Genomic DNA, 57,671 nt, shown 5'->3' on the forward strand with positions numbered 1-57,671 from the left:
TGGGTTGCAAGAGCCTTCAACCACAAATCGACAAAGTGATCTTTGAAGACACACATCATGAAGTCGAAATCGACCTATCGCAGGTATCTTTTTTGGATTCGTCCGGTGTTGGAGCCATCGTTTATCTCTACAAACGTCTGGTGGAGAAAAAACGCGTCATGCGTATTGAAAACGCACACGGGCAGCCGCTTGAACTGATCACCCTACTCCGAATCAGCAACGCGATTCCAGTGAACAACAACAGCTGACAGACCAGACCGCACGTCGAGGCACGTCATTTTTTTCGGGAGGCTAGGTATGAGATTAATCTACTTATCATTAATCATTATCTCAGTAACAGGATGTACCAGTTTTGCACCAGAGGGTGAAGGCGGTTTAGCAGAGCACTACCCACAAGCCAGTTTTGCAGCCGTTATGCCAGATGAGCCTTTGGGTCCCGAGCACGGCTTACGCTTTGAATGGGAACTGGCAGCAAGACACTTAGACGTTCTTATTCTGGAGCAAGCAGAATGGTGCTTCCCAGCGACGGTGCTTCATGCCAAGAACAACGAAGCCAGAATCGCCAGAGAACTTGAAGGCGGGCTTCATCACGATGCCGCAAACGACTTGATCATCCAGAGAAAGCTGCTTCGCCGTCTGGAAAATCAACTTGATTATGTGCTTTCTAAAGAAGAATGTGTGCCTCCGGGCAGCAATGAAAAAAGCCGAGTCGAAGTAAGTCTAGCGACACGCTTGTACGATCTTCTGAATGCCGACAACCAATTCGCTTTCAACAGTTACGAACTCAACCCCAAATATGTTGGGCGTCTGGCGGAAGCTTCTCATCTTCTCAAAGAGCACCCTGAATTTAAGCTACTTGTTACCGGGCATGCGGATTCAGTGGGTGGAGAAGACTACAACTCTGATCTTGCTATGGAAAGAGCCAAGCAAGTGAAGCGCTACCTCAGTATCTTTGGTCTGGCTCCTGAGAGAATTCATGTCGATTCTGTTGGCAAGTCCGATCCTCTATTCGAAGGAAACGAACCTCACGTAAGACTTACCAACCGCCGTGTAACGATTGAACTGCTTCAGGCGGATCAAATCCTGCCTGCGGAGGTGTCCAATGAATAGATCTCTGCTGTTTCTTATTTTAATGGTTTGTGCGTGCTTTTCAGCAAGCACTTATGCCAAAGAAGAACGTGTGAATGTGGGCGATCTGATAAGCGTGATGCTTCCCGGTGAACCGACTTTGAATAAAGACTTTCAGGTAGACAAACGTGGGCGTCTGATTCTTCCCGAAGTGGGTCCCATTCACGTGGCAGGAAAGACAGAAGACCAAATGGTGGCGACTGTTACCATTAGCCTTAAAACCGTATTGCAGGACTTGTCCAACTTAAAAGTATTTGTGAGCAAGAAGCAGCTCTTAGTGAGTATTCAGGGTTATGTTGAAAGCCCGGGTGAATATACTCTGCAGCAAGGCGACAGTGTTCAACTGGCACTTCATGCCGCAGGAGGATTGCGTTCTGGTGCGCAGTTAGATCAGATACAGCTTCGCAGAGGCGAACAAGTTCAGGTCTTCAACTACAAAGCATTTCTGGATACGGGTAACGAAAACCTGTTGCCAGATATGAAATCCCTCGACATTCTTTTTATTCCGGCATCCCCCATGGTGGGCAATATCGAACAAGAGTTCGACCCCGCCAAACTCGCTGATTCCGGTGATGCAGCCGATGGTAAAAATGCGATCAAAGTATTCGGCGAAGTGAATGCACCGGGTACATTTTCCTATAAGGAAGAGAACAACTTAGTCGATCTTCTGATGCGCGCCGGTGGTGTCACACGCTATGCCGCTGTGGAGCAAATTCGGGTCATCACTCACAACGAACCTACCTTGTTCAGCCTGAAGAAATATCTGGATACCGGTAATGCTAACCTATTACCCAATCTGGTTCCCGGGGCAACGATCTTCGTACCTAAACAGGAAGAAGAAATTAAGTCCGGTTCCAACACTGTTTACGTGATGGGTGAAGTGGCCAAACCCGGTGCGTTCGAGGGCAAAGAAGGCGCGACCTTTATGGACATTCTGGCAAATGCAGGAGGTCCTACCCGTTTTGCCGAATCTCGCCAGATTCGGGTAATAAAAAGTAGTGGTCGAGTCATTAACTTTGACCTTTCTGGATACACCGAAGGGACACAACGTGTCGCACCACCAGCCATTGGTCCGGGTGATGCCATCTTTGTTCCTGAGAAAACGGACATCAATGAAAAGTCGTGGCTGAAAATTGCACCAAACCGCGCTGTGCGTGTTATCGGAGAAGTGAAAAGACCCGGTCGTGTCGAATGGTCCGATGAAATGAACTTAATGGATCTTCTGGCTCATGTTGGAGGTCCTGTCGGGCGAGCAGATACCAGCCGAATTGAAGTCGTCACCCCTACTCCTGCTGGCGTTCCTCAATTGACTGTTTTTGATCTGGACGACTTTATTAAGCGTGGAGCAAGTGACTCTGAACTCCCATTAATTCGTGCAGGCAGTACGGTACGAGTTCACGACCTTCCACAAGACCCTTCAGACAACAAAGCACAATGGGTTCGTCAGGCTTCCGATGCTTCTATTTACGTTTTCGGTCAGCTTTCTGCTCCCGGTCGTTACCGATTTACCGAAGATATGCATTTTCTGGACATTCTTGCCGCGGCTGACGGTCCTACTCAAAATGCCGACATTCACAATATTCGGGTTACCCATAGAAACGGTAAATACGCGCGAGTCAGCAAGCTCAACCTTTCTTTGTATTTTGAAACAGGAGACGAGTCGCTGCTGCCAAAAGTAAAACCCGGCGACACCATCTACGTGCCCGAAAAGAACAAGAACTGGCTGGATGAAAGTAAAGAATCCACGATTCGAGTGTTGGGCGCGGTAAGAAACCCAGGTCGCTACCGCTTTAACGACACCATGACCATTCTCGACTTACTGGCTGAAGCAGGCGGACCAGACAACAACGCCTACCTTGAAAAAATCAGCGTGGTCAACATGTCTTGCTGTCAGGGACAAGCCAGAACCTTTGACCTGATCGAGTTCAGCCGTACCGCTAATTTCCGTTCCCTGCCTGTATTGCGTGCTGGTGATACCGTGTATGTGCCAAGAATGGACGAAAGTATGCTGGAAAAAGTGCGAACCGGTTTAGACGACGTTTTCCGCGTATTGGCGACAATCGCCCTGATAGGAGCATTGTGATGTCTATACCTGCGTGCAATATGGAAATTGAGCAGGTGTTTCTGCAACTAGAGAAGCACCACTGTCGCTCTCTCTGCATTACTTCAACCAACTGCGGTGAGGGTTCGAGTTCAATGGCGCTGGCGTTAACAGAACGACACCTGCTTGCTGGCTACCGAACTTTGTTTGTGGATTTAAATCTTAAACACCCCAGCCTTATGACGCTTGACTTACCAACCATGCTGCCAAACTCCGGCGACAGTGAAGACGTATTTGAAGATTTCGACGTGATAGATCCTGACGGCAATACCATTGAACCCGAGCCTACACCGGGACCTTGTCAGCATCTGGCTATTGTTGAAGGGACGCATGAAGTTATCACTGGGGTAAACGCCCCAACTGAGAAAGCTGAGATTATGGGCTTCCGCCAGCCACATATGTTGAAACAGAAGATTGAGGAATGGTTAAAGGACTATGACAGAGTGATCATCGATACCAGCCCTATTTCTCAGCTTAACGCCAACAACATACCCGCAGAAACCGTTGCTGGCGCTTGTGACGGAACGATTCTAATGCTGATGGCTGGCAAAACCAATCAGTCAGAGTTGTCTTCTGCGATGGCGCATCTTAATGACAATAACGCCAATCTGGTGGGCACCGTGATCAACGACCTTCATCACCCGAGTCTGGCGGACGAGCTATGCCGTCAGATAGAAAAAGCGAGATTCTTGCCCAAGAGTTGGGTATCCAAAATAACGCTGTCTATTCGCAAAGCACGTTTCTTACAGGTGAGCATATGAGTACACAAAGAAACATTCAGCTTTTCGAACACGAAAGACACACTGATTTAGAGTCGGTCACCGTACTCAGGCAATGTCTATCCAAAGCACTAAACAGTACTTTGAGTCCTTCAAACCTTAAAAATAACATATTGCTGTGTTTCTCGGAGTGGGCAACCAATCTGGTTCGGCATGCATCACCGCAAAGCCCTTCTATCAGAGTTATCTTAGAAAAGAATGCGAGCAAACTGTTCTTGTCTGTGTCGGATTCCGGTCAGCCCTGGGACCCCACCCTTAAAGATTCGAAAGACATTATTAGCCAGTTTACGGAATCAGAGGAAGGTCGTGGTATAGCCCTCATTCAGACATTTTGCGAACACCTTGAATACTCAACTAAAAACGGAACCAATACGTTATCGATGAGTTGGGATATTCCCATCCAGACTCGAAAACCAGATGTGTTGATCGTCGACGACGATCCATTACTGCTCAGAGTGTACAAAGCTTATCTGGATAAAGACTTTACCATTACCTGCGCGCAAAATGGCGATCAGGCTCTGGGGTTAATTAAGGTAAACAAATACGATTTAATTATCTCCGACATCCAGATGCCAACCATGGGTGGTCTGGAGCTTCGCCAGGCGATTAAGTCCGCCCAGGACGGTCAGTCGATTCCTTTTATTTTTCTCACTGCACTGGCGGGTGAAAATGTACAGATGAACGCCAATCACCTCGGGATCGATGATTATCTTATTAAACCCGTTGATAAGAAGTCGTTGTTGTTCTCGGTTCAGCGGGTTCTCGCCCGTTCTGAGCAGGTTTACAACCATCTTTCTCATCGGCTGGATGAAAAAATCACCAACAGTTTGCTTCCAAAAATCCACTCCCCCGACTCAGGCTGGGATATCGCAGTACGCCAGAGGAACACGGGATGTGGCGGTGGCGACTTCCTGCTTTCAAAAGCCTTTGGCGAAGAAGATCTGTATGTTCTCGCTGATGTCATGGGTCACGATGTCAGCGCAAAATTTTTTTCGTATGCTTACGCTGGGTATCTGCGAGGGTTATTAAACAACACTCGGGAAGCAGACCCTTGCCTGCTGCTTGGTCAACTATCTGATAGTGCATTTGACGATCAGCTACTTTCTCAGGTCACTCTGACCAGCTGCGCCTTCTCCCTACATGGGAACGACGAAATCGAGTTCGCTTCCGCGGGTCACCCTTGCCCACTTCTAATATCAGAAAACGGACTTGAGACCATTTCTGTTCAGGGCATGCTTCCGGGTCTGTTACCAGAAACTCTGTACTCGCCACTCAAGCTAACCCTAGGGAAAAAGCAACGAATCGCATTATTTACAGACGGATTATTCGAATCGGGTGACACTGTCACAGAAAGAACACAATTAACAAAAGAAATAGAAAAACAACTGCTTCACACACTTGAGCTTCCCATAGAGGAAGCCATAGATACTGTGATGGCAAGCTTCGACGCATTGGCTGGCACTCCCCCAAATGATGACACCTTATTAATGCTCATTGAGCCAAAGCATGCGTAGGAGACAACAATGAATCTTCGGTTGAAAACCATCATCGGCATCGCGGGCATAGAAATCATTATGCTGATGACTCTGGTGCTGAGCGCAGTCAAATTTCTGTCTGATTCTAACGAGCAACAGCTTCTACAGCGTGCCGACACCACCCTGAAAATGTTCGCTGGAGCAACCAAAGATGCCGTGATCTCTTCCGACATTGCGACGCTGCAAACACTGGTTGACGACATTCTGGATCTAAAAGATTTGTGCTACGTCCGAATTTATAACGATCAAGGTAGACTTCTGGTGGAAGGTGGTGAGCAAAACCTGCTACAGCATTTTGCAGCCATGGACACTGGGCTTTCTTCCGCAAAGGATGGCGTGTTTGATCGGGCAACATCCATTACCACTGGTTCGCTAAGGCATGGTCATATTGAAATGGGGTTCGCAACCAAGGACATACACGGCATGCTAGACAATGCGAAAACCTGGATACTAAGTATCGCCTCGATTGAAGTTGCCTTGGTTACTCTGTTCTCATTGATACTGGGTTCTTACCTCACAAGAAACCTGTACAAAATTAAGCATGCGGCGCAACTTGTCACTCAGGAAGGTCCTGGGGTTCAGGTCGCGATTGCAGAAGGAGATGAAATAGGCGAACTTGCTAAAGCGTTCAACTCCATGTCTCAGAAACTGGCAGACAAACAAAAAGAACTGGAAGTGGCTCGCAAGCAGGCTGAATCAGCAAGCGAAGCCAAAAGCCGTTTTCTTGCTTCAATGAGCCACGAGATCCGTACCCCAATGAATGGCGTACTTGGGCTGCTTGGAAGCCTGGAACAAACGCCTCTCGGTACTGAACAGAAAGAACTGGTTCATACTGCAACTAACTCAGGTCAATTGCTTCTTTCTATCATCAACGACATTCTGGATTTCTCCAAAATGGAAGCCAGCACACTGATGCTTGAGCCTTCAGCTTTTGACTTAAATGAAAGCCTTACTCAGTCGGTTGATTTCTTTAAACCTCAGGCAGAAGAAAAAGGGCTTTATATTGATCTGAATGTCAGCCCGAGCGTTCCCGCTTACGTGTACGGTGATGCCTATCGCTTCAAGCAGGTCTTGCTTAATCTGATTGGTAATGCGGTCAAATTTACAGAGCATGGCGGTGTGGATGTTCACGTACATGCGGAATATCACGAATCGCGAGTAGAGTTGTTGTGTTCAATTAAAGACAGCGGAATTGGCATTGCGGAACACTACCTTCCCCATCTATTTGATGAGTTCACCATGGTCGACCAGTCCTTCGCTCGTCACTATGAAGGATCGGGGCTTGGCCTCGCGATTACTCAAAGGCTTCTCCACTTAATGGATGGAAATATCAGTGTACAAAGTGTGGAAGGCATCGGAAGTGAATTTAAATTTAGCGTCCTGTTTGAAAAATCGAATCAGAGCGAAGTTGACCAGCATTTTCACCAGGCTCCCACCACCGATTTCACGTTGGCAGGTCGAAACCTGTTAGTGGTCGAGGACAACAGTGCCAATCAGCTTGTTATCAAAAGCACATTACAACACGCAGGCGTCACCCCAGATATCGCCAATAACGGGCGCGAAGCAATAGATGCCGTTAAGCGAAAGCACTACGACCTGATTCTTATGGACATCTCAATGCCTGAGATGGATGGCATGACAGCGACGAAACATATTCGCGCCCTGTCTGAAGAATATTCCAACGTTCCAATCGTTGCTCTGACGGCTCATGCCTTGTCGGGTGACAAAGAAAGATTCCTTTCTTCTGGGATGTCGGACTACCTTTCTAAACCTTTTAATCGCTCAACTTTACTATCTTGTCTAAGCTTACACTTAGGTGATAAAAAAAATGAGGATGTTATGGAAAACAGCTCAACTGAAAGAAGAAAAGACATCGCCGCGATAACGGCTTTTGAACACAATGACGATGCGGCGACTCTGGTCGACGAAGAAGTCATTCAACAGATCATCCGCGACACCGATGCCAGTGTGTTACCTGAACTGATCGAATTCTACCTACAGGAATCGAAAGATCGCGTTTCTCATTTGATGGAAGCGGCTAACACCCGGAACATCGAAGCACTTGAATTTGAATCTCATACACTAGGAAGCAGTTCCGTCACGTTAGGAAATCAGAGGCTTTCCAAACACGCTCGAAAAATAGAGATGCTCTGCGTCGAAAAGAAAGTAGAAGAAGCACTGGAATGTGCCGCTGCCCTGCCGAGAGTCGCAGACCTGTCTTTTGCGGCATTACGCGAACGAAGTGCAAGAGGATTTGAGTAACGAAATCTCTTATTTAAGTGGAACTGTTAGTTAACCCATAAAACTGTTTTAAAAATATGGGCTTAACTTTGCATCCACTAGAGTTGTCTGCTTAACTTAATATCAAACTAGAATAATAGCGATTAATTGCTTACAAGATAAGACTACTTGCTTAAGAATCGGGGACCATGTCAGGGCATGGGAGATGAAAAACTATGACTCAACCTAAAGTTCTGCTAGTCGAAGACTCAACGTCACTGGCGATACTCTACAAACAGTATGTAAAAGATGAACCGTACGATTTTTTCCACGTAGCGACGGGCGCAGAAGCTAAAGACTTTATTGAAAAGAATCCACCTCAGCTCGTGATACTGGATTTAAAACTGCCTGATATGCATGGTCAGGATGTGCTTGCCTGGATCCGGGAAAACCAAATATCCACATCTGTCATTATTGCGACTGCTCACGGTTCAGTGAATGTCGCCGTCGATTTAATGCGAATCGGTGCCGACGATTTTCTGGAAAAACCCATCAATGCCGATCGACTCAAAGCCTCCATAAAAAACCACTTGCAGCGCAACAAGCTAGAGCACCTTGTTGAAGACTTGCAATCAACGCTGGACAGAAAGCGTTATCAGGGCTTCATCGGTTCCTCTCTGCCTATGCAGGCGGTATACAAGATTATTGATTCGGTTGCTCCTACCACCGCCAGTGTCTTTATCTGTGGTGAGAGCGGTACTGGTAAAGAGGTATGTGCAGAAGCCATTCACAACCAGAGCAATCGTAAAAACAAGCCTTTTATTGCCCTCAACTGCGGGGCGATTCCACGCGATTTGGTAGAAAGCGAAATCTTCGGTCACATGAAAGGCGCGTTTACTGGTGCGACGACAGACAGAAAAGGCGCGGCCTCTCAGGCAAATGGCGGCACACTGTTTCTGGATGAGTTGTGTGAGATGGAATTGGATATGCAGAAAAAGCTTCTTCGCTTTCTGCAAACCGGACGTTTCACTCCTCTTGGTGGCACAAAAGAAATTCAGGTGGACTGCCGGATTATTTGTGCAACCAACCGGGACCCACTAAAAGAAGTTCAGGAAGGTCGTTTCCGTGAAGACTTGTATTACCGTGTTCACGTCGTCCCTATTAACTTGCCTCCTCTTCGCGAACGCGGAACCGACATTATCGACATAGCCAAATTCTTCCTGCGCAAATATGCCCGTGAAGATAAGAAGAAGTTCACCGGCTTTAAACGCGACGCTGAGTTGGTTCTATGCAACTACGACTGGCCGGGTAACGTCCGTCAGTTGCAAAACATTATTCGCAACATCGTCGTACTTAACGATGAACCTCAAGTGTCAATGGAACACCTACCGCCACCATTGAACAGCATGTCGGCTGGTGTCGGCAGTGCTTCAAGAGTGATTAAGACACCGGTACCAAAACCTGAGCCAGTGGTTGTGTCCATTCCCGAGCCCGTACACGCTGAAGCGGAAGTCGCGGTATCTGCGGCAACCGCCAATTTTGAAGCCCCTCCCGCCCCAGAGCCTGTTGAAATGGGCAAGATGCCTGTCAGACCAATGGCAGAGATTGAGCGTGAGGCAATTCAGAACGCAATTGAATACTGCGATGGCAATGTACTGAATGCAGCTGTGCTTCTGGAACTTAGCCCATCCACTCTTTATCGTAAAAAACAGGCATGGGAAACCCATGAAGAAGAGGACTAACCCACTCAGGGTTTGGCTGACTCTCGATTCTCAGGGGTTCGGAGGTATTGAATCCCACGTGGTGCAACTGGCTATTGGATTACGCCAGTTGCATTGCGACGTAAGCGTTATGTTCTTACGTGAATACCCGACTCCCCACCCAATGCTCGAAAAGTTGAAAGAAGCCGATATTCCCTTTGAATTTCTTAATGGAACACTCTCGGATTTCTACCAACAGGCAAAATCCCAAAACCCTGATATCGTGCACACCCACGGATACAAAGCAGGCATACTCGCCAGGCTGGTTTCATTGGTAACGGGTATACCCGTCATCAGTACATTCCACGCAGGCGAAATAGGGTCTGGTAAACTTCGTTTTTACGACTGGCTGGACAGGAAAACCGCTCGGATCTGCAAGCACAATTTTGCAGTCAGCCCACTTATCGCAGAACGCTTTTCACATTCAGTTCCCGTAATTCGGAATTTTGTGAGTACAGATGACCTGCCGTTTAGCGAAGGAAAACAGATCGCCTTTGTTGGCAGACTGAGTCATGAAAAAGCTCCTGATCGCTTTTTAGAAATGGCAGCTCTTGACCTTTCGACTGACTATCACATTTATGGCAGTGGTCCGATGGAGGAAGACCTGAAACCTCAGGCTTCAGGCAATGTTGTTTTTCATGGTCATCAAAAAGACATGTCAAAGATTTGGTCAGACATTGGGCTTCTTGTGATTCCTTCTCGCTACGAAGGGCTGCCAATGTCAGCATTAGAAGCCATGGCACAAGGTGTTCCGGTACTTTGCACACCGGTCGGAAATCTGTCAGAACTGGTAATTAATGGCGAAAATGGCTGGATAAAAGAGTACGCCAGCTTCCCTATGGCAATATCAGATTGGCAAAACATGCCACGCGACAAAAAAATGGCAATCCAAATTGCCGCTAAAAGAGCTGTAGAAAAAGGCTTTTCAACTCAGGCAGTTATTCCATCAATTTTGCAAATCTACCATCAACATTGCTAGCATTTTCATTTTGAGAATGCATTTTCAAAATGAAAATGAACCTCTTCAATAATAAGAAACAAAGAGCACATCAATTTATCACTCTTATATAAATCAACAAGATAATTACAATCATTAGATTGGCACATCTATTGCTCCCTAATAATTCAAGCTAATCAGAAAAGCGATTCTTAGGGAGGCAGCATGGATACCACAACCAATATTTTGTTGGTCCAATATGACAATTCTGACGCGACTGACGTTGTTGCACGCCTCCGCGCAATTTGCTCTGGTCTGCAGACTCAATCTTTTACTGTCACCCTCTGGCACTGTCTGGATGCAGAAACAGAATTTCTCCTTCAACGAGAATTTCCTGAAGTCTTATTTTACTCGTCTGACTCCAGTTCTACGTCTTCTTTGGCCGGATGGTATCAAAAGTACCAAGTTGGAAAGCGAATCGTGCGCACAGAGAGTATTTCTCTGATCCATTGTTTAGACAGCTTAAGTTGTCAGTGGATGAACTGGGTAGCCAATCACTGTGATGTTCCCATTATGGTGGACGTAGAAGCCAAATTTACTTCCGTTGATTCCTTACCTTTGGGTATTCGTTTAATGCCCAAACTTATCGCTCCGGGTAATCATGTCGCCTCAGCCTTAAAATCTCTGGGATATCCTGGCGAACAGATTGAAGTAGTACAAAGACCTGTTGCAGTGACGGTTTCATCTTCTCACCGCGCAAAGGTGCTGGATTTAAGTACCCACTTCAATTTTGAAAATGACGCGTTTGTACTGATTAACAGCGAACCACTGACTCAGGAAAGTGGGATTGACGCTCTGATACAAGCGTTGTCGATGGCGCGTATGGAATGCCCAAATACACACCTTGTACTGCTCGGACAGGGTGAAGAACGCAGTCAGCTTGAGCAACAGGCTATGTTGCTTGATATCAAAGATGCGGTGCATTTCGTATACAGCCCTGATGATCATACTCCCTACTTCGAGCAAGCTGATGCCTACATTAGCGGTGCGAGAAAAGACGGCGCAAGAGACCACATTGTCAGAGCCGGACGCTGCGGGCTTCCTGCCATCGCCCCAATGATAGGTTCTAACCCGGAAGTCATTCGTCAGGGAATGACAGGATTCCTGGCACTGGCGCATTCACATGTTTCACTCGCAGAAGCCATTGAGATGATGGCTTCTGATAACAACAGACTGACCTATTTCTCTGAACAGGCTCGCTATCTGGCACAACGCCTGTCTGACCCGAAACGGTACTGCGTAACACTTGCAGCGATTTACCTGCAAGAGATTGAGTCACATTACGAGTACCGATATTCAGCTCATTTATCCCCTTTGCTCAACAACTTAGGGTACATCACTAAGTTACTCACTGGTGGCAAAGCCTCTGGAGGTTCACTATGAACAAGGCATCACACATTCTAGTCGTCGCGTCCGGCGATCAAGGTCAAAGCACCAAATCCTTGACTCAAGATGTTCTTAATCAGCTTCAGGGTGATGATACAAAGATTACAGTTATGGCACCGGATCAGTCGCAGATCGAAGGTTACGCTGGCATCACGGTTAACCAGAAATCCATGACACCCAGTAACGATCCACTCGTTCGCTGGTATCGTGCTTTGGCATTTTGTTGCTGCGTCATTTTTGCTCGCCTGCGTTACGGAGAGATATCCAGTGTTTTACTGACTTCTCAACCCAGTGCCAGCTACCCGGTATTTTTTCTTCGCAATTTGCTTAAATATCAAGTAGTCCAGTTAATCAGTCAGCCTGTGAGCTGGACACCTAAAAACGGTCTTTGCCTGACCAAGGCAGATAGAGTGTTCTATTTACAGAGCATGCGTGAATCGATGCTTGAAGCTATTGCATGCCAGTGGAAAGAATGCCCAAACACAACGGCACACCAACAAGCTCAGGACATAATTCAGAGCGAAAGGTACACCCCTTTCAAAATGGGCTACATCTATGTTGATCAGCCCATGCAGGAAGAAAACAGCCTGAAGCGAGTATTTTGTGAAACTCAGACTCGCAACCTGGCCCATTTACTGGATGCACTTGCTCACATTAGAAAAGAAAATCGCCCTGCGATCTATCTGAAAGAAACTGGAGCAAACATCCACAAAAATACAGACATCAAACACCAATCCACATTACTTGGCTGTCAGCGCTGCGAAGAGGATGTTCAATGGGCACCTGGGAACATTTATCTCGCTCTGCCCGGTAATCTTGATAACGAGCGTCAGGTGTTGAAAGCACTGAGCACGGGAATGTGCGTCATTATCCCTGCCGATGGTTCATTCTGGGATTTAGCGCTTTCCAATCAGGTTAACTGCCTGAAGTACAAACCATACGATATGTCTTCGTTAAAAGAAAAACTGGAGCAGGTGAAAGCCAATCCGGTGGCACTACAAAGCATTTCCAAAGCGGGAGCGCATATTGCTCACGGATATCGCGCAGACAAGTGCTACACCAGCATTATCTCGGCTTTGACTAACCGCTCAACGACAGAACAACATCACGATTGAGTGTCGCTCCGACACTGGTCTGACTTTAGAGACTTTAAGATACTGGAAAAGTCTGATGAAACTTTGTTGAAAGAAACATGGTCTATACTAAATGTGTACAATTTGTTATCAGGATGTACACGAATAGACGCATTCAGAATGCAAACATAACTTATGTTGCTCTTTTCAGACGGGAAATACGTATCAGCTAAAGAGCAATAAAGTCAGTCTGAGACACAAAACCATTTCGATGTGTTTCAGACCAAAGCCAAGATGTAGGAGGCGTTATGTTACCGAATCAGAAACCTAAAAAGCCATCTAAGCAGAGACCTTCAACCAAAAAAGACTCATCCAAAACGCGTGTCAAATTGAGAATCCCAATGTCATTGACATAGAAGACACCGTATCTCACTGTATTTTAATACTTTATCTTCTGGCACAATCATTGAAAGAGCATAGTCAAACGTCACTGCATAACAGGACAGACTATGCTCTCATTACATTTACAATCTATAAAAAACTGGCTTAAGCATAGCGACAGCCCACTCGCCGTATTTCTGTTTCGAAACATTAAGCGTGTTTTGAATTTCGAACTTCCTCTGCCTCATTTGGTATGCAAGCTTGCTTACTTTATCTATCAGCAAATCAGTCTTGTCTGGCAGACGACGTTTCGCGTTCTTATTCACACACCGGTATTCAAAGGTCGCCTCAACCAATTTGGCGACAACCTTTATCTTTACGGTGGTGTCCCTTTCGTTTCAGGTCCTTTATCAATCGAAGTCGGAGACAATGCTCGTATCTCGGGTCACACGACTTTTTCGGGCAGAACGCTTACTGACAAGCCGCTTTTGAAAATCGGCAGCAATGTTGATGTAGGCTGGCAAACCACTATCGCCGTCGGCACTAAAGTGGTTCTGGGCGATAACGTTCGCATTGCTGGTCGCTCATTCATCTGTGGTTACCCAGGTCACCCGCTGGATCCGAAAAGCAGAGCTCAAGGTGCTCCCTGCTCGGATGACCAGACAGGAGATGTGGTTCTGGAAAACGATGTGTGGCTGGCTACTGGCGTGTCGGTTATGACTGGTGTCACCATAGGACAAGGCACTATCGTCGCCGCAAACAGCGTTGTCACTAAAGATCTTCCCCCCATGGTTCTTGCTGCTGGAAACCCTGCAAGAGTCATTAAATCCCTAACACAAGACACTATTGAGGAGGTTCGCCATGCCTCGTGATTTGATTGTATTCGGAGAAGACTGGGGCGGACTGCCTTCTAGCACTCAGCACCTTATCAACCGTATTAGCCACAACCGTAAAGTACTTTGGGTAAATTCGATTGGATTGAGAAAGCCTCGATTGTCAGTGCGCGACATGAAAAGAGCGTGGGCCAAAATTACTGCCCCAACAAAGAAAAGCACCGATGCAATGCAGGTTAAACCTAATTTCCCGGTTGTCACTCTGCGCACCATCCCTGCCCCATGTTCAATGTGGGCGCGCAACATGGCGAAAAACTGGATGAAGTCTCAGTTGTTGCCTGTGATAGAACATTACGGGATGAAAGACCCAATTCTATGGACATCACTGCCAACTGCCGCAGACCTGTGCGGTGAGCTGAACGAATCTGCTGTTGTGTACTATTGCTGTGACGATTTTGGCGCACTGACTGGCGTCGATCATGGCTGTGTGCTGCAACACGAGCAAAAGCTGGTCGAAAAAGCAGACATGATTCTGGCATCCAGTGAAAGCCTGATGAGTAAATTCCCAGAGAACAAAACTCAGTATCTGCCCCACGGCGTCGATTATTCTCTGTTCTCGACTCAGGTTCCTAGAGCTATAGATTTACCTACAGATGGTCGCCCTATCGCCGGATTTTATGGCAGCCTGTCTAACTGGCTGGATTACGACATGCTGGAACAGGTATTTCGCTCTATGCCGGAATGGCACTTTGTGTTCATTGGTCAACTTGAACTGGCAACCAACCCACTTCCGAATTTACCCAATGTTCACTGGCTTGGACCAAAACCCCATCACGCCCTGCCAAGCTATAGCCGCCATTGGCAAGCCAGCATGTTGCCGTTTGTCGATAACGAACAGATCAAAGCCTGCAACCCACTAAAATTGCTGGAATACATTACAGCTGGCACACCCATTGTGACGACTGACTTCCCGGCACTGCAACCTTTCAAAAAGCTGGTTCACTGTGTACGAAGCCCAAGAGAGTTCAAGTCTGCACTGGAAAACAGCCAGTTTATGATCAATCAATCGCAGCCTGAAGCTGCTGCCAGACACTCGTGGGACAACCGTGCTCGCGAGCTTGAAGGCTGGTTGGAGGCACTATGATGACATTAAGCCAGAGAGTTCTAATCATCTTGATGGGTGCATGGCGTCGTCGCTACGTAATATTAATGCCGACCCTCATTCTCCCAGTCCTGGGTTTCTTGATTGGTAAAACCACACCGAGATATTACGACTCGCATACCAGTATGCTGATTCAAGAAACCGCGAAAATGAATCCATTTTTGGAAGATCTCGCCGTGTCTACCATGTTGAAAGATCGTCTGGATGCGTTAAAAACGTTGCTTCATAGCCGTCATATTCTGGCTTCCGTTGCCAAAGAAAGAAATCTGGTGAGTGAAAACCCTTCCCCAATTGAACTGGATGCGGTGATTCGTCAGCTCTCCAACAATCTAAAAGTCACCAAGATAGGCAGAGACCTGTTGAAAATTGAGTATCGCTCAAACACGTCGGAAGGGATGAAGGAAACTCTGGAAGCCGTAAGCCATCACTTCGTTGAGCAGTTGCTTGCGCCAGAGCGTTCTTCCATGACCGATTCTCAGAACTTTCTTTCCGAGAACATCAAATACCGTCAGGCAGAGCTGGACGCCGCTGAAGCCGCGCTGGCGAAGTTTAAAAGCGATAACGGCTCGTTGCTTCCGGAAATGCAGCTTGAAGCGTTAAGCCGTCTGGCACAGCTAAAACAAAGACTGTTTGAGAGACAAGCCGAATACGCCGGAGCCAAAAGAACGTTAGGAAGCCTGGATGTTCAGCTTTCAAAAACCAATCCGGTTGTTGGCAAACTGGAAGAGCAGATCATTCTAATCCGCAGTGAACTGACTTTGCTCAGAGCCAAGTACACGGATTCTCACAGCAAGGTTCAGGCTAAAATTCGCAACCTGAGAAGGCTCGAGGCAGAACGCGCGAATCTCCTTGCTCAAGGTCAACCTTCTTTGGACAGCACCCAACTTTGGGACATCGCCAGTTCAGCCGCTCTTGAAGATGCGGATCAGAACCAACCTGTTCTGATTTCTCAACTGGATGACTTGCAGAAAGCGCGTTCAAAGGTCGACAGTTTAGAAGAGGAAGTGAAAACCCTTCAAACCATGATCACCGAACTGGAAAAAATGACGTCTAAGTTTGGTGAGAACGAAAAAACCTTACTTAACCTGCAACGCGACCTTTCTTTGAAACGCCAACTGTATGAAAACCTGTTGGAACGATACGAAATGGCAAGGTTAACCAGTTCGCTAGGTGTTTTCGAACAAGAAAAGCGCGTAAAAGTGATTGATCGCCCTTATACACCAAGTGCGCCATCCAATTTGCCTCCCATCATCTTTCTGATTGCAGGTATCGTGGGAGGACTAGGGCTAGGTGCAGGCATTGCCCTGATTCTGGAGCTAACCGACACAGCAGTCAGACGACGCGACGAAGTGGAACTTCTTACAGGCAAACCTGTGTTAACCCGTGTTCCTAAGATGAGAAATACTGACGATGACAGTGTGCTGGATCTTGGTTCAAATACCACTTCTATGCCAGTGATTGACATCACCCCCACCGCGTAGATCAGCGCATTAGAAAGACAAGCTCGCATTTCTGCGGGCTTTATCTTTTCTGTTCTCTCAAACCGACTATCAAATTGAGAAACCAAATACTCACTTTTACAAAGATGACTTAACTCATTGTATTTATTGTCAATATTTATTGGCACGCCTTTCGCTATAGAAGACTAAACCGAACAAAAAACGAGAGACACAATATGAAGACCATAGTTCATGTAGTTCAGCACTTAAGGCCTGGCGGCATTGAAGTCATGGTATTGGATATGCTGCGGTTTGCCGATAAAGCGAACAAGGTATTCGTTGTTAGCCTGGAAGGGTCTAAAGATAAGGCGCTTAAGTCCTGGCCGAGATTAAAGGATCACGAGCATCAGCTTTTCTTCCTTAACAAAACACCCGGCATCGAGTTGGGGTTATTCATGAAAATGAAGAACTTATTGAGCTCACTGAAAGCCGATGTAGTGCATAGTCATCATATCGGTCCTTTGCTTTACGGGAATGTGACAGCTCGGTTTGCCAATGTTCCGGTACGCATTCACACCGAACATGATGCCTGGCATCTGAACGAAGATTCTGAAGTCAGAATTGAAAAAATCGCTCGTTATCTTTCTAAACCCAAAATGGTCGCCGATGCCGAATTCGTGAAAGACAAACTAGTCCGAATTTTTGATGACATCCCGGTTGAAACCATTCACAACGGCGTAGATTGCGATCATTTCACACCTGGCGCAGCGAACATAGCAAGAGAAAAGCTTGGGCTTCCAAACAATAAGCGAATCATCGGGTGCTCAGGAAGAGTTGAGCATGTTAAAGGACAGGATACTCTGATACACGCTCTGAAGGACATGCCATGCAACGTCATTCTCGCTATTGCAGGAGACGGCTCCGAGAAAGAGTCACTGATGGCACTGGCAAAAGAACTCAAACTTGAAGACAGAGTCCTCTTCCTTGGGTTCGTCAGCGACATGGTTAATTTCTATCGGTCGCTAGATCTTTACTGTCTACCTTCTCGTAACGAGGGTTTCCCGCTATCAACTCTTGAAGCACAGGCGTGCGACATTCCGGTGGTTGCCACCGATGTGGGAGGTGTAAAAGAGTCACTGTGCCTTAAGTCAGGTCAGCTTGTGCTTCCCGACAATGCCTCTCTTATGAGTGAAATTCTGGTAAGCATGCTGAACTGCCCTAGCCCGTTTTCACCAAGAAGTTACGTCGTCGAAAATTACGACATCCGCAATATGACATCTGCCTACGAAAAACTGTGTGATCAGGGGGAATAACAATGGAATGGTTACTAATTAGCGTGACAGCTCTTTGCATTTTTCTGGTTCTGTATCACCACGTAGGCTATCCGGCATTACTTGCCATGATCGCCAAACGTGCAGCGCCGCAACCCACAATGAAAGATACGCGTTGCTATCGTTCAGATGACATGGACAACCGTCTTCCTACCGTGACTTTGATCATTCCTGCTTACAACGAGGAAGAGTGGATTGCCGAAAAGATACGCAACGTATGCAGTCTGGATTACCCTTCGCACCTTCTTAAAGTCTGGGTAGCCTGCGACGGCTGCACAGATGACACCGCGAACATTGCTTACAACACAATCCAGGAAGCTATCTGCGAAGAAATCCATATCGAGATTTTCGACTTTGATGTCAATCAGGGAAAAGTCGCCATGGTGAACAAGCTGGTCAGTCAGGCAGACACGGATGTAGTCGCACTGAGTGATGTCTCCAGTCTGATTTCCTGTGATGCTCTGCTTATTGCAGCCAGACATTTTGAAGACCCAAATGTTGGCGTGGTCAACCCTAAATATCAAATCTTGTCGGCTTCACACGTTGAACAGCAATACTGGAATTATCAGGGTTCAATCAAACAGAGCGAAGCGATGCTGGGTTCCGTACTGGGCGCTCATGGCGCGTTCTACCTGTTCAAAAGAAAGTTGTTTGAAGAGATCGAATTCGACACCATCAATGATGACTTCATTATCCCTATGAGAATCATTTTGCGAGGGTACAAAGGCGTCTATGAGCCCCAAATGCTTGCGCTTGAAATGGAACAAGCCAGTTCGAAGCAAGATTTCAAACGTCGTTTAAGAATTTCCGCTGGAAACCTTCAGCAGATTCTTCGTCTGTTCAAACTATTTAATCCGAAATATAAGGGAGTTGCGTTTGCCTTCTTCTCTGGAAAGGGGCTGCGAGTGACTATGCCTTATCTGATGATGACGGCATTGGGAGGCTCCATTCTGTTGAGTGAACACCCGTTATTTATGGTAGCGACAGCGTTGCAAATTGCAGGATATTCCCTCGCATTGCTGGCACTTATCTTGCCTAGTGTATTTAGCTACAAACATTTTAAGACCTTAGCCTACGTAGTAAGCGGGCACGCAGCGAGCTTGATTGGTGGTCTTCGATACATCCTTGGCTTTGAAAAAGGCAACTGGGAACGAGTTTAGGAGAGAGAACTATGGATATTATGACATTTTCAGTTTCACCCACTACTGCATTGGCTAAACGTGTCTTTGACCTTGGATGCGCAATGGTAGGAATTGCCCTGACACTGCCTCTCTTCCCAATCATTGCACTGGCAATAAAGCTTAACTCTCGCGGACCTGTTTTTTATGCACAAGAGCGCGTCGGGCGAGTAACTCCAGAAGGCAGCAACGTTTTCAATATGATTAAGTTCAGAACCATGTATGTTGATGCTGAAGCCAAAACTGGTGCGACCTGGGCACAGGATAACGACCCACGTATTACCCGAGTAGGATTGTTTTTACGTAAGACTCGTCTTGATGAGATTCCACAATTCTGGAACGTTCTTAAGGGGGATATGTCCATGATTGGTCCTCGCCCGGAACGCCCTTATTTCTACAATAAACTGGAGCCGCAAATTCCATTCTTCTCAGACCGTACGTATGGTGTGCTTCCTGGAATAACGGGTCTTGCTCAGGTTAATCAAGGGTATGACACCTGTATTGAAGATGTACGTTCAAAAGTCGGCTACGACCACAGCTACGCTCTGGCACTGACATCCTTCTCAAGCTGGATTCAGATGGATTGGGAAATCATCAAGAAAACCGTACTGGTTGTGCTTTATGCTCGCGGAAGATAATCACATTGCCCAAGGTCTGGTATCAGACCTTGGGCAATCAATTGAGGGAGTCAGTAGAAGATTAACTGGTAATAGTGAAATGCTGCTGAGGTGCATGACCTAGCGCTTCTTCATCGTTAAAATACTGCTCTAGCTCATCAACATTAATTGCTCTTGAGAAGTAGTAACCCTGCAGTACATCCGCATTGCAACTTTGCACAAACTCCAGTTCTTCTTCCGTTTCTATTCCTTCAGACACCACAACAAATCCAAGTCTTTTTAACGTCGATATCATTGAACGATAAAGCTCTTTGCCTTTCACTGTATTTGCCTGTTTCAGAAACAGCCTGTCGAGCTTGATGACGTCAGCATCCAACGCGCTGAGCATCGATAAGCTTGAGTACCCTGTTCCGAAATCGTCTATCGCCACTAAAAATCCAGCTTCACGCAGCATCCTCACGCTTTCACTGACTAACTCAACATTTTGAGAATAGATGGTCTCGGTGATCTCAAAACAGACAGGATAACCCGACATTTTATTGATGAGATCTTTAATGAATTGCTTGTCGCCTAGTGAGTCGACATTAAGATTCAGGCTTACCTTAAGAGCAAAGTTTCTGAAAACGGGTTGCGTTTTTACGTCGCTCTCAACGGTATCCACCACCCATTTATCAATGTATTCGCCGATTTTGGCATTTTCAAAATGCCTTATAAAATCCGGAGAATTCAGACTCTGTTCGCTTTCTAAGCGAAGCAGAGATTCAACACCTATCATTTGCAAAGTTTTGGATTCGAATTGGGGTTGATAATAAATTCTGAGTTCGCCAGCCAGTATGTCTTTCAAACTTTTATTAAGCTTGTCCTGCTGTTCGACCAGTTCATTGTGCATTCCCAGAAAGCTCACTTCTTTCTGAACTGGAACGGCGTAACTGAACCTGAGTTTACGAATTAAAGTGTTGAGCAAGCTGTCGTTGCTGGTGTTTGAATACTTGCGTACGAATGGCATGTAGAGCATCACATCCAGACTAATGATCAAAACCTGCAATAGAATGGCTTTGACGTTACCTCCTGTGACGAGATAAGAATCCAAAAGTGACGGCGTCACCCATTCAATACTGTCTCTGATAACGATTACATCCACTAACGACAAGTACACCTGAGCAAACAGATGATTTACCAATGGGACCAGTACAAATGGAATCGCCAGAATTGGGTTAAATATTATCGGTAGCCCGAATACGAGCAGTTCGTTAACGTTAATGATCGCGAAGGGAATAGAGATTTTTGCCAGGGTTCGTGCAAACTTCATGTTTGAGAACAACATGATGGCAATGATGAGTGCCCAGGTACTTCCCGCCCCTCCATAGATAACGAATACGTCAAAGAACATGCTGAATGACATGTTAGAAACATAGATTTCTGAAACAAATGAGCTGTCGAAAAAAGTGTAGTACGCGGCTGCACCGTGAACGCCAGTGAGCCAGATAACGTGGATAATAAGCGTATGAAAATAAGCCTGTATCCACACCGGCCAGCCTGCAATCATTTCAATCACAGAATGGATACTGGTTTGTTCGAGAAGGAAATAAACCGCACCAATAACCAGAAACACCAGCAAGTGAGGCATCATACCGTTAATCGCACCTTCCAGAATCGGGTTTACGACTCGGGTCCGGATTAACTTGTATTTCATGTATCGATTAACCAGAAAGTACCCTAGGCAGACAAGAACTGGGATTAAAATGGCGTCATCCAACACGAATGCATCCGATATTACTAACCCACCATCTGTTTTGGTTATGTAGCCTGAGAAGACGAGAAACATCGTTATAGCAAGCGATGTAACCAGTAATCGTTCGTCAAAGAAGTGGAATGAAAGGTGGTAAGCTAACGTACACGTAAGTAATACTGGGAATATTTTACCAAGCAAAATATCTATTGTTGCTATGTCTTCATAAGGGACTAACGAGTAGTTATTGTTAACTACAATGAAAATTATCCAAGCAGAACGGAAAAACAAATATGGGATCAATGAAACCATTGCCGCCCTAAAGGAGCTTAAAATGATTTGAAAAATTGCTTTCATTTCACTCTACGCCTGATTTATTGCGTTTCAGGTACGCAATATCTGCAAGAACATTAACCACAAATTATTCGTGGTTACCGAATGTCTCTTGCGGTGAGTATAGGAAACTAATGCGAATGCCGTTCTTAATTTAGAGAATGAATTAAGAAAAATTAAACATACTCTAACTAAGTATTAATAACTCTCGAATGAAATTAGCTTTATGAAACTTTTGTGACACCTTCTGGAGGCAGTTCTACCTTAAGTTTGTCGATGTTAATGATGGTGCTCAACTCGTGGATACGGTTTATAAGCCTCTCATTGAGTATCACGCCCGCTGCGATTAGGCGCGATCCATTTGCCGCACAAATGTCTTGTTTTAGACACATTCCCGCTTCCAGATCACTTAATTTTGAAACAAATCTCTCGTTTTCACGCAATATCGGTTCTGCTGGTTCCGGTTTTACTTCCTTAATCTTAGGCGGTTCCATCACCTCTTCTGTCATGCAGTCGAAGTCTGAGTTCACCTGATTGTATTCATGTTCATGAAACAATTGAGCTGATTCTCCAAATGCAGCAATGATCTTTTCTTTTGCCATATCAATCGTGATTGGCTTAACCAGAAAGGAATTAATATCCAGATTCATGCATGCACGTAAAACTTCTGTGTTGGAATAAGAAGTCACGGCAATGACTTTTGTCGCTTTATCGTTGTTGGTCATACCCGTTCGAATGGCTTTAAGCAGTTCAATGCCGTTCATTTCAGGCATATTAATATCTGTGATAACAATATCCACTTTATGGCATTCAAGCTTGTCAGCCGCTATCTGACCATTAGGTGCAGTCAGAATGTTTTCTACTCCTAAACGGAGCAACATAGATAATGTTGCTTTACGTGAAAAGTCATGGTCTTCCACGATCATGACCGTCATTTTTGCGAACATTTCTGAGGCTTTCATGTTTAATCCTTCCTAGCCCTAAGGGGCTGTTACCTGGCTTTCAGACGTTTAAATTATCTTTTCTTGTTCTAAGTATTTTTGTATGTCGGTGACTTTAACAACGCTTTGCTGGTACACATTTTCCAAATAGCTCCAGTCCTGCTTAAGCGCTTCGTTTTGCAAAGTGAGAAACGATTCCGCCAGCATTTCTGCCCCTGCTGAATTCGCTGCACCTTTCGCTGCATGGGCAATGCTCTGCACTTCCTGACCATTCTTTTCGGTCAGTGCGCTTTCCAGGGCAGACATATCGTTCTGGAGTGAATCCCAGTACCCCTGAAGTAAAGGCGCAAGAAACTCGATTTCAGCGGTCCCTAAAATCGCCTCTAGCCGCTCGAAATTAATTACGTTTTCCAATGCATCAGGCTGGTCTTCGATCTCAGTCACTTCGTTTAGTTGTTCTTCAACTTGCGGAGCAACATTTGGCAGATTGGCGACTTGTTGCAACTCCTCTTCAGGCACTCCTAGCCATTTTTCCAGCATGTCACCCAATGCAGTAAGCTCTACGGGTTTGGAAAGGTAATCGTCCATTCCTGCCTGAATGCACTCTTCACTCGCCCCCACCAGCGCATTGGCGGTTATCGCTATGACCGGAATTGGCTTCGGTATCTCCATTTCTTCTTCGTGCTTTCTAATGGCTTTTGTCAGTTCGAATCCATCCATGACTGGCATATGGCAGTCTGTCAGAACCAAGCCAAACTTCTCTCGCATCCACATGTTGTAGGCGGCGAGTCCGTCCTCTGCCATTACGCAGACATAACCAAGACGGTTAAGTTGCCTTTCCAGTACATCACGGTTTGTTGGCTGATCTTCAGCAACCAGAATCAGGCGCCCGTCATTTCTTGCTTTCTCTTTAGAAGGGAGATTTTGAGTGGTTTGCAGCGTTTGCCTTTTCTCTGCAATTGGGCTGCGTTTACCCAATAAGATGGCGATACCCAGTTCCAGCTCGCTAGGTTTCAGCGGGTGAGCACCCGATACCATGGTTCTTGAGGTAACAAACCCTTTGCTTGAAGATGTGTCGTCTGACAATAGCAGCGTTTTAGTCTCTTCTTTAAGCAGCAGACCGACGCTTTTTTCGTAAGTGTCTTCTATGTCTTTCGCACTATGTTCGGGACCTGCGACTAATATCGTGAAGTCTTGAGAGTCGTGGGTGAGCACTTTCTCGGCTCGGTCAAACGAAGATACCGATACCACATCACATCCGACACTCTCTAGATTATGTTTCACAACCTCGCCCAGTTCAGGGGAGCGGACGACCGACAAAATCTTCACTGCGGAGAAGTCAATATTGTCTTGCTGAACGCTGTCATCCAATTCGTAAACACAAGGTATTGTCATAATGAAGCAACTGCCCTCGCCTACCTGACTTTCCACACGAATGCTTCCTCCCATCATTTCGATAAGAGATTTCGTTATAGACAGCCCTAATCCAGTTCCGCCATATACCCGTGTTGTGGACGTATCTGCCTGCGAAAACGCCGAGAAAAGCTTGTTCATTTGCGCATCAGACATGCCGATGCCGTTGTCTTTCACCCGGATTTCAATCATGTCACCATCGGCATTTTCGAGCAGTTCAGTCATGATCCAGACCTGCCCCTGATATTGCTCGTCACCACTGGTGAATTTCACCGCATTACCCACTACGTTCAGTAAGATCTGACCGAGCCTTACGCCATCACTCATGATGAACTTAGGAATCCTTGAGTCGTGTTTAAGGAGAAGGGAAATGTGTTTTTTCTGTGCCTGAAGGAAAAGCACATCTGCAGTACGTTCCATCACGACCTGGAATTCCACAGGAATGTTTTCCACCTGCATCTGACCCGCTTCAATTTTGGAGAAATCCAGAATGTCATTGATGATGTTAAGCAGCGTCATTGATGAGTCACGGATGGTTGTCGCCATCGTGCTTTGCTCTGGCGTCAAATCCGTATCACTGAGCAAGTTGATCATCCCAACCACACCATTCATAGGCGTTCGGATTTCATGGCTCATGTTTGCAAGGAACATGGATTTCGCTTCGTTAGCGGCGTTAGCCAGCTCGCTTTCCCGTCGCAACAGCTCCTGCGCTGTTTTCTCTTTGGTAATATCGATATTGACACCACCCATTCCTATGGCGTTACGCGTCCCTTCATCAAAGACCACATCAGCAGCGGCTTTAATCCAGCGAACTTCGCCATTGGGAAGCTGAATTCGGAATTCTGAGTAATAGCGAGAAAGTGAGTTTTTGGCTTCGATTAACGCAATTTCAGCAAATTCCAGATCCTCTTCATGAACTCGGGCACGCCAGATTTCATAGGTTGCGCCCTCTTTGGTCTTTTTCAGGTCGTACATGAGATACATGCGGTCATCCCATTGCAACCTTCCGGTTTTGAAATCCCATGTCCAGATACCGATCTCACCAGCTTCTGTTGCCAGATTTAATCGATGCACCAGATCCTGTAGGTTGCGCTTGCTGAGTTTGAGCTCAGACTCAGCGTGTTTGCGATCGCTGATGTCCCTGAGCGTTCCTAAGTAATAGGCCTCACCATTGGCCGCAACCTGAGTAATAGACATCTCTAAAGGTAAAAGTTGTTTATCCTTAGTTTGCCCGATGACTTCGTCTGTCTCTCCGCCTTTGTCGGTTGATTCTAAGCCAATCGAATGCGTTAAGAAGTTGATGTCTTTCTGACCAAAGTCGTCAGCCAACAGCACGTCAAAGGGTTTACCTAGCAACTCCTCTCGAGTCCAGCCAAATAGCTCACGGGTTGAGTCGTTGATATCGAGAATCGTCTCGTCCAGCTTAAAGATGATGAGACAATCCACAGCCGACTTAAACACCGCTTTCATTCGGCTCTCTGTGTCTTCAAGCTCCATGGTGGTTTGAGTAATCAAATCTTCAAGTTGTCGGTTGGCTTCCTGAGCCTCTTCTTTTGCTTTGTGAAGCTCAGTGACGTCCGTTTGCACACCAATAAAATGCGTCAGTGCCCCTTCGTCTGAATACACCGGGTCCACATGCAAATGACAATGGAAAATCGAGCTGTCCTTGCGCCGGTTCTGAAGATAAACGTTACAAGACTGCCCTTCGCCTAGCGCTGTTCTTAATTCAATCAAGCCAGGTTGCTGATGATCGGGACCGTGCAGGAACCTTGGGTTTTTCCCGATCACTTCCTCTTTTTCGTAACCGGTCATCGTAGTGAAGGCATGATTGACGTAAACAATGGGTAATTCTTTATCCAGCGCGTCACAAACCATCATTCCAGACTTAGCCGCCATAATGGCGCGCCTTTGCAGGTCGAGTTCCTGCTGCTGATCGAGTGTTTTTTCCAGCAGCTTTTCTCTGTCCTGAAGCCGGCTTTTGAAAATATCGACGGCTTTGATAATGTCACCCACTTCGTCGCTTTCACGGTATTTGGGTAACGGCGTAGAAAACTCATTTCGAGAGAGTTGAGCAAATATCACCGCGAGCTGTTTTAACGGAGAGCTGACTCGGTAGAACATATAAAGCCCAGTCACAATTAGCGCCGCAATGATCATGATGGAAATAAGCCAGAGTTTTATTTTCAGCTGCTCGGCTTCAACAAATGCCAATTCCGTAGGCATCTGAATAATGACTTTCCAGTTCAAGCCGGGAAAGTCGTACGCTCCTAAACTGTCAGCGTAGACTTGCAATTGCTCAACTCCATTTTGGTCGTTCAGAATGGAGATGCCAGAGAACTTTTCTCTTGTTACGGCGTTAATCGAGGTATCCCCAATTTTGAACTGAGAACCGCGGAGTTCAGAATTTTCACGAAAGAACCCGGTAATCTGGGATTCCAGATGGAGCATATCGATAAGTACCACGTCTTTCGGGTCAGTCAGAAGTATTCTGACTTCCTCATAACCATCCATAAGTAGCGACATGTAGTATTCATGGACGATGTCTTCCAAGAAACGAAAATCAAGTACATTCACCCAAACGCCTGTAACCTTGCCTGCATCATCTTTGATTGCGGTCGCAAACATCATGTCGAATTGTTCCTGTCGCACATTCTCCTGACCAAACAGCGACTGGACAGGTCCGTAGACTGCGGTTCCTAATTCTGGATAGGCTGGATTCGGAGCAAGAGGACGGAGATACGCTTCATTCAATACATCGTTAAACCATTGCTTTAGCAACACTCGCTCTGGCGATGTCACAACGGGTTTCACCCCTTCACCAAGGACATCGATTCTGTTTTGGGCAACCAACTCGCCATCTGCTGAGAACAATAATATGTGAGAATAGACTTTGTATTCGGTGATCAGTTTGTCGAGGTAATCTAGGTAGCGGTCTTTTACTGCATCATTAGCGTTAGAAAAGTTTTCTGGTAATCGTGCATTCATGGCAAATGCACGGGCATCGTGAAAGCGCTCAAAGAGATTCCGATCGATTTTTTCGATGATCTCTTTTGCAGAATTCTGCATTTCGTCCTGAACTTTGTTTTCAAGCTCGTGTGTTGCATTCCACGTAATGTAATAGAGAACACCAAACAAGAAAGATGTAACAACGGTTAGTAACGTTATATTTTTAACTCTAATTTTCATACCCAGCCTAAACCCCAGTTGGTTTAATAGGTGGTGGCTTATGAACACGTTGTTAGAGCTGACCGATTCATTCTTAACTTATTATTATCTAAAGCACTTTGATTAGCTCAATCAATTTGTGTTACACCACACGCTCACACTGACACTTTTCAGTATAGCTCACACTTTTAGAATGCCATTTGAGATAGGCGCTTTTTTAGCCAGAACAAAATGCCACCTCATCGGCAAAATTTAGTGACTTCAGTAGCTAACATACGACTAATAAAGCTCATTTTTATTAATATAAGGCTCAAAATTGTAACTTTGTTGCGTATCGTTTGCACATCGCCCTCCCACTGCTTAACATGTGCGACGTTCTGGAAAGCACATCACTTTGCGATGTTTCCGTTCTTCACACTTTTAGGGATGTAAAGTGCATGAAAAATCTATCTTTTAAACACAAGATCGTTGGTCTTATAACGGTCATCGTTTCAATTACCATTCTTACTTCTTACGTCAGCGTTAATTATTTCATCAGTCAGTACATTAACGATTCAGACACCAAAAACATCAGTAACAACATTGAGCTTGTCAAAAACCGTCTTAATCACGACCTGCAAAGCAAAGTCGATTTGGCGAAGAACCTGAATTTCAGCATGATGGACATCGCGGAGACGAAAGAAAACGCGGGTTTCCATAAGATCATAAAGATTCTGCACGGTTACGCATTTGATGAATCAGGCTCCGTTGACGATGAAACATTAACCCAGCGTTATCTGGATGCCGCTGAATCCCAGACGGAGGTACCGTCAATCAGCGAAGTTAAAGTAGTGAATGGCAAGCCTTTGCTCACTATATCTATGCGCCGCCCTGACGACTCGGTTGATTTCTTTATTGTTGACCTGAGTGATATGTCGGAAGTGGTGGCTGACTACGCGGTGAGTGGCAGCTATATCGAGTTAATTTCCGAGAATGGTACGGTCATTTACTCCAACAAGACTGGCGACAACTTGTTGCCTTTCCGAAAGCATGTCGCGCTGGGTTCTAAGAACTGGCAGCTAAACGGCTATATCGACCTGGATCTTATCGAGCGCAACACCGCATCGCTTAACTGGCTGATCACTATGGCACTTGTGGTTTGTGCTTTCGTTATCATCTGTTTGAGTATTGTCCTGCTGCACTTCGCTTTTAAACCTCTTCTAAACCTAAAACAGGTGGTTGCGGATCTATCTAAGGGAAGCGGCGATTTGACTCAAAGACTTGAAGTGGTATCGAAAGATGAAATCGGTCAGATTTCTCACTCAATCAACCTGTTTATCGAAAAACTTCAAAGCATGTTTGTGGAAGTTTCACAGTCGAGCAAGAGCATTGATTCCGCTGTCGACCAGCTAAACACACAAACCGACTCCAATTTGCGCACGCTAAACAATCACAACATCGAAACTGAGCAAGCAATCACCGCCATCAATGAGATGAGTGCAACGGCTGAGTCCATTGCACAAAACGCTTCGGATGCCGCTAAGCTGACTGAACACACATCTGCAAACGCGGAAGAGTCGAAGAAGATTGTTTCTCAGGCAGTGAACAGTGTGTCTGCCCTGGTGGATGAAGTGAGCGCGATGTCGAACTCGATTGGCACCATGAGCACCGACACCAAACAAATCAGCACTGTGCTTGAAGTGATTGGTGAAATTGCAGAGCAAACCAACCTACTGGCGCTAAACGCTGCTATTGAAGCTGCACGTGCAGGTGAGCAAGGTCGAGGATTCGCTGTTGTTGCTGATGAAGTTCGCGCCCTAGCTGCCCGAACTCAGGACAGTACATCACAAATCAATGAGATGCTTTCTAAGCTGCGTAGTGGTACTGAAAACGTCGTCACTGCCATGGAATCAACACGCTCTAGCTGTGAGCAGACGGCGGAGAACACCAATCAGGTGATGGATTCGTTAAATCAGGTTACCAACTCTGTCATTGAGATAAATGAACTTAATGCGCTTATGGCAACTTCTGCTGATCAACAAAGTCAGGTTACAGAAGAAGTGAATAGAAATATGGTGGCTATCCAGCAGATCGTACACCAGCTCAATGACAACGCTTCTGATGCGAATTCTATTAATCAGGCGTTGGATTCGACTTCTAAAGATCTGAATGAGGTTGTAGGACGCTTTAAAGTTCAGTAATTTATCATTTCTGTATCGACTTAAGGCAGCTGGTATGGCTGCCTTTTTATTTTCACAAGGAAGCGAAAATGGATTGGAATACATGGATGATTTATGTCGCCGCAATTTTCATATTAACGGCATCTCCGGGCCCTAGCGTACTGTTATGTCTGAGTAAATCTGTGACTCAGGGGTTTCGATCTTCAATCTTTACTGCGCTGGGCAGTTTAAGCGCCATTATGTGTATCCTGACTTTATCCTTCACGGGTTTGGGCATGGTGATTGCGACGTCGGAATGGGTATTCAACATCATTAAATGGACTGGTGCTGCCTACTTGATTTATCTGGGTGTTCAGGCGTTTATGTCTAAGCAGGAAAACTACGAAGTTGCCAAAGGAGAAGCAAACAGGCAGTCAAATCGCAGTTTGTTCACCAGTGGATTTATCGTAGGTTCCAGTAACCCCAAAGCGATCGTATTTTTTACCGCATTATTTCCTCAATTTATTGATCCGCAAGCGTCTTTGTTAGGTCAGTATTTCGTTTTAGCCTCTACTTTTGCAGTTATGGAACTCTCCTGGCTTTTGATCTATGCCTATTTAGGTGCGAAATCTTCACATTGGCTGTTGCAAAACGGGCGCGCTAAATTGTTTAATAAGCTTACTGGTGGCGTGTTTGTAGGTTCTGGAGTGATTTTGTCCACAACCTCGCGCTAAGCATCTCGAGAGGTTGTATGAGTAAAATCGCGATTGTAGCTGGTGGCAGTGGATTAGTCGGTCACGAACTGATGATGCTTCTTCTTAAGGAAGATGCCATTTCTCAAGTCCACTCACTGGGCAGACGCCCTATCAACCTCTCTCATTCCAAACTCAAAGAACACATTCACGTTGATCTTGCTATTACTAATTGGGATGACGAGACCCCTTCCCCAGAGCTGGGCTTTATCTGTCTTGGTACCACTCTCAAACAAGCTGGTTCAAAAGAAAAGCTCGCGCAAATAGATGTCGATCTTGTCTGCAATGTCGCTCAGGAAATGAAGCTCGTCGGTGTAAAGAAACTAGCCGTAGTATCCAGCTATGGCGCAGGTCCTGAGTCTTTTTCTCATTACCTCAAGTGCAAAGGAAAGATGGAGACTGCGGTTTCTAAAATGGGTTTCGAGCAAGTAGTCTTTGTGCGACCAGGACCACTAAAGGGAGAGCGTGTAACACCTCGCACCAATGAATTGGTGACAGAAAGCTTACTTAAAGTTCTAAGCCCCCTTCTTATTGGAAAGCTCCACAACTTCAAGCCTATTGACGCGAAAGACGTCGCTCAATCTATGCTTTACGCGCTGTTTGATACTCATTCAAAACAAGAGTACCCAACAATATTAGACAGCCGTGCGATGTGGCGAATGCTTTCCAGTTACAAGTAGACCTTCACTTCTATACTCAAGTAACCACCATCTAAAACTCTATAACTTTTAGCTTGTGATATTTACATGCATAGAATTATTTTGCATATGTAATTTCAAATCACACTTTGCTAAACCTCTGACTTAATCTAATTTAGCGAACAGTCATTAATTCTACTTAAGATCAAATTATTAGAATTATATATATTCATTGTTAATAAAGGTTAATTATCAATGTCATTGGTTACATTTGTAAATCTCGCCATTTTTGGGCTTATTCTTCTCTTTCTGTTTAAACAACAACGCCAGTCAAGCACACTTTCTCGTTTGGTCCTTTTAGGTCTTGTTTCTGGTAGCTTGTTTGGTTTAGCACTGCAACTTGTTCTTGGTGAAGGTCACGCTTCAATTAAAGATAGCCTCGACTGGATCAACATTGTTGGCAGAGGCTACGTTGGCTTGCTGAAAATGATCATCATGCCTCTGGTACTGGTTTCTATGATTGCTGCTGTGGTGAAACTGGAAAACTCAGGTTCTCTTGGGAAAATCAGTGCGCTGACCATTTCAGTCTTGCTGGTTACCACCATGATTTCCGCAGTAATTGGTATTGCCGTCACTCAAGCATTTGGATTAACGGCTGAAGGGCTAACGGAAGGCGCTCGAGAAACAGCTCGTATCGCGGTTCTTGAAAATCGTATCGATCGCGTTAGCGATTTGAGTATTCCTCAAATGCTAGTGAGCTTTATCCCGACCAATCCGTTCAAAGACCTGACTGGTGCGCGTTCTACTTCAATCATCGCGGTTGTTATTTTTGGAATCCTGACAGGTATTGCTGCACGTAAAGTAATGCAGGAAAACAAAGATCTAGAATCCCCTATTCGTACCTTTGTAGACGCTGCTCAGTCAGTGGTTATGCGCTTAGTTAAAATGATCATGGCGCTGACTCCTTACGGCATCGCTGCGTTAATGACAAAAGTTGTCGCAACTTCCAGTGCCGGCGACATCCTCAACCTGCTTGGCTTTATTGTGGCTTCTTATGTCGCCATTCTTCTGATGTTTGTCGTCCACGGTTTGCTGGTTTCTTTTGTTGGCGTTAATCCGACTGAATACTTCAAGAAAATTTGGCCGGTACTTACTTTCGCCTTCACATCTCGAAGCAGTGCTGCGACCATTCCACTCAACGTCGATGCACAAATCACCAAACTGAATGTGCCACCAGCCATTGCGAACTTATCTGCATCGTTTGGCGCGACAATTGGTCAAAACGGCTGTGCGGGTATTTACCCAGCTATGCTTGCGGTTATGGTTGCACCTACCGTTGGAATTGACCCGCTCGACATCAATTTCATTTTGTCTTTAATTGCTATCGTGACGATTAGCTCTTTCGGTATTGCTGGTGTCGGTGGTGGTGCTACATTTGCTGCTCTGATCGTACTTCCGGCTATGGGGCTGCCTGTAACTATCGCTGCACTATTAATTTCAATTGAGCCTCTGATTGATATGGCGCGAACCGCTCTGAATGTATCCGGTGCTATGACAGCAGGAACCATTACCAGCCGCTTACTGGGTAAGAAAGAAGAATCTCCTCAGAGCCAGGAAGCGAACGCTTAACTCCTTCAAAACCGTTATCTAATGTTTTAACAAGGCGACCTTATGGTCGCCTTTTTTGTTTGTGTAAAAACATGCAGTTGTTTTTGTAAAATTTACACTGTGAAATTTTTATTGTGAAATTTTTACAGCAAAGGCGCTAATCTAAAGTTGAAGCAAGAGCAAAGGAAACGTCACAACCCTTTACTTGAGCTGGCAAAAGATAATTGATGAGGACATCACTATGACAATATCAACTGCTTCGAACAATCAGAATATACAAACCGAATCCCAGTTTGATGCGACTTCTGTCCTCGCTGCTGAAAAAACAAATGCGCAACGAGTGACAGAAAAGCAACAACGGGCAAAAGAGATACTGGACGCTTCATTTCCGCTTGAAAGTGGATCTCACAAAGACGTCGTGAACTATATGGTTTACTACTGCAATTTGGTCGCATGCTTCGCCGATGGCAAGCTTGTTGGTTTGGAGAACCCATCTCAGTTTGTCGCCTTGTCTGGTCACAAGCGCGAACCAGAAACCATTTTGTTAAAAGATGCGCAAGGCTGTCATCTTGAGATTTCTTTGGGTACTCATATGGGCGGTATCGACAATCTGGCGAACATTAAGGATATCCAGTTAGAGTCTCGTACGTCTTTGTGCATGGAAACTCAATCCAGCCACCGCTACTGGATCAGCCTTCTGGAAACAGGTGCCAAAGGCGACCCAATCGCACACAGTGTAGACAAAGAATATACGTCTCGCAGTGGTGATGACTACAGCCTCACTCGTATCTGCAAGAACTGATATTTAATTCGATAACAATTTTAATAAAGAAAGCCTTAACCTTAGTCTATGTCAATCTGACTGACCCCACTGACCGGGGTTTTTTTTTGCCTCAAACCCAAATCTTCCAAACCAGTTTTAACACTTCACCTATTTCTGCTTCCAACATTCGGGCTTCAAAAAAAACAAAATTTTTACTCAAACTGTCCCCGATTTTTGATTTCTCTCGTCTAGATAGTAGTCAGCAGCGAAAGCTGGCTTGAACTCAAGTTAAACAGCGTATCAAGGAGAAAGGCGTGAGTATGAATCATGAAAAGAAATGGACCGAAACCAAGCGATTAAATAAAAGGCATAAAACTGAAAAATCGATAGAAATCTCATCAGTTGCATCTTTCACCAGAGAGCCATTCACTACAAACACTTCGGTAGAAGGAGTTACGTCATGATTGCTCACCTTTTATCAATCCTCGCGTTTATGATCGTTACCTTTGCGGCGCAAGGGCTATCGCACTTTGTTCTCAATAAAGAACATTTTGATTCAGTGGGCTTTCTTCGTCCCGAGCCAATCATGGCGATGGGATTTACCGTTATGATTATTCAGGGAGCCATCATCAGTATCGGTCTAAGGGTCTGGAAAGGTGCCACCACCCAAATAAAGGATGGGATATTCATTTCCCTGCTTTTTGGAGCATTTCTTGTCAGCTATATCGCCATCACAGAACCCGCTAAATATACAGTGCCGTCAATTAAAAACTGGATTCAAATTGAGCTTACCGTCGGGTTATTGCAATTTGGTTTTTTCGGGCTGGCTTTAGGTTGGATCCATCAAAAATTCCGTTCAGGTAACAAGTATCAGAATACCTACGTGAATTAGATAAGGAGCTGCTTATGAGAAAGCTTGCCGTTCTGGCATTTGTGACACTGGATGGAGTTATGCAGTCTCCTAGTATGCCCGAAGAAGATCCATCTGGTGGATTTACACATGGAGGCTGGGCTGCGCCATACTGGGAAGGTGTAATGACTCAAGTTGAACGTTACGCGATGTCTGAACCTTACGATATGGTTTTTGGTCGAAATACCTATGACATTTTTGCAGGGCATTGGCCGAACGCGCCAAAATCCACTCTATCAGACCGGATGAATGCTGCGAGAAAATATGTCATTACCTCTAACCCACAAACACTAACTTGGGAGAACTCCATCGCTGTTACTGGCGATGTCGTCTCCGAAATTCAAACCTTGAAAGACCAGAGCGGTCCTCTTCTCCAAGTGCATGGGAGTACCAACCTGATACAGACACTTCTAAAGCACGATCTGATTGACGAGCTTCGTCTGTGGATGTTTCCTGTCGTGGTTGGGAATGGGAAACGCCTATTCGAAGCATCAACCGGAACACGCCAGTTAACGCTTACAAAGTTTGAAAGGTGTGAAAATGGCGTGACGATGCACTTCTACAAGCCTGTCTAGAATGGATTCTCAGAGGGAATTGTCGAGTGATTTAAGCTTTGTTTAAAGCCGCTTTAAGCTCAGCCTGACTGACCCCTTAGTCGGGGTCTTTCTTTTGTGCTAAATCTCTCAGCAATATTTTTAAATCCTGAACCTCTTGCCTCAGTTCTACAACTTCATCTTTAAGGTTTGCCATGATGTGCTTACCTTGATCTTCTTTGTCGTCCTCCAAAAACCAGGAGGCAACGAACCCGGTAAACGTACCGAACAAACCAACACCCGTTGTCATCAAGATTGCTGCAACAAACCTTCCCTCTACCGTGACGGGATAATAATCGCCGTAACCCACCGTCGTAATCGTTACAAAAGCCCACCAGAATGCGTCTGTTGCGTTGTGAATGTTTGCATCTTCTACTCCTTGCTCAAGGAGTAGTAACGCGATAGCCCCCACCGTGAGCATAAGAATGGACACGAATACGACAAAAGAAAATGAGCTCTTTACTTTGTTACGCATGAACACTTTAACAAGTGTCCGAACTGACCGAATTACGCGAATCAGACGAATGATCCGCACTATCCGCGCAAACTGCGGATAAAAGCCAAAGGGCATCGATGAAATCAGATCTATCCATCCCCAGGTTCGGAAATAACGCCAACGGTCTGGTGCGTTTTTAAGCTGAATAAAAAAATCTATGAAAAAGAAAAAGCAGATAAACTGATCGGATAGCCTGAGTATGGCGTTGATGTCTTCAGGAAGCGGAATAGTCAGTTGCAGTAATACTGAAATAAGCACAAAGAGAGAAAGAAAAAGAACGAATATCTGAAAAGGTCCTAAGCTCTCTCGCTGTTCGTCGATCATGGTCTGAGACTCACTGTATTGATATTATTATGGCTCCACCTTAAGTTCCGTGTTGCCATTCGTCAATTGTGATTAAGAGAATGCCTCAAATTAAACAAGAGAAACAAGAATTGGAAGGCAGCTCTTCGTGATTGAATTGCACACGACGAGCTGCCAACAAACCTTAGATGTAATAACTTAGACCTCGGACAGATATTTCTCAAGACTTTCGAGGCCAGAGCCCCAACCGGCTCCGTGTTGCTCACGAGAAGAATCGAAAGCGGCAACTTCTTCAGAAGACGCATTCACTGGCTCCCAAATCAGTTGAAGCTTGGTTTTACTGCCATACTCTTCCAGTTTCACCGTGGTTTTCATTTCTTTTGGCCAGTTAGGCATTTGAGGGCTGGGCAATATTTCCCCTTGCTCGTTCGAAACAGATTGTACAAATACAACTGTGTGTGGCTCCACAATCTCCAGGTATTTAGAATACAGCCACATTTCGAACCCATTTGGCATGGTCATTTTATGCAGTGATTCACCACCCGCTTTGATATCGGCTTTCGTAAATTCACAGGATACTCCCGGCATAGGCACCATCCATTTAGAGAGGTGCTCTACTTTCGTCCATGCTTCAAACACCAGTTGAATTGGTGCGTCGTATTCACGAGTTAGAATGGTCGGTTCTACGATTTGATCATTCATCCTTGTCCCCTTGTTGAATGTCTTGAAGGTAATCTCCCAAACTGTCTAAAGTATGGGTCCAGTATTGCTCAAATTGAATTACCCAGTTTTGGATCAATTTAAGTTGTTCACCGTTGACGCTGTATGCTCTAAACCGCCCTTCCTTACGTTCATGGACCAAGTCGACTGCTTTAAGAACACCCAAATGCTTAGATACTGCGGGTTGATTCCAACCCAGCAAATCTACCAGTTCAGTCACAGTCATTTCTTTCCCTGCAAGCTTCTCTAAAAGTTCTCGCCTTTTAGGTTCTGCGATTGCATTAAACGGGTCATAGGTGGTTTTTGTTCTAGCCATACAATCAATATATTCCAATATAGGAATATGTAAACCCCAATTATTTGGTTTCTTAAAAAAGAGACAGAAACGACTAATCGCTCGCTGGAAACTTTCCAACAATGATTTATCAGAAAATAATGAATAGAACAGCTTACTCTTATGAGTTTTGACATTATCGACAACTCCAATCATTTTGCCCTTCTTGACGAAGGCACAAAGAATGCTTTGTCTGCATCCGCTAAATGCGTTTCGTTTGAGCCACAGACTGTTCTTCTTCATTCAAACCAACCGTGGACGACCGTATTTTTGATTGAATCAGGCTTAGTACGGATGTATTACCTTGATATTGAAGGGCGTGAACACAACAAGTCGTTTTTTCTGCAAGGTTCTATACTCTGGCCGATCACCCCTTCTTTACGCACCAGCGAAGCTGGATTTTTCATTGAATCGATTGAGACCACCCATGGCTGGTCATGGAAATTTGATGACTTTCAGCGTTGCTTTCAGCATTCAGACGACTGGAATGATTTCGCCTTACTCTGGATGGAGCGAGTACTGGAAGATAAGTTCAGCCGAGAGAAAGACTGGCTACAACTCACCGCAAGTGAAAGATATCTAAAGCTTTTATCAACGACACCAGAATTCAGAGAGATCCCCGACAAACACATTGCCAGCTACCTGGGCGTGACAGCTGAGTCGTTTTCACGAATAAAAAAATCCATCCAACTTACCAAATGATAAGTACAGTCGAATTTATTCCTTTCATGCTATTTAAAACTTCAAATACATGAACGGAGACAAACATGAAAGTGGCGCTTCGAGGGATTTCGACTTTACTACTTGGTTTAATGGCGGGTTTCTTTGCAACCTATAGCTTCAACGTTAACTACGCCATGATGGAGGTTGATGGCGAGACTTATGCGACGGTTCAATCCCTCTTCAACATTCATGTCAGACACTCAGGATTTTTTATCTGCTTTTTTGGTGCGGGACTTTTGCCAGCCATAACCGGAGTCGCGACTTTTCAATCCTCAAAAAGAGAAGGTATCTACTGGATACTTGTAGCGATGGTTTATTTTCTGGGAATCATCATGTTTACTAAGTTCATTAACTTACCACTTAACTATTACACTGAGTCATGGGATCCGTCGGCTGTACCTTTGGATTGGAAGGAAGTGAGAGATAACTGGAACTCAGCAAATCTATTTCGAGTGGGAATCAGCATGGCGACTTTCCTTTCATCGCTAGCTCTGTTGAGCTTCTCTTCACCAGAGAAAGCCCGTCATGCTCAAGAAGAGTTAGATTGTCACTCCCAGACTTCTTAAGTCCTCACGAGCTTGTTTTGCAGTTGTAAACTGAAAGGCTTCAAATCCGTGCTTTTTAGCGCCTTCAATATTGTGTGGCATATCGTCCAGAAAAACAGATTCCTCTGATCGAATGCCACATTTGTCGTTCACTAGCTGATAGATTTTCGGGTCTGGTTTGAGTACCGACCATTCAGCCGACACAATCGCACCATCAAATAGCGGCCAAAAATCGTAAGTGGTTTTGAGGTGCGACACTATCTCGTTCACATTGTCCGTTAAACCATACAGTGCGTACCCTTTCTCTTTCAATTCTTTCATCATATCGAAAGTGCCTGGGAGTAAGCTGGAGTTGCTCCTGATAAGCGAGTTTCGCTTCTAGCTCGCTGATTTTCCCTTTATTGATATCCAGCCATATTTGATGTTGGAAAATTGTGTTTGCCATCGCCTGACACTCATCACCAGACAGATTGAATGTGCGAGCTATGATATCGGTAGGTGACCACTTCACAATGACGTTCCCGACATCAAAAATAATGTTCTTTATAGCCATAACGTTGTACCTCCCTCTGGGGGATTGAGTTTATAAATTCTTGATATAGATAGTATTGTCTTTGTCTGAACGAGTAAACCCAACTTTTGTCAGGTATTCGTGATGCTCAGCCGTTTTGGCGTGTGCTTCTAGCAACTTAACCCCCCTCTCCTTCATGAATTCCGGATGAGACTGGTAATAAAACTGCGCCAACTTCATGTCGCGAAATTCAGGGGTTACGTAGTCCAGCAAGATACGAAACGTTCCTGCTTCGCTTATGTTGCCCACCAAAACACCTGCAATACTGTTGTTGCGAAGCATATAGAAAGCCGTACCTGCATCTTTAAGTTCATCAACCTTAACTTGCCGTTCAATATCATTTTGATTGGTAGACACAAAGTGGTCGAAATACTCTGATTTTACCGAGGCGGTGATAAGCTTGAAGCGCTCTTTGGTACTGTAGATATTCCAGAGGTAATAGACATTGATTCCCGCAATACCGAGGTTCATAAACATGGTGGGATAGGAATCAATAAAATAAGCGAAAGCTGCAAACAATAGACAACCAATGAAGTTGATCACTCTTAGCTTAATGATCGACGTCATTGTTAATGAAACCAGCACCACCAGAGATGCCAGATAACCAAACCACTCTACCCAATCAAAATCCATTTTGATGTTCCTTATAGTTCGCTTTATCAAAAAGATAGCATCGGTCAGCAGAGGATGATAGATGCTCGCGCGTTCGCGTCACACAATCTGCTTACTGATACAGCTTGTGTCACATAAAACAGCCTAAATAAGGAATGTGAACAAAAGTTAACTCAACAGAAAAAGCGTCTTAATTCTGCACTCTTTAGTATTTTTCTCAGGAAATGCTGAGATGAGACTCTCGGTAACTATTGATAACTAAAGAGGAAATAACGTGATTATTCTCGGGTACTTACAAAAAATAGGTAAGGCATTGATGGTCCCCATCGCCGTTTTACCGGCTGGTGGATTGATGCTGGGTTTAGGCTACGCCATTGACCCTGCTGGTTGGGGCGCTAATAGTGCTTTAGCAACCATCTTAGTGTTTGGTGGAAAAGGGATAATGGATAATCAGGCGTGGCTGTTCGCGGTTGGCGTCGCGTATGGTTTGGCAAAAGATAACAACGGCGCTGCCGCATTATCGGGTCTTTTGGGTCTTCTGATTATCGAGATGATTGTCGGGAACGTTGCCGTTATATCTCAAATAACCGGTGTTCCGGTGGAAGACATGTCTCAGGCTCAGGTCATCGCTTCAGGTGCAGCCGTTAGTGCATTCACAGGTATTTTGATTGGTATTGTGGCTGCAACGCTTTACAACCGATTCCACAACATTCAGCTTCCTGCAGTGCTTGGCTTTTTTGGAGGGCGACGCTTCGTCCCTATAGTCACGTCATTTGCAGCGATCTTAATTAGCCTTGTGATGGTATATGTCTGGCCGGTGGTGTACGGTTCGCTTGTTAACTTCGGTATCGCAATTTCAGAGCTTGGCGCGACGGGAGCGGGTTTATACGGTTTCTTTAACCGTCTGCTGATCCCTGTTGGGCTCCACCATGCTCTGAATCAGGTATTTATATTCGATCTGGTTGGAATCAGTGATATTTCGAAGTTCTGGTCGGGGACCGGCGAGCTAGGCGTAACAGGTATTTACCAAGCCGGGTTCTTCCCAGTTATGGGATACGGGCTTCCTGCCGCATGCTTGGCTATGTACCATTGCGCAAAACCGGAAAACAAGAAAAAGGTAGGTGGAATTTTAGGAGCTTCTGCATTTACTGCGATTCTAACAGGCGTTACAGAACCGATTGAATTCGCCTTTATGTTCGTCGCACCTGTTCTTTATGTCATTCACGCTATTTTAACTGCGCTATCAATGTACATCGCCGCAAGCATGCAGTGGATAGCGGGTTTTACCTTCAGCGGCGGCCTTATCGATTTTGCTCTGTCATTCAACCTGCCACTTGCTGTTAAGCCTTATATGTTAATCCTGCAAGGGTTATGCTTCTCCGCCATTTACTACAGTATCTTCCGCTTTGCCATTGTGAAGTTTGATTTAAAAACACCTGGACGCGAAGCACTTGTAGAAGGCGATTCAGAAACAGTTGAAATCGGTGAAAAAGCAAAGCTTTACCTGAAAGCGCTGGGGGGACATGAAAACCTTACTAGCATTGATTCTTGTATCACTCGATTAAGACTGACACTCAAGAACCGTGATCTGGCAGACGAAACCACCCTGAAAAATATTGGTGCTATGGGTGTAGTAAGAATTGGAACCAGCAATTTACAAGTCATCGTTGGAACAGAGGCCGAGCAAATCGCTCATGAAATGAAACAGATTCCAAGAACAGAAACACTGACTGAGGTTGTTACTTAGGTGAGGCTATGTGCTGATGTGGTAAGTAAAAAGGCCGGCGTTTATTACCGGTCTTTTTATATCCTGCAAAGACAAAATTCTAGCTCATATGCAAACCAACAGACGCTAGTCGAAAAGTGGTTAACTGTCAGATCTAATTGGAACTAATATAAAGTTAAAGCTTGCTAATTATATCGAGGAGAGCGTCATTACTATCCGTTACTTCTACTTTGAAATCAGCATAGGCACTTTCAAGATCTCTATACTTTCCAAGCCCTTTTTCAACAAACATATATCCACAAGGAATTTCATCCCATTTCAAAGGCGAAGTTATCTCTCCTGCTTGAGCTTTTTCTAAAATAGATTTTAACGTATGGAATGCTTGCATAGCTAAATCGTCATGTTCGGAGTATTTCTTTAACAATCTCCATAGTACTTTTGCTTTATTTTGAATTGCAATTTGGTTCATTTAATATTCAGTAGTTCGACACTGCACCTACAAGTACAGATATACCCCGGTCGATAAATTTTATACGAAATCTATTGAATAAACAGATAGAACAATAGCCTATGTTAGCTGAAGTATCACTACTCATTTGATTTAGATAGAGAAGTTTATACTTTCAAACCTTTCCTAATACGCTCAGCGATATATTGGACTTTCTTCAAATAGCTAGAAAACTCAGGGTCAGATTCTTCAAACTCTCTAATGGCATAAAGTCCAACGTTAATTTCCTTTATTTTACTTCTATCGGTGATCTTTCCTGATACAAGATCTTGCAAATACTGCAACTGATTATCTATCGATTGAAAAGCTTTAAAGTCTGGAGCTGATTGAAGCCTATTCTCGGACAGCTTCTTGGCATTTTGCAGTATTTCTTTCTTATCCATGCACACAAGAATTGTAAAGGTAAAATCATCAGCGCTTTCCAAACAATTTGCGACCAATAAATGTAATAATGTAGATTGAGCACCCTGATCAATTTTCAACCACTCAAACTCGCATCTAATCTTGAAAGCAAGAGATTACGCGCTACAACTCGGCTGCTTCATGCCTTATCTACCAAATCCAACAATCTCTTGTATTCTTCATCGCTACCTGATGCAATGAAAATAGAAAACTGAGAATATGCACTCTCTAAATCTCTATATTTTGATAGTCCTTTTTCTGAAAATAAATATCTTCCGGGAACAAACTCGTTTTTATCAATATCTTCCCCATTTTTGGCTCTTTCAATCAGATTAGCTATCGAATTTGATAAACTTCTTACATTCTGATCATGGGGAGCATATTTGTTCAAAGACTTTTCCAGAGCAATCGCCAGGCGCTTCAAGCTATTCATTCTAATTCCTTAAAAATTGTCACTAATTATCCCTAGTTCAACAGGCTCATCAAATTGTTTCCTATTCGTAGCTAAAAATTGTTGTAAGCCACCGTTTGTTTTCAGCTTTCCACCAAGTTCCGATGTCGGTGCTATAGTAGATTCAAAGACAGTTGCGACACCTTTGGGCTCAATTTGAAACACTCTAAACTGCTTTGAATCACTTCCCCCAGGTAAACCAAACACATCCGATAGAGGTCTTCCACTATTTAGTGCGATGTCTAACTGCTCAGGAGTAGTAAAGAATGGACCATATCCGGCATCCGTTCTAGCCTCAGGTACAATTTTTACTAAAGGTGTACTAATTTCTCTCTTCACAGGAACATCGACGCCAGATTGAACCTGTTCGAGTACACGATCAAGGATAGTTGCTGAATCTGCACTAGGATCGCCTAATTTTGCCATTCTTAGCTGCTCTTTCCCAGTCTCAGTGTTGAATATAAAATCCAATGCTTTTTCCTTAGTAACTCCATTTGGTTTAAATCCGGCTTCGAAGTTGTTCACAAGATTTTGTTCATGTTCAGAGAGGAGTTTTACTTGCTCTCGAATGGGCAACGATTCAATACTTGTATTAGGAACTTTCTTAAGTGACTTCATGACAGTTCGGCCACCAACCAACGTCCCAACAATCTCCACTGATTTATGAGTGAGTGTTGCTGCAAGTGGTGAACCAGTAGCGTCTAAAACTGCGTCTCCTGCACTTTCCATCGTGCTCTCATACGCTTGCACATAATCTGATAGGTGCTCCCCTATCATTTTTGCACCTTCAGTGTTAGGTGTGTAACTTAGCGTATCTTGTATGCCTTCAATCCAGTTTACAGAGGTTTCTAAGTCACCGATCGCTAATGGTGCTAAACCTGCCAGACCAGCAACTGCATCCACTGCGGTGTTATAGACTCCTGATACCAGTAATTCAGCCGCTCCTTCGACATACTTGCCACCAATATTGGTTCCTGCTGATTGGGGATGTAGTGGGTATGTTGGCGAATTCACATTTGCCGTAGATAGAAGGTTCCCCGATCCCATAGCATAGACGACTCGCTTTTCTGGCTGCGAATCCGTATCCCCAGCTTTCACGGCAGTATCAGGCTGCTCACAGCATAAACCTGATGGATCAATCCACATAACCGGGTTCGGGGCGTATTGGTAATGGTTAATACCGCCTAGCAAGCCGATTGGATCTGGTTGGATAAAGCGACCAGAGTAAGGGTCGTAATATCTCGCCAGATTGTAATGTAAGCCTGATTCTTCATCGAAGTATTGCCCTTGGAAACGAAGAGGGTTTCTGACGTCTTCAATGTCTATGCTGGCTTGCCCAAGTGGGTCGTGAGACGCTTGCCAAACTACGTTGCCAGAGGTATCTACCAGCCTTATGGGTGTACCCAAGTGGTCATTCTGGTAGAAGAAACACAGACCATTTTCGATCAGCATCAAAGGTGCATGGGACTTGGGAAGATATACATACCAGCGGTAATGATTCGCGCTGACTTCACCAATGAGTTGACTACCTTGCCAGATAAACTCGGTTGTACCGCTTTCTGTTGTTTTTTTGCTTCGCCTTCCCAAAGCATCATATTCATAGTGCGCGAGCTTCCCGTTGTGATTCACCATCACAAGTTGATTCAATGCGTTGAATTCGCGTCGCTGCAGGGAATCTCCACCCGAGACTCGAATCTGATTACCCTGGTCGTCGTATTGATAACGCAATCCACCATGCTCAATAAGACGGTCATGCTCTACGACCGATTCTTCGCTTTCTGGGTTGCCAAAGCTATCGAATCGATATTTAAACACATCGTCAGGCGTTTTCACCCGAGTCAGTTGTGATAGCGCATCGTAGTGATAATGATGATGACCTAACTCGCTGTCGATGCTGCTTGCTAAGTTATCAGAAACATCGTAGCGATAGTGACGATTTCGTGTCCCCCAGTCCTGCTGTTTCAGTCTTCCAAGTCCATCGTAAGTACGAAGCTCGGACTGAGCATTCCCATATTGTAGGGTCTGAACCCTAGCCATATTATCGTAGTCAATGGTGACCTTAGCAGGGCTTTGCTCTAGCTTTGATTGAGACTGGTAGGTGATGCCAGTCAGCTCACCAAATTCGCTGTAATCAAAGTGCAGCTCATCCCCGTTGGGTAGCGTCTTCTTTTCGCAAAGCTTTTGATGGTTGTACTGGTTTTGAATGAGGTAATTTGACTGCCATTCCTCAGTTAACAAACCATGGGGATCAAACTGATTCTTTATCGCTCGGCTGCTGTTACTCGCCGTCAGCAGTTTGCCACCAAAACTATGTTGAAAATGAGATTCGTTGAAATAGCCTTCGTTTCTGGCGCTGATGGATGCCATATCTCCATGTTGATTGTATTCAACATGAATGGCTCGCTGACCAGAGATAACAGCATTTATCTGACCATTGTCATCGTAAGCGTATTGGTTTTGAACACCATCGAATCCCTTGGTTTCTATTAGTTGACCATCAGGAGAAAGAGAAAGCTGATAACTGGCGTTGTCACTTCGATTGATGGCGGTGAGGTTTCTCTCGGCATCGTATTCAAATGAGAGCCCACTGCCATCCTGTTTGATGAGGCTATCAGGTTGATTCAGCGTCCCCCACTCAAATTTGGTTGAACCATTCGGTGTGGTTATCGAAGTGATTCTGCCTGCGTCGTCATAATCGTAGGTATGTTCTCGCGATACACTTTTGTCAAAATCGTGAAATGTTCGTTGACGAGTCAACTGACCGTGAGCGTTGTGCTCCAGAGTCACATACATGCCATCAGGATAAGCCAAGCCGTTGACTCGATTTTCTGCATTGTAGCTGTACCGAATCAGCGAGTGGTTAATCTGAATACCTTGGATTCGGTTGTCTTCTCCCCACCACCAGCGTTTGAGAGGGCCTTGAGAACTTGCTGTTTCAATCAAACGTCCTTTCTTATCGTATTGGTATTGTGTCGAGACCTGACTGGGGTTTTGGCTCCAGATGAGCTGACCTAAACTGTTGACTTCTCTTTTACTGACTTCGCCATCGGGATGAATCACCGCTGACAACACACCATATGAGTCATATTGGTATTCTGTCTTTGCACCACTGCTGTGTTGCATTGCAACTAACTGTCCAAACTCGTTGTAGTAACGTTTCTTGTAAGTGCCGTTGGGTTCGCTTTCCTTTGAAAGTCTTCCGAGCTCGTCGTATTCCCAAACACTTTTTCGCCCTTCGGGGCTTACTTTTTCTAGCAGCTTCCCATTGCCATCGTGTTTAAACTGCCAAGTATGACCTAAGGTGTCCTGATAGCTGGATTCCGTTTCACCAAATTCAAATCGGTAATCATAGATGCCTTCATCACCAAAGTTACGTACACATTTGGCTTTTGCTCCCTCTCCCTCCCATTCGAAGTAGTGGGTAAATCCGGAAGGTCGTTGGCGGGTCAGTAATAGTGCGCTGTCTGTGTAGGTATACTTCTCTTGCAGACCATGTTGATCAGACGCACCAATCAAGTGATCGTATTCGTCTATATCATACTCTACGACCAGCTTGTCGGTATGCGGGCAACGTAATCCAACCAACTTTCCTTCTTTGTCGTACTGACAACATAAATCGGACACACCGTTTGTCTGAACTTCAATCAGGCGACCGTTTGAAGAGTATCTCAGATCTATCTGTTTAAGGGCATTTTCCCTTATCTGGCTGAGTTTCCAGTCTTCATGATGCTTGAGAAACTTGTATTGGTTACCGTCTGGCAGTGTGATAACTCGGTATCCGTTTTTGTGGTTCAGACAAGACGAACCCGCTTTAATTTGGTAGCTCGTTGCGCCTTTTCCTACGGGAGGAAACTCAATGGCGTCACCCATGTCATCGACGAATTTCCAGGATGCAACCTCACCTTCTTCGTCATGTGTCTCGCTGAATTCCTGAAGGAACGAATGTCGCCATCCCAGACCTAATCCTACAGACTGCTCGCACTTTGATGAGCGATAATGGCGAGTCCACACCAAGCCACTTGCACTTGTGAAGTCATCCAGAGATAAAAGCTCTTCACCAGTAACCATAGAAACCGGGTCACCGCCAGTTTCGTGCTCTTTGGCACTGACAGGAGTGTCTTCATCACTGGTCGCGTTCTCGTTTTGTTCCTCTTCAGCTTTGCCGTCCGAAGGTCGTTTTTCTTCTTCTGGTTCACTGTATTCCAACTCAATGGGAACAGATGACGAAATGGGTGGTGCACTCACTTCAACACTACAGAATAGTTGCTGTTGATAGAGCAATTTCCCCAGGTGCTTTGCTTGAGCAGGCAGGCGCTCTTCAGGCTTTAACGGTGAAAGAGATTGGAAACCGGAAACATTGTTCAGTTCACCTAGTAATTGCAATGATTGAGAGTCTGAACGAGAAAAGAACTGCGCAACAAAGTTGATGGCTTCGTTTTCACTCTGGAATACCTTTGCTGTACCTTTCCCTTGATTCTGAGATGAGAATGTAAATTTCTCAGTTCCTCGTTGGATTGTATTGCTAAAATTTTCCCTAATCATTGATACCTAAGCTCTTTATAACTGCCATGTAAATGAGGCGGCTGCTCTAAAATTGTTATCAGAGACGTCCATTTGAAAATGACAAAAGCCATCCACAGGATCTTTCTCTTGCACATTTGAAGTGTGAATCACTTTCCATAAGCCACTGTTAGCGCCTAAATCACCAAATGTTGTCTCGAGAAATTTGAACTCTGTGTTTTCATTTAAATATTTATGTAAATGGTGTATTTCGCTGTTCCAGTCAGATACGGCATCTTTAGGAACTGCAAAAGGTAATGAGAGATGGCTATAACGCTGCTTTGCTCGCTTCGTACTGGCTCTGAATATAAAGCGAGTACTTTCTCCAACTTGCTTATCAAGAGTAGATACATCAATGAGCCCCCAACCGTAATTCAAGCCGTTTTTACTTTTCTTAACTTTGACTAAGAAAAAGCTGTCGTTGCACGCCACCTCTTTTGGCTCTTCTTCTTGCTCCTTTTTAAGGAACGCTGCATCTGTATCTATCCCTAAAACCCAGACTCCTGATTCGTGCTCATCCAGCAAACGGCTTAGCTTCTTAAAAGACATCAGAAATGACGCCCTGCCAAAGGGGTAGATAAGTTTTGGTGCACTGCTTTGCAGGGGACCAAAGTACTGCTTTAAATCTGTATACAACGCGCTGTAATCTTCCCCACTTTCTTTTTCAGGAAGCAAAACGACGCAAGGAGCAGACTCTTTATTCTGCTCCAAGTAATTGATATTCCGTTTAGCGATGTCGCGCAGGCGTTCTATCTTACTTTCAGATTGACCTTTAATAATTCGGTTAGCCACACCACAAAAATCTTTCGAGTCTTCCCAGTCAGATGAGAATTCACTCTCGCCTTTCAGAACATCCACCAAATCATGTTTTCCAACTTTGAGAACCAGTGGTTCAAATGTCAGTGGCATTCAACTTCCAACTTATTGCACTTCTAATAAATTGAACTTTCTGTCGTCCAAATAAGGTTTTCTACTTAGTTCAGAGCGATCTTTCCGGCTTTCAAATCTATCGCTGATCCGTTTATGGCGACTTGGTTGCCTTTGATGTTTATTTCACCAGAGCTCGACATAGTGATGGACGCGCCACCAACCTTTAGTTCAATGCTTTTTCCTGCGGTAAGAGAGAGAATTTCACCAACATCGACACTTAAATTCTTACCGACGTTATGTGCTTCATTGTTGGTGACTGTTTGTACTTTGTCGTTTTCAACAAGTATGTCTGCGTTGTTTTCCACAACCGATTGATAGTCTTTCTCTGCGTGAAGATACAAAAGCTCTTTTCCTGGCTTGTCTTCAAAGCGCACCTCATTAAAGTTGCTAGCGCCTCCTTTTACAGAGCGACTCTTGATACCACTTTGCGTTTTCTTGTCGGGCAGAGCATATGGGGTCGCATTAGCACCGTTGTAAAGCACACCCATAACAATCGGTTGATCAGGATCGCCGTTAACAAACTCGACGATCACTTCCTGCCCTACACGAGGAAGGAAAGTACTTCCCCATCCGTTACCCGCGCTCTGCTGCGCGACACGGATCCAGCAAGAGCTTTGTGCGTCTCGTTTACCTTCACGATCCCAGTGGAACTGGACCTTTATTCGACCATGCTTATCAACGTGAATATCGCCTTCACTCGGACCCGTTACTATGGCGGTCTGAATACCTTGGATTCTAGGCTTCGCTTTAGGCAGCGGTGGACGGAAAAGCTTTTTCACATCCATACAGTAGAATTGTACTTCTACTCCCTGCCCTGCATTTCCATGACTACCTGTCTGGTTAAACACCGAAGCATTCACAGAGACATGGGTCAGAACAAATTCTTTGCCGACAAACGCCTTGTCTTCATGGGCATCAAACTTAAACGTTTGGCCCGTGGTAAAAGTACGACAACTTGCCGTACCTGAAAAAATTTGGCTTTCACGTTGAAGCGATTCGAGAATGTGCTGGTTCTTGTAAGCATACTTATCGCCAGTTTCCTCTTCCCCCATGTATTCGTAGTATTCACTCATTGGAGGTGTGTAAGAAGCAGGCTTCATCTGAACGTTATGACTAGGAAGACTATTCGGCTTCAACATATCAAAGCCGGACAAACAACTCGCTTTTGTCGTGATCGATTGGGTTTCCTGCCAAGAAGAAACATGTGCGAATTCTGAACTGCCAGTGCTATGAGAAATAGCCGCTTCAGTACTAGGTTGGTAGAAACTTAAATCATCAAATAACTCTAGCTTGTGGTACAGATTCTTCATGGACAAAACTAAAACTAATACCTTCTTCTGATAAAAGTCTTAGAATAAATTCAAGATCACTTTCGTTATATTGAACTTTGAATGTATATTTTGGATAGGTTTTATTTAATTTCAGTGCAAACTCTACAGCATGTTCGCCTAATATTAATGAAATTATTTCTTTTACATCTTTATTTTGGAAAATTCGATTATTTTTCCGAAACTCACAAAGTGCCAGTCTTGGACGAATTGTAAGTTCGATATCTTTATAATTTTCACCTTCGTGCCCAGAAGTAACTCGGCTGCCTAAAATACGAGCATTGGTAACCACACCATGAAAATACCTTGGGTCTTCTGTAACAAGTGCGTTGTTATCCATAAGAATAACTGCTGGCTTGCCGATAACTTGGGATAAATCCCCTTGAGTGCCATTAAAATAGGCTAAAGCTTGTAGTGAGAAAAGTTCTGAAAGTCCTTCGTAGTATTGGAAGCTATTCAGAATAATGGAGTCATACCCAAATGCTGTAGAGATCTTTATAAAGTTATTACTTTGTGTCGCTTTTTTCATTACAAACTTCTTACTGATTGAAACAAGTGCGGGGCATCGCTGCCCCGCAACATGAATTACATTTGCTGACCTTTAACGCCGCTGTAACCGTAAACAAGAGGAGCAACAGTGTTGTTCTTGTCGTCAGTTGGAGTAACAGTCATCATCATTTCAGTGTAAGAAATAGTGATTGTTTCAACTGGACGGTCGTCTTGGATAGACACAGCGTAGTTAGAAATCATTGCATCAGTTAGTTCGATCTTCATGATTTCTTCCACTTTTTCACCTTGCTTAGTGATGTGGAAAACAGCTGGCTTACCTTTACCGATAGTCGCTTCTTTGAACAGGTCTGGAGAAGCACGGTCTTGAAGTTTAGTAATAGTCAAGTCGTAAAGACGAGTAGAACTTGCTTCACGGTCTTGTGCTGTACCAGTGTAAGAAGTAATTTCACGACCAACGCTCCAATCAACAGAAAGTAGAGTGATCAGATCCTTGTACTGCTCAGCAGTAGCTTCACCTTTAATATCAGCGTATTTAAGGTATGTATTTGACTGCATGCTAATCTCCTATAGCATTGATTATTTCAACTCAATTTAATGAGCAAGGAATTATCCCAATACAGAAATTTGCATTGGAAAGTTAATTATAATTAAGTCATTTACGACTAATTAAATATGCGTTTTTATAACTTATATTCAATCATTTTAATAGCTTAAATTAAGGAAAAAACACTTAATTTGAATTGCACCGCATTTAATTCCATTTAATGACAAATGAGTTATTTAATATTGATGGATATATTATTCAGCTCGCCTTTAATAACTAATTTATTAATAGATTTATCTTCCGATATAGCGATAAGCACCTCATCTGAAATCTTAGGTAGTAGGCTATTTTGAATAATTGTCTGTATTGCTCGAGCGCCACTACCCTCTTCATTACAATTGTCGATAAGTGCACCTACGAGCTCATCAGAATATTCAAACTCTGCGCTGTAATTAGCTGCCAGGCGCTTACCAATTTTGTTCAGCTGTATTTTCGCGATTTCAGTCAGAACATCACGATTTAGAGGCACATATGGAATCACATTAACTCGGCCGAGGAATGCAGGTTTGAAGCTTGCTAGCAAGTCATCACGCAAAGCGGTTCTCAACCCATCAATATCTGGTGCAAGCTCAGGATCCTGGAACAGCTCCATGGTGGTATCAGTACCAGCGTTCGAAGTCATGATGATAATGGTGTTGCGAAAATCAATGTCGCGCCCTTCACCATCTTTTATGGTTCCTTTATCAAAGACTTGATAGAACACGTCCTGAACCCCAGGGTGAGCTTTTTCCATCTCATCAAGCAAAATAACGCTGTATGGCTTCCTTCTGACAGCCTCAGTCAGAACACCACCTTCACCGTAACCCACGTAGCCTGGAGGGGAACCGAGAAGCAGAGAAACTTTGTGTTCCTCTTTAAATTCCGACATGTTGATAACCGTTACGTTATCTTCGCTGCCATAAACCTGCTCTGCGATTGCCAGTGCAGATTCCGTCTTACCGACACCACTCGGTCCGGTCAGGAAGAAAATACCATTAGGCTTGGTTTCTTCATTAAGCTGGGCGCGAGCAGTCTTGATGACTTCAGACATAGTATGCAAAGCATGATCTTGACCGACTACCCTTTCGCAAAGCTTCTCTTTTAATGTCAGAAGACTGTTGATCTCATCATTCTGAAGTTTGCCAAGTGGAATACCTGTCCAGTCTGATACAATTTCAGAAACTAACGCCTCATTAACGTGTGAGAATACAAGCGGCGTCTTGTTTTCAGCTAATGTCGCTTCGACTTCAACTAGCTTTTCTAAGGCACCTTCGACTTTGTCTTCCAGAACTTCTGTTTTTAGTTGCTTAGACTGGCTGACTAACTCAGATTCTTTTTCCCAAACTGATTTCAGCTCAGAAATCTCCGCTTTCAACTCATCACTCTCACTGCTTAAATCAGCAAGTACATCAGTATGCGAATGACCTAGAGCCTGCTCTTTTTCTAACTGCTCAATTTGAGCAACTTTTTGTTCGAGCGTTTTTTCAAGAGCTTCTAGCTGCCCAGGCATTGCCGACTGGCTAAGCGCTACACGAGAACAGGCTGTATCTAATACAGACACGGCTTTGTCCGGAAGTTGGCGACCATGAATGTATCGGTCTGACAGATAAACAGCGGCTTTTAATGCTTCATTGGTAATGTGGACACCGTGGTGACCTTCCATTACAGGAACTAACCCACGGAGCATTTCCACTGCGAGTTCTGGAGCTGGTTCTTCAACTTGAACAACCTGGAACCGACGAGTTAAAGCGGCATCTTTCTCTACGTATTTTTTGTATTCGGCCCATGTAGTCGCGGCAATAGTACGTAGCTCTCCACGAGCTAAGGCTGGTTTGAGAATATTTGCAGCATCACTTTGCCCTGCCTGACCACCACTTCCGATTAAGCCATGTGCTTCGTCTATAAACATAATGATAGGTGTAGGCGAATCGTTCACTTCTTTGACTACAGACTTAAGTCGGTTTTCAAATTCACCTTTCATGCCTGCACCTGCCTGAAGCAAAGCCAGATCCAGAGACTTAATTGAAACCCCTTGTAGCGCAGGTGGTACATCTCCCTGAACCACTTTTAACGCCAAACCTTCAACTACAGCTGTTTTACCTACACCTGCTTCGCCTGTCAGAATCGGGTTGTTCTGACGACGTCTTAGCAAGATGTCGATCATCAGGCGAATCTCATTATCTCGACCTACAACTGGATCGATTTCACCTGCCTTTGCTTGATCTGTCAGGTCAATGGTGAACTGGTCAAGTGCCTTAGTCGACGCTTTTTGCGCTGGCGCAGCTTGCTGCGTCTTGCGATCGGCGCTGTGCCAGAAATGCAGCAAAGTTTCGGGGCTAATTTTATCGAGCTCCTGACCAAAGGCAGAGGTAACAGCAAACAACGTATCATCGTTTAACAGCGCATATAACAGGTGAATTACATCAATCTGCTCATCTGAGAACTCGATGCTGGACACCATCCAAGCACTCTTCAGAATAGTCACTGTATGCGCTGACAAGCCTGGTACAGTCTGGCAGCCTGTTTTCAGTTTCTCTAAGCTGTTTTGAATATCATCTTCAAGCTTGAAGACATTCAATCCAAACTCTTCAGACACAGTCTGAATTACCGTACCTTGCTGTTGCAAGATAGTGATTAACCAGTGGGTCATTTCAATACTGTGGTGAGTTCGGCTACTCGCCAGTGCCGCTGCCTGCTCTAGTGATGCTTTTGCATCTGGAGTTAGCCTCTCCACTAGTGCAGCTAAAGATAGTGATGTCATGGATATTTCCTTATGTATCGCCTAACTGATGTTGCTTAAATTCGGATAGTGATAGTGTTGTTTTCAGATCGTTTGTGTGGAGCGAGTACGCTACCAAGCGCTAGCCTGCCCCCACCTTGTTTGAGTTGCACTTTGGGCAAATGCTTATATTCAGCAGTCAGAGTCCATTCAATTGATGCGGTTTCGCCCAGTAAATCCTGACAAAGCGCTTTTATTTCTGTGATTCGCTCACCTTTGGGCATCATGCCGTGTACTTGGTCCTGCCCTTTTGCGGTGAATTCAACGGTAAATCCGGCATTTACGTTCCAGGCCTTTTGCCCCAGACTCGCCCCCCGTCCAAGTTCGGAAAACTGCCCTTCTGGCATCTTCTTCGAACACAAACGTGTTTGCTCATCATCGGTTAGCTGCATCCACTTCCCTTTAAAGTCATGAATTTCGACTTCACAACCGGAAAGGGATTCCAGGCAAGCCTGGATGGCACCCCGGCTTTTGACTGGTTTGCCAAAAAGTCCGCCCCAATGGATAGCCCTGTCACCAAGGTTGCCAGTAAGGGACGTCAACACCTGATCCCAAGGTGAGAACGTATTCTGGGATACTCTTCGATGCTGAACTGTTGGCTGAAAGTTTTGCCATGTTCGGTAGAAAAGTGACAAGATTCGGTGGTTGAAAATGTCCAGAAAATCCTGAAGCGTAGGATCATCCGCTTTCAACCTTTGTAGGATCAACTCACTATAATGCTTGGGAAGAACACCATTTTCTCCTGTCAGCCCAATCAGATTGGTCATTACAATCAAACTCTGATTGTGCTTAGGCTTTATTTTGGTGAATTCTCCAATCTCATAACCCAATTGCTGCGCAACTTTGAGTTCGATATTTTCCTGACTTGGAAGATGATCCGTTCCTAAATTCGACTCTGATTTCAGAAGAAATTGCTCAATCAAATGAAGCGATTCGAACAGTTTTTCTTTATCAAGGCTTTCCAGAAACTTTTCTTGCTTCATAGCAACACCTTGTCACCGCACAAAGCAGGCCAACGATGGAAAACGTCTCCTGAACTCTTTAAACGAATACAGAGCTTGGTAAATGTATTGATCTCGGCGTACTGTGCGAAGAACGTCGACAATACATTGCCCAGGAAGAAGATTTGCTCTTCAGATTGAGCACTGTCAGAAACTTCAAGTGTAATTTCGGTGCCATGGCAGAAACCCACTCGCCCTTTCTGATTCACTCGCCCAGTTGCGGGCTTGGCGTCCATAGATACGATTGAGTCAATCATAGCTTTAGATTCTGGTGACGCTTTGAACGCATAGAGATTGAGAGTTTCTCGTAACGTTTTTAGTCCATCAGAACCAGAGAAATGAGACAGAGTCAGTAGCTTGGCAAATTGCCAGCGGGAACTTGCATCCATGGACGGACGAATCGTTTCTGTTGGTGCGACCAGACATTTGGTGCTGTCGAAGTTATCTTTTACATCCGGTAAGTTGACGTTGGGCATTCCACCACCAAAAGGAAGCTTCTTAGGCAGGTTCCGGTTACAACACCATGCCTGAGCTGACATCACCCAATTGTCTTTGCTGTCGGGTGTAAACAGTTTGTGTTCTTTATCGACAAATGAAACATAGACATCTCGTCCAGGCTCATCAAACCCACCAGCCCAGCTTTTGTCTTCACGGCGCATCGTCCAGTAAATTTCGTGTTCAGAAAGGTAGTTTGTATGTTCCCCTGCGTAAAACGGCGGCAGGCTCTGATATTTCATCTGCCAGCTACGAACACCTATCTCCTGAATACCAATCACTTCGGTTGTGTCGGGTTCGAGGTGCTCTGGATAAAGCGGGAACTCGTATTCCGATGCTACAATTCGAGTTGGCTCCATCGCGTGGCTGAACATGTTTATCACCGGTGTGCAGCCAAGAAGAACGGTGTCTTTTGTCACCTGCTTCTCAAGCCAGTCACAACTTTGATCAAAATAAATCCAGAATTCAGCTTCGTCTTGATCGCCAAACCAAGCGGATTCCAGGTTAAGCAAATCGGCAAACAGAAACTTTTCTGGGAACAGGAAGTATTCAACCAACAAGCGGCTACCAACAAAACTTCTTTTGCTGTAAGGAACAACGGAGTGTTCTGCCTCGTAACCCACAGGTTTAATATGGCGTGGAGTTAACTGACGCCGAGTTTCATCATCCACAACGACAGCCATACCGATGGCTGACTGAAGGAAGAACTGAAGTAATTTGTAAGTGACCTGAGGTTGCCCGTTAAAGAACAGGCGCAGAGAGTCAAAGTTCAGCCCATTGATCTCAATTTCTTTACTCGCCCCTTTCAGAGTGAGTTTGAGTACCGATTTAGCCTCTTTTTCAATATCGAGCAACTGCCCTCTAAAAGGTGCATTTTCAAACGACGCTTCACTGATATTTAATGGGAGTACGTCGGTTTCATAACATGTTCTGAACTGACAAGACTTAAACCCAGGGGCATCAAAAGTAACCGACTCACCTTTCTTTACTGTTACCTTAGATGTCGCCGACTCATCGCTGTCAATTTTAACCACACTCATCGATGGGATCGGAGCGTGGAAGTCGGGAAATAACTGACCTATAAGTGCTTCCGTCAATTGAGGGAAACTGTTATCCAGACTCTGACGAATCTGTGCAGTAAGAAAAGCGCAGCCTTCCATGATTCTGGCAACGTGAGGATCTTCAACCTGTTCCTCGCTCAATTTCAGCCGTGCCGCGATTTTCGGATACGTTGCACCAAACTCTTGACCTTTGTGTCGTAAATACGCGAGCTCACGGTTGTAATACTTTAAGAATTCATCACTCATGCCGATTCACTCACCGTTATTCCTAAACTTACCGGTTCTACTTCGGAATCTAACACCAGTTCATGGTGCTTTTTACCTAACTCATAGACGGCATTAATCCGCAGTCGTAAAATCCTGTCTAGCTGCTCTTTGTCTTCAATAATCGCAACAAGAACTTCCTTGAACCGAGGTTCAAACTCTAAGATTGTTTCTCTCACAATTCTGCACAGGTGCTGCTGCCCATCCTTGCTACTGAAAGGCATCGAAGAAAAATCTGGCAAGCCATAAGTTAAAAGTGACTGCCGTAACTCTGGTAAGTCGTTATCAACTTTTACCCAACTCAGACGAGTATTGAGCAACGCTTCTACGTCTCTTATCAGTCCTTTCACTACCTGTTGATTACTCAGTGGAAACTGAGTATCAACAGTCGTACTCGGGTCTAAATCGATAAGCTTGTCTAGCAAAGAAACGTCATTGCCAACATGGGATCTATTTTCCATCCGCTATCTACTACGCTTCAGCTTCTTGCTTTTCTTTCTCGATATTTTCGATGGTGGCTAATGGCAGTGCACTTTCACCCGCTAGCCAGACTTTTTGTCCATGACCGACAAACACCTTGTCTTCAACTACAGGGTGCCAATCCGTCTCTTTACCTAGCTTGTTCGCGTCTCTGTCGCTACGAGAATATGTCAGAGGTATATGAGCTTCACCTTCCGTGATGCCTTTAATAGAGAACTCGACTGGTCTCCAGATGGTTTCCAACAAGTTGCTGGCAGGTTTAATGTTCAGGTATTCAACCTGATCAAGTGGTGCCAGATAGTAGTTACCTGTAGAGCTATAGAGTTCGATAAAGCCGTTTAATGAATCATCGATATCACGCACATCCGGATACTCAGTACCGTTAATGGTCAGTGTCGTTTCTGGTCTCAAAGACTCAAGTTCTTCACTCAGACGTTCTACTTCTTCTTCATTCCCCTCGTGAATAGCAAGATTCAATTGGGTCAATGTGGCGTACTGCTGTTCATTGGAACCTAAAAAGTTTGCTGTGGCTCCACCTTGCACAAAATCAACTCGCGCTTGCGCGGCTTTTACAAGATGGCGAATCTGGCTTGCACCAGCCAGGAATTCCGGGAAGAGTTTTGTCGCCTGCATCAGTTGTTCGTCAGCTCGTTCTAACTGCCCGTCAATACAAAGCAGCTCAATAAAATAGCTTCTGAGAGCGGCATCTTTTGGGTTTGACTTGATTGACTGGATGACCGAATCCAGTGTTTCCTGCAATTTTGCTTGACGTACTAATTGCTGCCAATCTGACATGAGACTTTCCTTATTTATATCGTTTTGTCCGGAGCAAGCTCGGTGATTAATCTGACACTTGAAACCATCTGATCGAGTTGGAAATGTGGTCTCAAATGAATGATCGAGTAGTAGTGCCCAGGACTGCCTTGTTTTTCTTTAACCTGAATTTTTGCTTCGTTGAGCGGGTACTTAGCCCTCAACTCATCTGAAGCTTCATCTGACGCAGTGGTGTACTGATGTAACCAACGTTGGAAATCGCCCTCAATACTCGCTGCATTTTGATAGCTGCCCACTTTGTCGCGTCCCATTACCTTGATGTAGTGAGCAATGCGCGCGACACACAATGTGTATTGCAACATCGAAGACAGCCTTGAGTTCACCGTAATTCCCTTTTCTTCATACACTTTTGGCTTGTGCAATGAAGAGTTAGAAGTAAAGGCAATCAGTGGGCTGTCTGATACCGGTGAAAGCGGAATAAATCCACAGTCTGATAGCGCCAACTCTCTTGATTCAGAGATTTGATAATTCACTGGGGAACGGTGTCTTTTCGCTTTACCCGGGAATTGCATCTGGCTACCTACAGGTGGAAGTATCACTCCCTGTCCGTAG

The 57,671-nt window shown here is 44.8% G+C and carries 45 protein-coding genes and 2 pseudogenes (2 of these 47 cut by a window edge); 26 read left to right on the top strand and 21 right to left on the bottom strand.

Annotated features, from left to right (window positions below; all coding sequences use genetic code 11):
- From QMG91_RS09580 to QMG91_RS09655, 16 genes are all read left to right on the top strand, one after another.
- Positions 1 to 248, top strand: the 3' portion of a protein-coding gene (locus QMG91_RS09580; RefSeq protein ID WP_004400645.1) for an STAS domain-containing protein. 70 nt of this gene lie to the left of the window's left edge; 248 of the gene's 318 nt are visible here — the last part of the coding sequence; its start codon lies off the left edge, out of view; its stop codon occupies positions 246 to 248.
- Between the two features lie 49 nt (positions 249 to 297).
- Entirely contained in the window at positions 298 to 1,110 is an 813-nt protein-coding gene (locus QMG91_RS09585) for an OmpA family protein (protein ID WP_004400647.1), read from the top strand.
- A gap of 22 nt (positions 1,111 to 1,132) precedes the next feature.
- Entirely contained in the window at positions 1,133 to 3,211 is a 2,079-nt protein-coding gene (locus QMG91_RS09590) for an SLBB domain-containing protein (protein WP_399457371.1), read from the top strand.
- Positions 3,211 to 3,990 (top strand): P-loop NTPase family protein, encoded by a 780-nt coding sequence (locus tag QMG91_RS09595; RefSeq protein WP_004408138.1) that lies wholly within the window; start codon positions 3,211 to 3,213, stop codon positions 3,988 to 3,990. The genes QMG91_RS09590 and QMG91_RS09595 overlap by 1 nt, the downstream gene beginning before the upstream one ends.
- On the top strand, positions 3,987 to 5,522 hold the full coding sequence (locus QMG91_RS09600; protein WP_281826069.1) for a SpoIIE family protein phosphatase: 1,536 nt from the start codon (positions 3,987 to 3,989) through the stop codon (positions 5,520 to 5,522). The genes QMG91_RS09595 and QMG91_RS09600 overlap by 4 nt, the downstream gene beginning before the upstream one ends.
- A 9-nt stretch (positions 5,523 to 5,531) precedes the next feature.
- The gene (locus tag QMG91_RS09605) at positions 5,532 to 7,805 is read left to right on the top strand and encodes a response regulator (protein ID WP_281826071.1); all 2,274 of its coding nucleotides are present in this window, start codon (positions 5,532 to 5,534) and stop codon (positions 7,803 to 7,805) included.
- A gap of 194 nt (positions 7,806 to 7,999) precedes the next feature.
- Positions 8,000 to 9,505 carry a sigma-54-dependent transcriptional regulator gene (locus tag QMG91_RS09610; protein WP_281869981.1) on the top strand — a complete coding sequence of 502 codons (1,506 nt, stop codon included), beginning with the start codon at positions 8,000 to 8,002 and terminating at the stop codon, positions 9,503 to 9,505.
- Complete coding sequence (locus QMG91_RS09615; protein WP_281826075.1) at positions 9,489 to 10,502, top strand: glycosyltransferase family 4 protein; 1,014 nt, start codon at positions 9,489 to 9,491, stop codon at positions 10,500 to 10,502. Before QMG91_RS09610 ends, QMG91_RS09615 begins: the two co-directional genes overlap by 17 nt.
- A gap of 183 nt (positions 10,503 to 10,685) precedes the next feature.
- Positions 10,686 to 11,903: a glycosyltransferase family 4 protein gene (locus QMG91_RS09620; RefSeq protein WP_281826077.1), complete on the top strand. Its 1,218-nt coding sequence runs from the start codon at positions 10,686 to 10,688 to the stop codon at positions 11,901 to 11,903.
- On the top strand, positions 11,900 to 13,021 hold the full coding sequence (locus tag QMG91_RS09625; RefSeq protein WP_281826078.1) for a glycosyltransferase: 1,122 nt from the start codon (positions 11,900 to 11,902) through the stop codon (positions 13,019 to 13,021). The genes QMG91_RS09620 and QMG91_RS09625 overlap by 4 nt, the downstream gene beginning before the upstream one ends.
- Before the next feature lie 467 nt (positions 13,022 to 13,488).
- On the top strand, positions 13,489 to 14,232 hold the full coding sequence (locus QMG91_RS09630; RefSeq protein WP_281826080.1) for an acyltransferase: 744 nt from the start codon (positions 13,489 to 13,491) through the stop codon (positions 14,230 to 14,232).
- Positions 14,222 to 15,337: a glycosyltransferase gene (locus QMG91_RS09635; protein WP_281826082.1), complete on the top strand. Its 1,116-nt coding sequence runs from the start codon at positions 14,222 to 14,224 to the stop codon at positions 15,335 to 15,337. The genes QMG91_RS09630 and QMG91_RS09635 overlap by 11 nt, the downstream gene beginning before the upstream one ends.
- Complete coding sequence (locus tag QMG91_RS09640) at positions 15,334 to 16,836, top strand: GumC family protein (RefSeq protein WP_281826083.1); 1,503 nt, start codon at positions 15,334 to 15,336, stop codon at positions 16,834 to 16,836. The genes QMG91_RS09635 and QMG91_RS09640 overlap by 4 nt, the downstream gene beginning before the upstream one ends.
- Before the next feature lie 194 nt (positions 16,837 to 17,030).
- On the top strand, positions 17,031 to 18,107 hold the full coding sequence (locus QMG91_RS09645; RefSeq protein WP_004408113.1) for a glycosyltransferase: 1,077 nt from the start codon (positions 17,031 to 17,033) through the stop codon (positions 18,105 to 18,107).
- 2 nt (positions 18,108 to 18,109) lie between these two features.
- Entirely contained in the window at positions 18,110 to 19,285 is a 1,176-nt protein-coding gene (locus tag QMG91_RS09650; protein WP_004408111.1) for a glycosyltransferase family 2 protein, read from the top strand.
- A gap of 11 nt (positions 19,286 to 19,296) precedes the next feature.
- Entirely contained in the window at positions 19,297 to 19,941 is a 645-nt protein-coding gene (locus tag QMG91_RS09655) for a sugar transferase (RefSeq protein ID WP_004408109.1), read from the top strand.
- A gap of 61 nt (positions 19,942 to 20,002) precedes the next feature.
- Here QMG91_RS09655 and QMG91_RS09660 read toward each other — a convergent pair whose 3' ends face one another.
- From QMG91_RS09660 to QMG91_RS09670, 3 genes are all read right to left on the bottom strand, one after another.
- Positions 20,003 to 22,006, bottom strand: coding sequence for an EAL domain-containing protein (locus tag QMG91_RS09660; RefSeq protein WP_281826087.1), 2,004 nt, complete (start codon positions 22,004 to 22,006; stop codon positions 20,003 to 20,005).
- A 200-nt stretch (positions 22,007 to 22,206) separates the two neighbouring features.
- Positions 22,207 to 22,944: a response regulator gene (locus QMG91_RS09665; RefSeq protein ID WP_022592494.1), complete on the bottom strand. Its 738-nt coding sequence runs from the start codon at positions 22,942 to 22,944 to the stop codon at positions 22,207 to 22,209.
- A gap of 48 nt (positions 22,945 to 22,992) precedes the next feature.
- The gene (locus QMG91_RS09670; protein ID WP_281826090.1) at positions 22,993 to 27,522 is read right to left on the bottom strand and encodes a PAS domain S-box protein; all 4,530 of its coding nucleotides are present in this window, start codon (positions 27,520 to 27,522) and stop codon (positions 22,993 to 22,995) included.
- A 416-nt stretch (positions 27,523 to 27,938) separates the two neighbouring features.
- On the opposite strand from QMG91_RS09670, the gene QMG91_RS09675 reads away from it, so the two are divergent.
- The 7 genes from QMG91_RS09675 (at position 27,939) to QMG91_RS09705 (ending at position 34,885) form a co-directional block, all read left to right on the top strand.
- Positions 27,939 to 29,681 (top strand): methyl-accepting chemotaxis protein, encoded by a 1,743-nt coding sequence (locus QMG91_RS09675; RefSeq protein ID WP_004408769.1) that lies wholly within the window; start codon positions 27,939 to 27,941, stop codon positions 29,679 to 29,681.
- Positions 29,682 to 29,749: 68 nt separating this feature from the next.
- Complete coding sequence (locus QMG91_RS09680; protein ID WP_022592492.1) at positions 29,750 to 30,373, top strand: LysE family translocator; 624 nt, start codon at positions 29,750 to 29,752, stop codon at positions 30,371 to 30,373.
- 17 nt (positions 30,374 to 30,390) lie between these two features.
- Positions 30,391 to 31,071, top strand: coding sequence for an NAD(P)H-binding protein (locus tag QMG91_RS09685; RefSeq protein WP_281826093.1), 681 nt, complete (start codon positions 30,391 to 30,393; stop codon positions 31,069 to 31,071).
- 213 nt (positions 31,072 to 31,284) lie between these two features.
- Positions 31,285 to 32,658 carry an L-cystine transporter gene (locus QMG91_RS09690; protein ID WP_281826095.1) on the top strand — a complete coding sequence of 458 codons (1,374 nt, stop codon included), beginning with the start codon at positions 31,285 to 31,287 and terminating at the stop codon, positions 32,656 to 32,658.
- 220 nt (positions 32,659 to 32,878) lie between these two features.
- Entirely contained in the window at positions 32,879 to 33,439 is a 561-nt protein-coding gene (locus tag QMG91_RS09695; RefSeq protein ID WP_004408773.1) for an aldolase/citrate lyase/malate synthase family protein, read from the top strand.
- A gap of 421 nt (positions 33,440 to 33,860) precedes the next feature.
- Positions 33,861 to 34,292, top strand: a complete 432-nt coding sequence (locus QMG91_RS09700) for a hypothetical protein (protein ID WP_281826097.1) — start codon at positions 33,861 to 33,863, stop codon at positions 34,290 to 34,292.
- Positions 34,293 to 34,306: 14 nt separating this feature from the next.
- A complete protein-coding gene (locus tag QMG91_RS09705; RefSeq protein WP_281826099.1) occupies positions 34,307 to 34,885 on the top strand; it encodes a dihydrofolate reductase family protein in 579 nt (192 codons plus the stop codon).
- Positions 34,886 to 34,961: 76 nt separating this feature from the next.
- Here the strand turns inward: QMG91_RS09705 and QMG91_RS09710 are convergent, their stop codons facing one another.
- The 3 genes from QMG91_RS09710 to QMG91_RS09720 all read right to left on the bottom strand — a co-directional run bounded on the left by QMG91_RS09710 (position 34,962) and on the right by QMG91_RS09720 (position 36,738).
- Positions 34,962 to 35,723 (bottom strand): potassium channel family protein, encoded by a 762-nt coding sequence (locus QMG91_RS09710; RefSeq protein ID WP_281826101.1) that lies wholly within the window; start codon positions 35,721 to 35,723, stop codon positions 34,962 to 34,964.
- Positions 35,724 to 35,900: 177 nt separating this feature from the next.
- On the bottom strand, positions 35,901 to 36,404 hold the full coding sequence (locus QMG91_RS09715; protein WP_281826103.1) for an SRPBCC family protein: 504 nt from the start codon (positions 36,402 to 36,404) through the stop codon (positions 35,901 to 35,903).
- Positions 36,397 to 36,738 (bottom strand): ArsR/SmtB family transcription factor, encoded by a 342-nt coding sequence (locus QMG91_RS09720; protein ID WP_281826105.1) that lies wholly within the window; start codon positions 36,736 to 36,738, stop codon positions 36,397 to 36,399. The genes QMG91_RS09715 and QMG91_RS09720 overlap by 8 nt, the downstream gene beginning before the upstream one ends.
- A 141-nt stretch (positions 36,739 to 36,879) precedes the next feature.
- On the opposite strand from QMG91_RS09720, the gene QMG91_RS09725 reads away from it, so the two are divergent.
- On the top strand, positions 36,880 to 37,458 hold the full coding sequence (locus QMG91_RS09725) for a Crp/Fnr family transcriptional regulator (RefSeq protein ID WP_281826107.1): 579 nt from the start codon (positions 36,880 to 36,882) through the stop codon (positions 37,456 to 37,458).
- A 65-nt stretch (positions 37,459 to 37,523) separates the two neighbouring features.
- Positions 37,524 to 38,045 carry a DUF1772 domain-containing protein gene (locus tag QMG91_RS09730; RefSeq protein ID WP_281826109.1) on the top strand — a complete coding sequence of 174 codons (522 nt, stop codon included), beginning with the start codon at positions 37,524 to 37,526 and terminating at the stop codon, positions 38,043 to 38,045.
- Here QMG91_RS09730 and QMG91_RS09735 read toward each other — a convergent pair.
- Positions 38,019 to 38,577: pseudogene (locus QMG91_RS09735) on the bottom strand (HAD family hydrolase). The gene QMG91_RS09730 and the pseudogene QMG91_RS09735 overlap by 27 nt on opposite strands.
- A 30-nt stretch (positions 38,578 to 38,607) precedes the next feature.
- Positions 38,608 to 39,228, bottom strand: coding sequence for a hypothetical protein (locus tag QMG91_RS09740; protein ID WP_004408801.1), 621 nt, complete (start codon positions 39,226 to 39,228; stop codon positions 38,608 to 38,610).
- A gap of 253 nt (positions 39,229 to 39,481) precedes the next feature.
- On the opposite strand from QMG91_RS09740, the gene nagE reads away from it, so the two are divergent.
- Entirely contained in the window at positions 39,482 to 40,954 is a 1,473-nt protein-coding gene (gene nagE / locus QMG91_RS09745) for an N-acetylglucosamine-specific PTS transporter subunit IIBC (RefSeq protein ID WP_281826114.1), read from the top strand.
- A gap of 154 nt (positions 40,955 to 41,108) precedes the next feature.
- On the opposite strand, the gene QMG91_RS09750 is transcribed toward nagE, so the two are convergent.
- From QMG91_RS09750 to tssC, 13 genes and pseudogenes are all read right to left on the bottom strand, one after another.
- Positions 41,109 to 41,402, bottom strand: a complete 294-nt coding sequence (locus tag QMG91_RS09750; protein WP_281826116.1) for a hypothetical protein — start codon at positions 41,400 to 41,402, stop codon at positions 41,109 to 41,111.
- 146 nt (positions 41,403 to 41,548) lie between these two features.
- Positions 41,549 to 41,923 (bottom strand): immunity protein Tsi6 family protein, encoded by a 375-nt coding sequence (locus QMG91_RS09755; RefSeq protein WP_281826118.1) that lies wholly within the window; start codon positions 41,921 to 41,923, stop codon positions 41,549 to 41,551.
- A gap of 59 nt (positions 41,924 to 41,982) precedes the next feature.
- Positions 41,983 to 42,276 (bottom strand): hypothetical protein, encoded by a 294-nt coding sequence (locus QMG91_RS09760; protein ID WP_281826119.1) that lies wholly within the window; start codon positions 42,274 to 42,276, stop codon positions 41,983 to 41,985.
- A gap of 9 nt (positions 42,277 to 42,285) precedes the next feature.
- Complete coding sequence (locus QMG91_RS09765) at positions 42,286 to 46,836, bottom strand: RHS repeat-associated core domain-containing protein (protein ID WP_281826121.1); 4,551 nt, start codon at positions 46,834 to 46,836, stop codon at positions 42,286 to 42,288.
- A gap of 15 nt (positions 46,837 to 46,851) precedes the next feature.
- Positions 46,852 to 47,763 carry a hypothetical protein gene (locus tag QMG91_RS09770; RefSeq protein WP_281826123.1) on the bottom strand — a complete coding sequence of 304 codons (912 nt, stop codon included), beginning with the start codon at positions 47,761 to 47,763 and terminating at the stop codon, positions 46,852 to 46,854.
- 65 nt (positions 47,764 to 47,828) lie between these two features.
- Positions 47,829 to 49,641: pseudogene (gene tssI, locus QMG91_RS09775) on the bottom strand (type VI secretion system tip protein TssI/VgrG).
- 56 nt (positions 49,642 to 49,697) lie between these two features.
- Positions 49,698 to 50,177, bottom strand: a complete 480-nt coding sequence (locus QMG91_RS09780) for an Hcp family type VI secretion system effector (RefSeq protein WP_004408945.1) — start codon at positions 50,175 to 50,177, stop codon at positions 49,698 to 49,700.
- Between the two features lie 221 nt (positions 50,178 to 50,398).
- The gene (gene tssH, locus QMG91_RS09785; protein WP_281826130.1) at positions 50,399 to 52,966 is read right to left on the bottom strand and encodes a type VI secretion system ATPase TssH; all 2,568 of its coding nucleotides are present in this window, start codon (positions 52,964 to 52,966) and stop codon (positions 50,399 to 50,401) included.
- A gap of 35 nt (positions 52,967 to 53,001) precedes the next feature.
- Positions 53,002 to 53,967, bottom strand: a complete 966-nt coding sequence (tssG, locus tag QMG91_RS09790) for a type VI secretion system baseplate subunit TssG (RefSeq protein ID WP_281826132.1) — start codon at positions 53,965 to 53,967, stop codon at positions 53,002 to 53,004.
- Entirely contained in the window at positions 53,964 to 55,787 is a 1,824-nt protein-coding gene (gene tssF / locus QMG91_RS09795; protein ID WP_223096771.1) for a type VI secretion system baseplate subunit TssF, read from the bottom strand. Before tssF ends, tssG begins: the two co-directional genes overlap by 4 nt.
- Entirely contained in the window at positions 55,784 to 56,266 is a 483-nt protein-coding gene (tssE, locus tag QMG91_RS09800) for a type VI secretion system baseplate subunit TssE (protein ID WP_022598883.1), read from the bottom strand. The genes tssF and tssE overlap by 4 nt, the downstream gene beginning before the upstream one ends.
- Before the next feature lie 10 nt (positions 56,267 to 56,276).
- On the bottom strand, positions 56,277 to 57,080 hold the full coding sequence (locus QMG91_RS09805; RefSeq protein ID WP_281826137.1) for a type VI secretion system accessory protein TagJ: 804 nt from the start codon (positions 57,078 to 57,080) through the stop codon (positions 56,277 to 56,279).
- A 14-nt stretch (positions 57,081 to 57,094) separates the two neighbouring features.
- A protein-coding gene (gene tssC / locus QMG91_RS09810; protein ID WP_022550487.1) for a type VI secretion system contractile sheath large subunit crosses the window boundary here: on the bottom strand, positions 57,095 to 57,671 show its 3' end. The gene runs 929 nt beyond the window's last position; only the last 577 of its 1,506 coding nucleotides appear in the window; the start codon falls outside the window, past its right edge — the gene reads right to left on this strand; its stop codon occupies positions 57,095 to 57,097.

It is taken from the genome of Vibrio nigripulchritudo, from assembly GCF_027924785.1.
Lineage (GTDB): Bacteria > Pseudomonadota > Gammaproteobacteria > Enterobacterales > Vibrionaceae > Vibrio > Vibrio nigripulchritudo.

Coding starts and splice junctions, on each gene's coding strand:
- QMG91_RS09595 (WP_004408138.1), top strand. CDS start 3,211: ATGTCTATACCTGCGTGCAATATGGAAATTGAGCAGGTGTTTCTGCAA.
- QMG91_RS09630 (WP_281826080.1), top strand. CDS start 13,489: ATGCTCTCATTACATTTACAATCTATAAAAAACTGGCTTAAGCATAGC.
- QMG91_RS09700 (WP_281826097.1), top strand. CDS start 33,861: ATGATTGCTCACCTTTTATCAATCCTCGCGTTTATGATCGTTACCTTT.
- QMG91_RS09695 (WP_004408773.1), top strand. CDS start 32,879: ATGACAATATCAACTGCTTCGAACAATCAGAATATACAAACCGAATCC.
- QMG91_RS09750 (WP_281826116.1), bottom strand. CDS start 41,402: ATGAACCAAATTGCAATTCAAAATAAAGCAAAAGTACTATGGAGATTG.
- QMG91_RS09655 (WP_004408109.1), top strand. CDS start 19,297: ATGGATATTATGACATTTTCAGTTTCACCCACTACTGCATTGGCTAAA.
- QMG91_RS09635 (WP_281826082.1), top strand. CDS start 14,222: ATGCCTCGTGATTTGATTGTATTCGGAGAAGACTGGGGCGGACTGCCT.
- QMG91_RS09685 (WP_281826093.1), top strand. CDS start 30,391: ATGAGTAAAATCGCGATTGTAGCTGGTGGCAGTGGATTAGTCGGTCAC.
- QMG91_RS09720 (WP_281826105.1), bottom strand. CDS start 36,738: ATGGCTAGAACAAAAACCACCTATGACCCGTTTAATGCAATCGCAGAA.
- QMG91_RS09625 (WP_281826078.1), top strand. CDS start 11,900: ATGAACAAGGCATCACACATTCTAGTCGTCGCGTCCGGCGATCAAGGT.
- QMG91_RS09600 (WP_281826069.1), top strand. CDS start 3,987: ATGAGTACACAAAGAAACATTCAGCTTTTCGAACACGAAAGACACACT.
- QMG91_RS09605 (WP_281826071.1), top strand. CDS start 5,532: ATGAATCTTCGGTTGAAAACCATCATCGGCATCGCGGGCATAGAAATC.
- tssG (WP_281826132.1), bottom strand. CDS start 53,967: ATGAAGCAAGAAAAGTTTCTGGAAAGCCTTGATAAAGAAAAACTGTTC.
- tssH (WP_281826130.1), bottom strand. CDS start 52,966: ATGACATCACTATCTTTAGCTGCACTAGTGGAGAGGCTAACTCCAGAT.
- tssE (WP_022598883.1), bottom strand. CDS start 56,266: ATGGAAAATAGATCCCATGTTGGCAATGACGTTTCTTTGCTAGACAAG.
- QMG91_RS09765 (WP_281826121.1), bottom strand. CDS start 46,836: ATGATTAGGGAAAATTTTAGCAATACAATCCAACGAGGAACTGAGAAA.
- QMG91_RS09760 (WP_281826119.1), bottom strand. CDS start 42,276: ATGAATAGCTTGAAGCGCCTGGCGATTGCTCTGGAAAAGTCTTTGAAC.
- QMG91_RS09710 (WP_281826101.1), bottom strand. CDS start 35,723: ATGATCGACGAACAGCGAGAGAGCTTAGGACCTTTTCAGATATTCGTT.
- QMG91_RS09740 (WP_004408801.1), bottom strand. CDS start 39,228: ATGGATTTTGATTGGGTAGAGTGGTTTGGTTATCTGGCATCTCTGGTG.
- QMG91_RS09705 (WP_281826099.1), top strand. CDS start 34,307: ATGAGAAAGCTTGCCGTTCTGGCATTTGTGACACTGGATGGAGTTATG.
- QMG91_RS09805 (WP_281826137.1), bottom strand. CDS start 57,080: ATGTCAGATTGGCAGCAATTAGTACGTCAAGCAAAATTGCAGGAAACA.
- QMG91_RS09620 (WP_281826077.1), top strand. CDS start 10,686: ATGGATACCACAACCAATATTTTGTTGGTCCAATATGACAATTCTGAC.
- QMG91_RS09770 (WP_281826123.1), bottom strand. CDS start 47,763: ATGCCACTGACATTTGAACCACTGGTTCTCAAAGTTGGAAAACATGAT.
- QMG91_RS09610 (WP_281869981.1), top strand. CDS start 8,000: ATGACTCAACCTAAAGTTCTGCTAGTCGAAGACTCAACGTCACTGGCG.
- QMG91_RS09615 (WP_281826075.1), top strand. CDS start 9,489: ATGAAGAAGAGGACTAACCCACTCAGGGTTTGGCTGACTCTCGATTCT.
- QMG91_RS09725 (WP_281826107.1), top strand. CDS start 36,880: ATGAGTTTTGACATTATCGACAACTCCAATCATTTTGCCCTTCTTGAC.
- QMG91_RS09590 (WP_399457371.1), top strand. CDS start 1,133: ATGGTTTGTGCGTGCTTTTCAGCAAGCACTTATGCCAAAGAAGAACGT.
- QMG91_RS09640 (WP_281826083.1), top strand. CDS start 15,334: ATGATGACATTAAGCCAGAGAGTTCTAATCATCTTGATGGGTGCATGG.
- QMG91_RS09780 (WP_004408945.1), bottom strand. CDS start 50,177: ATGCAGTCAAATACATACCTTAAATACGCTGATATTAAAGGTGAAGCT.
- QMG91_RS09680 (WP_022592492.1), top strand. CDS start 29,750: ATGGATTGGAATACATGGATGATTTATGTCGCCGCAATTTTCATATTA.
- QMG91_RS09730 (WP_281826109.1), top strand. CDS start 37,524: ATGAAAGTGGCGCTTCGAGGGATTTCGACTTTACTACTTGGTTTAATG.
- QMG91_RS09715 (WP_281826103.1), bottom strand. CDS start 36,404: ATGAATGATCAAATCGTAGAACCGACCATTCTAACTCGTGAATACGAC.
- QMG91_RS09690 (WP_281826095.1), top strand. CDS start 31,285: ATGTCATTGGTTACATTTGTAAATCTCGCCATTTTTGGGCTTATTCTT.
- tssF (WP_223096771.1), bottom strand. CDS start 55,787: ATGAGTGATGAATTCTTAAAGTATTACAACCGTGAGCTCGCGTATTTA.
- QMG91_RS09645 (WP_004408113.1), top strand. CDS start 17,031: ATGAAGACCATAGTTCATGTAGTTCAGCACTTAAGGCCTGGCGGCATT.
- QMG91_RS09585 (WP_004400647.1), top strand. CDS start 298: ATGAGATTAATCTACTTATCATTAATCATTATCTCAGTAACAGGATGT.
- QMG91_RS09660 (WP_281826087.1), bottom strand. CDS start 22,006: ATGAAAGCAATTTTTCAAATCATTTTAAGCTCCTTTAGGGCGGCAATG.
- QMG91_RS09665 (WP_022592494.1), bottom strand. CDS start 22,944: ATGAAAGCCTCAGAAATGTTCGCAAAAATGACGGTCATGATCGTGGAA.
- QMG91_RS09650 (WP_004408111.1), top strand. CDS start 18,110: ATGGAATGGTTACTAATTAGCGTGACAGCTCTTTGCATTTTTCTGGTT.
- QMG91_RS09675 (WP_004408769.1), top strand. CDS start 27,939: ATGAAAAATCTATCTTTTAAACACAAGATCGTTGGTCTTATAACGGTC.
- QMG91_RS09670 (WP_281826090.1), bottom strand. CDS start 27,522: ATGAAAATTAGAGTTAAAAATATAACGTTACTAACCGTTGTTACATCT.